Here is a 57,671-nt window from a genome sequence, read left to right on the forward strand (position 1 = left end):
GCAGGTGCACCCGCCTGCCCAGCGGGCCGCACATCCACCACGCACCACCAAGGAACCACCATGCCCAATCCACCTACCAGCGGTGCCCCATCCACCGCCCCGACATCATGAGCACGCCCACCACCCGCCCCGCGCTGCGGCTGATCTCGCTCGGTGCCGGAGTCCAATCCAGCACCCTGCTGCTCCTGGCCGCCGAAGGCCGCCTGCCCAAACCCGACGCCGCGATCTTCGCCGACACCGGATGGGAACCGGCCGCCGTCTACGCCCACCTCGCGCGCCTGGAAACCGAGATCGCCGCCCCGGCGGGAATCCCGATCTACCGCGTCCGCCGCGGCCACATCCGCAACGACGCGCTCAACCCACACGCCCGCTTCGCGCAAATGCCGCTCTACCTGCTGTTCCCCGACGGCAGCCGCGGCATGCTGCGCAGAGCCTGCACCGCCGAATACAAAATCGCCGCCATCAAACCCCAGGTGCGTGCCCTGCTCGGCTTCGAACACCCCACGCCCGTACCGGCCGGAGTGTTCGCCGAACAATGGGTCGGCTACAGCATCGACGAATCCTCCCGCGCCGCACGCGCCACCGATGACGTCGCCTACACCCGCAGCGCCTTCCCGCTGCTGTTCCTGCCCGGCGGCACCGGCCGCTCAGTCCACGGCTGGACCCGCCAGGACTGCGAAAGATACTTGCGCACAAAAGGTTTCGAGTCGACACCGAAAAGTGCGTGCATCGGGTGCCCGTACCACACCAACGCCTACTGGCGCGATATGCGCGACCACCGGCCCGCCGAATGGGCCGACGCCATCGCCTTCGACCACGCCATCCGCCACGGCGCGGCCCGCGCCAACGCCAACGGGCAACCGCTACGCGGACAAGCGTTCCTGCACCGCTCGTGCGTGCCGCTCGAGCACGCACCTATCGACCACGTCACTGCCGCCGAATGGCGCTCCCGCCAGCTCGACATGTTCGACGCCGTCGCCGACCTCGAGATCGAACGCGGCTGCTCACCCTGGGGCTGCCGCGGCGAGGACGACGAAGACGACTCGATCGACGCCACCTGGCAGATAACACCCGCCCACGCGGCGTGAACCACCCGCGCCTCGGGACCGCGCGCAACCAGCGCACGGCCCCCGACCGCGCACACCCTCCGACCGCCGGACCGCGCCCCTCACCCGAGCGCGCCCGCGCCCCCATATCCCCTATCCCGCAATACATCCCGGCACCGGGCGCCCGCCCGGTCCGGAGAAACGAGGAACCATGAACGCCAACCCCGCCCAGCACCGCCCGTTCGGCTGCGTCGTCGAAGTCGCCAGGACCCCGCGCAGCGACCCGAAAGACGAGGCATTCGCCGCGAACCTGACCACCACCCTGCTCGCGCTGGTACCGACGTGGATCGCCACCGTGCGCGACTGGACCACCGAACAGCGCCAGCAGGCCACCACCGAGGCCGCGCACACGATCGCCAGCCACGGCGACGCCCTCCAGTTCGGCGGCAAGAAAGGCGGCCACGCCCTCGACGCCCTCGCGAGGGGACTGGCCCTGCTCGCCCACGCCGAGGGCGGTGTCACCGCCCTGGGTATCCACGCCTGCATCGAACCCCACGACTCCTGCCCCGGACTTCAACCGCGCCCCGCCGACCAGACCGACAGCGCCCCAACCGATTCCAGTCCGGCCACGGCACCGGTAGTGGCGCTGCGCGTCACGCCCGCCGAACTGGAAGACGAGATCCGCAAGACCTTGTGGACCGAGGACTGGTGCAATCCCGGCGACAGCAACCAGTTCGCCGACACTGCGGACTGGAACTGGGCGTGGCCCGTCCTGCTCGCCACCGCTGCGCAGGAAGCCGACAACGACGACCTCCTCATCGACCCCGCCACCGGGCATCCGGTCACGCTCATCGCTCCCGACCACGACAGCGCCGCCGACGGACCACCGATCACCGTCGAGATCCACAACCCCGACACCGGCCGTGTGCTGGCCACCCACACCTACACCGGCCCGCTTCCCGTACGCCCCGGCCGCACCGACCCCGGCACCCAGGAATGCGCGGCCGCCGACGCCGTCCACGCCCTGCTGACCGTCCTGTCCGACCTCAACCGCGCCGCTGCCGCATCCCAGCAGTAACCACCCCGCCACGCCGCAGGGCGGGGCCGCGACACAAACACCCGGCCCCGCCCTCCCCGGCGCGCCCGCGCCCGGCCGAACGATCCCCCACCGCACAGAAAGCGACCCGATGAACGCCCGCAACGACCTGCAATCCTGGCTCGACGTCCTGACCGCCGACACCGAAATCGTCATCGACGACGACGCGCTGACCCTCGTCACCGTCGACCACGACCGCGCGTCCACCGTGACCCGCTGCGAGATCACCGGCTACGACGACTACGACCGCTACAAACACCTCATCGCCGTCGCCTACCGCCGCGGCCCCGACTGGACCCCCGACGCCCAGCAGTCCCGCATCCTGGCCGAAGGCTGGTCCGACGGCTACGCCGCCCTGCAAGCCTTCGCCGCCGGCCAACCCGTCCAGCACATCGAGCCGCAGGCCCTCGCCGCCGATATCGCCGCCCTGCTCGACATGCTCGAACTCAGCCGCGACGACTGGCCCCACGAGGGTGAGCCCGGCCCGCAGATCGCCGGAGTCCGCGCCCTACAACGCCACATCGCGCAATACCTCCCCCACGACCCGAGCCACGAGGCGGGCCGCTGATGAACAACACGCCCGCCCTCCCCGCACTCGCGGCCCCGCCCCCACGCGCTGGCGCCGCACACCCCATGCCCGCTCCACCCTCCCGGAGAACCCACCATGCCCAACACCATGCCTGGCCCGGATCTGGCCAGCTACGACCACATCGTCATCTCGCTTTCCGGCGGCAAGGACTCCCAAGCCACCCTCGACCACACCGTCACCGCCGCCCGCGCCGCCGGAGTCGCGCACCGCATCACCGCCGTGCACGCCGACCTCGGCCGCGCCGAATGGCCCGGCACCGCCGCCCTCGCCGCCGAACACGCCGCGTTCTACGGGCTGCGGTTCGAAACCGTCGCCCGCCGCGGCCCGGATCTACTCGCCCGCATCGAAGAACGCGGCCGCTTCCCCGACGCCGCAAGACGGTGGTGCACAAGCGATTTCAAGCGAGGCCCGATCCGGCGACTGTTCACCGCGCTCGCCGCCGAATCACGCGCGGCCGGGATCACCGGCCGCCCCGTGCGGCTGCTCTCGGTCATGGGCCAGCGCGCCGAAGAATCCCCCGCACGCCGCCGACTGACCCCGTTCACCCACGACGGCAGCCGCACCTGCCCCTGCCCGCAATGCCACCACCACCGCGCACAGGGAATCAGTCCTGGCCACGGCGCATCCAACACCCGCAAACACGTCGACACATGGCTGCCCGCACATCACTGGACTACCGCCGACGTGTGGCGGCGCATCGCGGCCGCCGGAACCCGGCCACACCCCGCCTACGCCGCCGGAATGCCCCGCCTGAGCTGCATCTTCTGTGTACTCGCCTCCAAACCAGCACTCATCCGCGCCGCCCAGCTCGCCCCCGAACTCGCCGCCGAATACGCCGGCGTCGAGCACCGCATCGGCCACCGCTTCCGCCTCGACCTGTCCATGGCCGAGGTGATCACCGCCGCCGCGAACACGCCGCTGCCCAGCCACATCGACAGCTGGGCGGCATGACCCAGGGGGACAGAAACGTCGACGGCCGACCGGGACCACATCCCGGTCGGCCGTCGAACCGACACACGACTATTCGCCGCGAGCCCTGCGTTAGGGCTCCAGAGGCGAGCCGTCCAGGTTGTACCGCGGCCGCACGATCTGCCACCCCGTCGAGGCCGCGCCCGCACCATACGGGCGGCCTTCCACCACAGCCGCCACATCCTCGGCCGACACCGCGGTCAACGACGCCAGCACCCGCGCGGCCTCACGATCCACCGCCGACACATCCGCCTTCATCGCGCTACCTCTATCCCATTCGCGTACAACATCATTCCCCCGGAATCCCTGCACCAGGCGCAACGCCCAGCCCCACCAGAGTACGGCACTCCCGCACCCGCGCCACCCCACCGACACCACCACCACCACCACCAACGCCACAGCAGCCGACCCCGCGACCACCACGCGCGGCCGGCGGTCCCGCAGCCGATCACCCACAATGTGAGCTACCGCGACACCGAGCCGTCCCCCAGCTGCGCAGCTCCCGCACAATCACCTCCCAGCCCGGTGCCGCCGGAGGTGGTCACCCCATCCCGCGAACTCGCGCCGGAGAGGAACCCGGCGGCGCGCTGCGCCGTGCGCGGCCTCCGGCCGCGTGCCCCTGGGTGGTGGCGCCTGCATTATGTTCCCGCGCCCCTCCAACCTCAAGGGCGCTCCTACGTCGCGTCGGCTACGCCGATGGCCTGCGGCCACCCTTGACCTTGGAGCCTCTGCGCGAGAAAGGCAGGCGTCAGGGGCAGGCCGGTGGCCTGCCCGGGTGGAGGCGCACGCGCCACCACCCAGGGGCAAAAAGCCCGCCCACCCGGCGGACAGCCACCCCGCGAGTATAAAAAAGAACAATCGCCCCCCGATCACGCGGAAAACACCCGCGAGCGGAGCACAAAAACCCCGGTTGAACAGCGGAAACGGCGAAATATAGGTGTGAAAAACGTCACCCGCGCGGAGCCCTTTAAGAAATGCGTGATATGCGTGACAATACTATAATAGAGTATGTAAGTTGGTGAGAAACAGGGAATCCGAAACGGACGCCGCGCCACTTACGGAAGGGCTCGAAATGATCGACTACATCAAAATGACCGGCGGAGAATTCGTTTCCTCGGTGGCCGCTCTCTTGATGACCTCCACATACAGCCTGCCCGAAATCGAAAACTGCATCATCATCGGCATTCTTCACAGCGACGGAGTAATGCACAACTTCGGAGTTATCCCGATCGAGAAATTCGACGCCCACGACGAAAACACCATCGCAATTCTCGGCGGCAAGCACCACGGCCCCGACGACCTGGTCATGCGCCTGGTCGCCGTCGCCGACGCCGACCACGCCGCCCGCGCCGTGTTCGCCCTGGACGCTCTCGCCGACGCCATCGAGCGCGAAGGCATCCGCGTGCTCAACGTGATCATGACCCCGAAAATCGCCACCGGGCAGGAGTGGACCGACCTGCGCACCAAGGAATACGGCACCCTGCCCGACCCCGCCATGACCGCGCCCGCCCTCGCGGCCATCGTCGACGGACACGGCCCCCTGCCCGACCCCGACGACATCGCGCGCACCTTCGCCCAGACCACCCCCGCCGACACCGACCCCGCCCGCGCCGAGCACCGCGACAACCCCCGCCGATTCGCCAAAGACACCCTCACCGAGGCCCGCAAGCTGATCAGCGAATACGCGCGCACCTACGCCCCCGACTTCGCCGACCACTGGACCGACGGCGGAATCATCGGCGCGGACTACCCCGCCGACGAGCGCGCCCGCCTGCTCACCAACACCGCCGATGGACTCGCCGCCCGCGTCGGAGTGCTCGCCGAGGTATCCGGGTCCGCCCGTGACGCGCTGCTCGGGCTCGCCCTGCTCGACATCCCCGCCGCCGCGCGCATCTACTCCCACATCGCCAACCAGCTCGACGGCATCCGCCGCTCTCACATGCTCGCCCTCGCCGGAGTCCTCTACCACGTCGACGGCCGCCCCTACTACGCCCGCGAAGCCCTCTACCTCTCCGGAGCCGCCGCCCTGATCGAAGAAGGCCACCTCTCGGAAACCATGCCCGTCATCGCCCGCGCGCTGCTCGCCGCCGCCCGCGCCGACGTCGAAGCCGACACCGCTCGCCGATTCCTCGCACTCGGACCGGCCGCCGCCAAGCGATTCGGCATCGACACCCCCGAATTCGACCTCTACCCCGCCGAATAACCCGGCCACCCCAGACGGACCCCCGACCCCGGGGGTCCGTCCCCGGCCCGGCGCAGCGGAATCGGAACTCCGCTGCGCTCCGTGCTGTGTCTTCTCGAGGCGGACAGCACCCAGCCCCACCGGTTCCCCGCCCGGCCCGCTCGAGCACACCACCCACACCCACACCTCACCACCCGCGCACACCACCGGCCGAACACCCGGCCGTGGCCCTTATCGGCAACGGCCGCAATCGAACTCGCTTCGCTCGCACAGAACACATCGCGGCCCACACCCGAACCCCGCCGGCCCCGGCCCCGACTCACCCAACACCCCGACCCCACCGGGGCCGCGGAGCGGCCCCGCCGGGCCGCTCCGCGGACCGGCGCAGGCCACCGCCCAGCCTCATCCGAACCGCCACCAGCCACACACCCGAAAGACCAGAACAATCTCGACACCACAGGCGGATGCGCCGCCATCCTCATCGACCACCAGCCCACCGGCCACACGATGCTCGCCACCAACAGCTGGGACGGCTCGCTGGCCAGCACCGACGACGACCGCGTGCACTGGTACATCGGTATCTACGCAGGCGACGAACAGATCTCCGGCCACAGCGGACCCAACCTCGAACAGCTCTACCTCACGGCCACAACCCAACTCGCCACCAAGCCATAACCGGCCCACCCCGAACACGACAACGGGGCCGAGCCCACCGGCACCGGCCCCGCACCCCAACCACTCAGCTACAGATCGATCCCACCCTCACGCGGAAACACCACATCGAACCGCACACCCTCCGGCAGCGACTGATACCGCATCGGCTCACCGGCCACCACCCCGGCCACATCCTCCGCAGACGGAGCCGCGAACTCCACCAGCATCCGCGCCGCCTCCCGCTCCACCGCCGAAACACCGCTCACAACAACCATCCTTTCCCCGATCAAGCCGCACCGACCGCGCATCCACACGCCCGCCCCACCAGCCTACAAACCTCGCCCAGAAGCGAAGCGGCATCCACGCCGGACCACAACCATCACGCACCCGGCCGCCGGTTCCCCACCACCCCGGAGCATCAGAGCTACCGCGACACAGAGCCTGCCCGGCCTGCGCAGCTCCCGCACAATCACCTCCCAGCCGCATTACGCCGGAGGTGCCTACCCCGGCACCGCACCCCGCGGCCGCCACTCGCTCACCCGAGTCCGCGAGCTCCGCTCGCGCGGCGGTGCGGGCATCAAGGCGCCGGCGTGTCCCTTCGATCGGCCCGCCGCGACGATCGCACACCAGAAACCGGTCCGCCAGGTCGTACGTCCTCGCTGCGCTGCGGGCGCTCCACCTGGCACACCGGTTTCTGGCGTGCACTCTCTGCTCCAGGCCGACCGAAGGAACACACCGACACCGCCCCTCCCTATGCCTTCGCCCGCACCACCGAACCGCCTCGCGGCCTGCCGGCCGCGCACGGGGGCTCCGCCCGCCGGACCCCCGCTCCTCGCCGGAGAGGCAGGCACTCCCAAAGGCACGAAAAGAAAAAACGCAAGCCCCCCAACCAAAAAAGAACAGTGAAAAACACCACCCCCGCAAAACCTCTCTAGAATTGCGTGACATGCGTGATAAACGTAGAATAGAGATGTAAGACAGAGAGGAAAGGCAAGGAAATGGAAACCACCACCCCCGAAATTCCCGCGTACGAGATGCCCACGAACCCGCTCGAAAAGAAGGTGATCACCGAAATCATCAAAGGCATGGTGTGCCGCCAGATCAGCGACCCCGCGACCGGCGCAATCCTCGATGTTCGCACCTGCGCCGCCCTCATCGACGGCGACAACGTCCGCGCCGTCCGAGACCCGGAATTCCTGCGCACACTGCTGGACAACGACGCACACCGCGCCGCAATCCTGAAGGCGTGCCCCAATATCCGGGTCTACTACGCCCGCAAGCCCCGTAAGAAGAAGCCCACCCAGTAGACCAGCACCCCGCCGCCGCATACCCATCTACAAATTGCGTGACATTCGCAAACAGAAACACACCCGAAGGGATTTGCATATGAGCGCCAACAACCACACCGGCGGCGGATACCAGTTCTGCGCCTGCCGAGACTGCTTCGACATCGCGATCAGCCCCGACGGCACCCCGGTTCTCTGCGGAGAGTGCAGCGACGCACAGTGCGAGATCAACGCCGGTGAATGCCAGCGCGAAGACGCCTACACCGAGGGATTCGACATCCCCGAACCCGCCGCATAACCCGCCGACCACCGACCCCCACGGGTGCCGGGCACAGGGTACGTGCCCGGCACCCGCCAGAACCCCACCGCCACAGCCGAAAGGGCACCCGATGACCACCACCACAGCCGACAGCGAATGCGGCCACAACAGCGGATGCGGCTACCGCAACCCGCCGTTCTACCCCGAACAGGAGCAGCTGAAGCCCGGCGAATTCTGGTGCTACGACTGCAAATCCGTCGTACCCGACCCGATCGAGGTCGCCCGCCTCCACGCCGCCGCGCAACCCTGCCTCCGCAGCGGGCAAGGCAACTGCCGAGGCGAGGTCAGCGCCCGCCAGTCCTACGGCGGTACCGGAACCACGATCTACGAATGCGCCCACCACATGGACGAATCCGCAGAACGCGAGCAGGCCCTACGGCAGCGCTACCCCGAGCACCAGCCCGCCGATTTCGACCCCGGATACGCCGGTGAATCCTGGTACGAAGACGACTACTGAAATCGCCCGCCCATCATGGCCAGAATAACGCGAATAGTCCCCGCCGGAGATTCCGACGACGGCGACAGGGGACGACCCCGGGGCGAAAAGGTAGTGGAGTTGTCCGACGTGGACGGCGACACAGTAGCCGTGTTCGACCTCGGTACGACCTATCACCTCCGGATAGTCGGCGACGACGGATACCGATACGCCGAATTACCGCCCCTCATCCTGCAAACTCTCGCCCTCCAAATCCTGGCGCACGAAAACAAGAAGAACCACAACTAACGCGCCCGCACAGAAAAGGAACCGAACCAATGGGAAAAATTCAGGGAAACGTAGCCCGAATCTCGGAGCTGCAAACCTTCCAGAACGGAGACCGCACCCGCACCGCCGTCTACATGACCGTCATCGACAACCACGACCGCAGCGACGGAAACGGCGGCTACCAACCGGCGGGCCGCACCGTCTACGACGTGTGTTTCTCCCGGGGAACGATGGCCGAGCGCGTACGCGGCAGCTTCCGAGTCGGTGACCCCGTCCTGATCTGGGACGACGACGACAAACGCCGAACCACCCTCAACACCAGCCGCCCGAACGGCGAACCCGAGCCGGTGATCAAGGCACAGGGCATCGATTGCGCGCTGTCCTGCCGACACAAGATGCTCGCCGACCTGTCCGCCGCCCCGGCCGCCGACCTGTCCGCCGCAGCCTGACCACCGACCAACACCGCAGGCATCGGGCACAGGGTACGTGCCCGATGCCTGCCCCGAACACCGGAACGGACACAGACACCATGCACAGCCGCCCCGACATTCACCCCCTGTATCGGCCGATCGACGAACACGACGCCCAGGAGCAGGCCCGCGCCGACGCCTACCGCGCCCGAGTGCGAGACGCCGCCCTGCGACTGGTCGCCGAGATCCGCGCGGAACTGCTCACCCTGCCCCCCGAACAAACCGGATACCGCATCGGCCTACGCGGCTGTGTCCGCTCCGAGGTCCGCCGAGCCGCCGAGAACGGCGCGACCCGCGAGCAGATCAACGCCGCCCTGACCAACCCGCCCACCGACCCCGAAGGACACCACCCGGTGACTACCGAATTCGTTCGCTTCACCCTGCCCAACGGCAACTATGCCCAGTGGATCGACCACGGCACCGACCGGCCCGCCCTGGTCAACCTCTACAGCCGACACGGCTATTTCACGGGCATGGACCGCACCAGCTACGAGACCGACGAGACCACCGCCCAGGCCATCGCGCGACTCACCGCCACCTACCCCGACGCCCACATGTCCCGCCTCAACTGGGACGAAGCCGCCCCCGGCAAACCCTCCCAGTACCCGGCCGCCGCCGCGCCGCAGACCCCCACCGAGGAAGGACAGACCCGATGCTGATCGCGCGCCGCCCCCCGATCGACCACCCCGCCCGCGCCCGCCGCCTTGTGCAGGTCTGGCGCGTCGAAGACCACGGTTACGGGGTCGAGGTCTGCCAATTCCTCGAGCAGATCGACCACACCGCCGCCACCGCAGAAAGCGCCCTCACCGCCGCCGGTTACACCGTGGTCGGACCGTGGACGCCCGAAGCCGACGACGACCAGGCATGCGAGCGAATGCCACTCGCCGTCGACGGGCGCGGATTCCTCATGCGAATGTTCCGCCTCTACGTCCGCCCCGGCGCGTGCCACGCCGCCGACCCCGAGGCCGCCGCAGTCGTGCAAGCCATCCTTTCGCGCTTGCTGTCGTTCGGCATCCCCGCCGACCCGGCCACGCTGCCCCACCACTACCACGAGGCCCTACGCGGACACCTCGCCACGCTTCGCGACCGCGCCACCCGGCCGCGCCAGCCCGGCGACACCCCGCCCGAGGTGTGCCACCGCGCCGCCGACCAGCTGGCCCGCATCCTGCGCACGCTCGAAGTCGAGCACGCCGACTCGTTCTAACCCCCACGCATTCGGCCCGTGAGCACACCACACCCACGGGCCGAATGCGTGACAAATCCGAACAGAAAACGTCAATCAGGAGACCGCGAGATGATCGCCGCCCAGCCCGAACCGTTCACCTTCACATTCACCACGCCCCTACTGCCCGGATGGCACCGATTCGCCGCCCTCATCGCCCGCCGCGACATCGCCCGCGCCGTCCGCGAGGCAGGCGAGCACGCCGCCAACCTCGGCCTTCTCACCAGCCGCCGCCTCGAAATCGCCGTCACCTGGCACACCCACGAGGGCACCGACCGAGGCCACCTCGCGCCCACCGTGCGCGCCGTGCGCGCGGCCCTCACCGCCGTCGGAATCGACCTCACCCGAGCGCGCGTCACCGCCAGCGCCCACGCCACCACCCAGGCACTACGCCCCGGCGCGCCCGCCCTGGCGTTCCCGGCGCTGCTCGAGGCTCTGACCCCGCGCGTCGTGGTCACCATCTCCGAGGACGAGGACGACTAGAGCAACCCGAGCACCGCCGGCCGCACCGCACCGCGGGCGGCCGGCGGGAGCCCCGCGGATCGGAACTCCGCTGCGCTCCGTGCTGCGCCTATTGAAGCGGCCAGCATCCAGCGCCCCCGGCCGATCGCGCCGACCCGCCCGAGCACACCACCGGACCCACACACCACCACCGCGCACACGCGCCCGATCAGCCCCGGAGCCCAACCAATGAGCCGCCCCAGCGCCGAGCACGCACCCGACCTCGCCCCGCTCCGTCTCCGCCTCGCCCCGCTGCGCTTCCGCATCAGCCGCGCCGACGATGGCGCCGACACCTGGACCGCCACCTACAGCGAAGCCGACACAACGTCTGTGCTGCGCCGAGCTGTCCGCACCCGGCGCGCCACGGTCGAGGCCCGCCGCAACGGCGGATTCGTCCTGCAATGGAACGTGCACCGCCTCACCGGCGACACCGTCACCACCACAACCGCCACTATCACCGCAGAGCCGATCACCCCCGCCCGCCTCACCGCGACCATGCGCGCCGACCTCGAGCACATCGCCGAACACCCCACCCGGGCACGCTGGCGCCCAGACGGAAGCCTGCACGTCGGTTTCCTCGGCCGCATTCCGCCCGCCACCGCGCGGCGGCTCGCCGACCGCGGACTGATCGCCACCGAACCGGAGAACCGCCCGGCTGTGCGGCTCACCCTCGCCGCGCGCCTGGCGCTGCTTGCCGAACAGCACCGCACCACCACCGCCGAGCCGCGCGGCTGGCATCGGCCCAGCGATTACCTACGCCCCGGCGAATGGCCCACCAGCGCCGGAAGCCACCGCCCCGGCGGCAAGAGCGGCAAGGTCTACGACCGCCACAGCTCCGCCCGATGCAGCTGCGGCGAGTTCTCCGAATTCGCCGAGGACCGCCGCGACGCCGCCCACCTCGCACGCCGCCACCGTCAGCACGTCGCGGCCGCCCTGGTCGCCACCCTCTAGCCGCGAAGGACACCCCGCCATGCCCATAGCCACACTCGACGCCCCGGCCGTCGACCGCACCGCCGCGCGCATGCTCGACGCCCACCGCCCGGAAATGGAACTACTCGCCGAGATCGGCGGCCGCCCCCGCATCATCAACACCGGCGGCGGATGCCTGGCCATCGAAGCCGACGCAGGCCCCGCCGCCGATCCCCTGGGCACGCTGTATCTGCTGATCACCACCGAAGACCACTACCTAGCCACCGACCGCGCCGACATCACCGAATGGACGGTGTCCCTCTACGACGCCGCCGACGATCACCGCGCGATCTCCTACGCCGACGGCCCGACATTCCTCGACGCCTACCGCGCCGCATGGGCCGCATTCCGCGCCGGAGACATCATCGAGTAACCGGCCGAACAGTGATCCGGATCACTACCAATCCAATTGCGTGACATGCGTGAAATGCGTAAGATTTATTAACAGAAGGACAGCCCGAGAAACGGAGGCGAGCAGCAAAAATGGGATACCGCCGGAAGAAGTACACCCCCGAACAGCGCGCCGAGCGCGACGCCGCAGACAAGGCCATCAAGGACGCCGCAGACGAGAAACTGACCGACCCCGAAGCCGTCGCGGCGATGGTCGGGCAACTCGCCCAGGCCACCTCGCCGAAGCTGCTGCGCTACTCGCTGCGCAACGTCGCGATGCTCTGGAACCAGGCCGAGGAACGCGGAATCACCCTCACCGACGTCGACAGCTTCAAAGGCTGGAAGGCCCGCGGCCGCAGCATCCGCAAGGGCGAGCGCGCGCTACGCATCGTCGCGCCCAAGGGCACCGAGAAGGCCGAAGGCAGCGACACCGCCGAGCCCGAACCCGCCGAGTTCATCACCGTCGACACCGACGACCAGGGCGACGAGACCGCAGCCCGCACACGGTTCCGCATGGTGGTGGTCTTCGATATCTCCCAGACCGAAGGCATCGAGGATTTCGAAGGTGACCCGGTCGAGGTCGAACCCGTCGCCGACCCGGCCGGCGTCGTCCGCGCGAACCTGACCACCCAGCTCGAGCGCCTGGGCTACGCCGTGGCCACCACCGACGACGAGCAGCCCGCGCCCGTCGTCGACGACGACGCCCACGCCGTCACCGTGTCCGCCGCCCGGCCGGTCGAGCAGCTGGCCCAAGCCGTCGCCGAGCTGATCACCCGCCCCGCCGACCAGCGCCCGCGCCCCGTCCACACCGCCACCAGCACCACCGCCACCGAGCCCCGCCCGGCCGCCGCGCCGGGAATCCCGCTCGATCTGGGCGAGTTCGGCGAGGGCCGCGCCGTCGTCGAGATCGACCACGACAACGGCCGCGCCTACTACCGCGTGACCGGCCCGAACGTGCGCGGCTGCTTCACCGTCGCATGGTACGAACCCGCCGAGAAACGCGAACCGCACATCGTGAACGTCATCTACGGCCACGACAACGGACGCGGCGGCCCGTGGGTGCACGGCGGCGAAGGCGAGAAGCGCCCCGAGCGGCCGACGGTGAACGGAATTCGGCTGGTCGCCCAGTCGACGCATATCACGCTGGCCGAGATCGAGACCATGCGCACGATCTACGTCATGCGCATGGTTGCGGGCCGCTACAACCCCTACAGCGAGCGCGTACCCGACCGGACCGAGCAGCGCACCCGCGCCGTCGTGCGCGCCATCCTGCGCCACTTCGCCCAGCTGCCCGAACTGCCCGAACTGTTCGCGCGCGCCGCCGCACTCGACGCCCCCGCGTTGCAGCGAATCCACAACGAACGCGCGGCCACGATATCCGCGCACATCACCAGGCTCGAGCACGAGCGCGAGGAGGCCGAAACACAACGCCGCTACTACGCGAGCCTTGCCGCCGGAGGCGAGATCGACGGAACACAGCTCGAAATGTTCTCCGCCTGACCCACCCCACCACCGAACCACCCCGGGCCGACCCATGCCCTCAATGCGTGACAAACGCAAACAGAGAAGGGCGGCCCGGGGCATCGACAGGCACCGCCGCCGGTGCCCCGCAGAAAGGACGCCCCCGAGATGACCACCAACGCCCCCGAATTCGACCGAGTCTTTACCGCCCGCAGCGGCCGCCCCTTCACCGTCCGCTACGTCCCCGCAGGCTCCCCGCTCATCACCGCCAGCGGCAAACTCCGCACCGACGCCGCGCCCGTCGTCGAGTTCTACGACGCCGCCCAGATCGGCACCCCCGCCGCGCACGGCCACCCCGCCGGACAGTTCACCGGCGCGAGCTACCACGTAGACACGCTGCTCAACCCGGACGAGCGCGGCACCGGCAGTTTTTCACTGGCCGGAAGTGTCGACGCCTGGAAGATCGACGCCGACACCCTGACCGACATCCGAGCATGGACCGCCGAACACGGCACGCCCACCGCAGCGAAAGCGCGCAACCTGGCAGGCCACCCCGCACGCAACCGCGGCCGCCGCGCCCAGCGTCACGCCGAACACTACGGCCCGGCCGAAGCGTTCCGGCCCTACACCGCCCCGGGCGGCATCGAATGCGGCTGGTACGCCGTGCGCGGCACCGCCGATTGCGGCCACGAATACACCAACATCGACGCCGACGGCCGCGCCGGGATCGGCACCGGCTACGGCGTCGACTCCGAGACCGATCTGTCCTACTGCTACGGCTGCCTCGACGACCGCACGCGCGCAGATCTCGACGCACTGACCCACGGACCCGGCCGCGTCCTCGCCTACGTCGCCAGCGACGGCCGCACCCTGACCACCTGGCGCGGCGGCGAGCTGGCCCGCGTCATCGAGCACCGGCGCGGCCGCCGATCGGACTCGTGGAAATTCCAGCGCGGGCGCCGCACCTACTACGGCCGCAACGCAGGTCCCGGAATGGCCGTCATGGTGCGCGCCTACAAGGACACCGCGGCCGCCTAACGCGAGCCCACAGCCCCGCCGACCGACCGCGCCCAGGCGGCCGGCGGGAGCGCCGCGAATCGGAACTCCGCTGCGCTCCGTGCTGCCCCTCGAGCGGCCGGCACCCAGCCCCCTCCGGCCCGTCTCGCCGACCCGCCCGAGCATCCCACCGAACCCGCACTCACCACCGCCGTAAGGACACCTCCAATGCCCCCGATCACCCTGCTGCACCGCCGCCTGATCGCCCTCGCCGTCGAGGACTACGCCCCGGGCTACGCCGCGCCACTGCACTGCCCGTGCGCCGCCCACGACGCCGCCCGCTACGTCGCCGCCTACGACCTGCCCCCGCTGGTCCCCCTCTACGGACTCAAAGCCCTCGAACACGCCGCCCACCTCCACATCCAGCACCACCCCGACCTACTCGCGCGCACCCCCGCCGAATGCGCAGCCCGCCACGCCGCACGCGAACGCGAAGGCCAACGCCTCGCCGCGGCCGCCATCGCCGCCCACCGGGCCGGACACACCCAGCGCGCGGCCCTGCTCATCGACGACGCCGAGCTGATCAATCCCCGATTCGACTGGAGCGGATACCGCGCCCTGCTGCCCGCCGCGCCGATCCTCGCGGCCGCGGGATAACCACCCGGGGCCCACCCGTGCGCAACCCGCCCGGACAAGGCCCGGACAACCCTCACACGGCGCGAAAAATACTGCGCCAGAACGGAACCGACGACAATGGCAACCGCACAAAGCCGTCTATACACTCGAGAGCAGCGCGCCAGCACCCCGAGGAGACCATCCGGCCGGCGGTCGCGGTTCGCCGAATCGGCCGCGGGAGGACGGGGAATGCAAGCACACAGCACCGACCCCGCCGAGGAAACCCCCGACCTCCGGATAGCGCCCGAACCCGCCGAAACCGACCCCGAGACCGACGTCTACGCCGCGATCGCCGAACACCTCGAAGCCCGGACCATGGTGGTCGCCAAACCGGAAAACCACCTCGTCGCCGCCCTGCTCAACGCCTCCACCGAACAAGCCGCCGAAGTACTGGCCATCGTCGCCGACACCGACATCGAAGGCTACCTAGCCTCAGTCGTCATCCGGATAATCCGCCAACTCGTCGACACCGGAGCCGAGCCCACACCCCAAGCCGTCGTAGCGCGCGCACGCGGCCCTCTCGAACTCGACGGCATAGGCATGTACTCCACACGCCCGTCACTGCAACGGCTCGTGCTGTACGTCTCCGAGGTCTACACGATGGGCATGCCGGTCCGCCCCTGGGCCGACGCCTTCCAAGTGGTCGAGGACAGCTACCGGCGGTCGTTCGAAGAAGTCGGCCGCCGCATGGCGCAGATGGCCGAGGCATGCGCAGACGTCGAAGACCTCGAAGAGATGACCGGCAACGCGGTGCGCCAATGGCGAGCGGACTGGCACCGCCTACGCCGCCTCCGCGCTCTCGCCTACCCGGCCCCGGCCAAGCAACCACCCGACACCGAGCCCGACGCCGAGCCGCCACCCGAGCACGAGTAGCCACCGCTGCGCGAGCACGAGCACCAATATAGACAATGTGTGATTTGCGTGATATGCGTGATGATCATAAAATAGAGGTGTGCCGGGCACAGGGTACGTGCCCGGCACACCTCCAACGGTCCGCCGAGCACACGAAAGAACGACCACCACATGAGCACTCGCGTATTCGACGACGCGCGCCGACGCCAAGGGTTCCGCGACCAAGCCCACCTCGACGCCTTCTACGCCTACTACGACCACGTACACAGCGACTGCGCGGTGTGCGGCACGCCCGGCCCGGCCCACTGGAACCAGGCCGATGCCTCCTGGCAGCCCACCATGCAGATCTGCCCCACCGGCCGCGAACTGAGCGAGCGCGCACGATGACGCACCCGAACGCCGCTCCCACGTTGACCGCCGAGGAAATCGACGCCGCCACCGCCAACCTGCGCGCCCTGCTCAGCTGCACCATCCCCTCGGTCACCCGGATGCAGCGAGCCATAGCCGACCTGACCGACAGCGCGACCCGCGCCGAGGGATACGCCCGCGCCGCGGATATCGAAGCCGAGCAGTGGCCACCGGAAACCGAGTACGCGCAGCAATGGCGCGCCAAGGCCGAGCACTACCATCGCGCGGCCGCCATCGCACACGCGCGCACCGACGTGGTGCGCGCCTGGATGAAGTCGACGACCGGCCGCAGCCACACGCACCGGTTCGCCGCACATCCCCTCACCGGCAACATCATCTGTTCGTGCGGGATGACCGAGGCCGCAGCCGAAACCCTGGATCCGGACTTCGTCACCTCATGCTGCGGATGTTCGGTCGACAAGAACGGGCCCGACGGCCGCCCGTTCAGCCTCACCCCCGGCACCGTCACCTACTGCTTTGCCTGCCAGGGCGACAGCCCCGTGATACACCGCGACCAATGGCAGCCCGAAGTATGCGCCGCATGCGGGAAAACCAGCGCCGAGGCCGGTTGCCCCGGCGGCTGGACATTCCACTGGCGGACCAGGCACTCGGACACGCTGTCGGCCCAATCCTGCGGCGGGGAGTGCGCCGACAAGATCGAAGCACGCCGCAAACCCAGCGGCATCCTCTACCGAATCGCCCGCTCGGTTTCCGGACACGTCAAACCCGAACCGCCGCAATAGCGCCACCACACCACACCCCACCCGGGCCGACCGGCCGGTGCCCTCACGGCACCGGCCACACCCCCGGCGGAACTCCGCTGCGCTCCGTGCTGCCCAGACGCGGCACGACCGAGCCCCGCCGGCCAGCGCAGCCGTCTCACCCAACGAACAGAAAAACAATGGCCCCTGGTCCGCGCCGCGCGTGGACCAGGGGCCATTGCCGTTGTCGCCGAATGCTACGCAGTCAGCTCGTCACCGCGGGACTCAGCATCGCCCGCCTGCTCTCCGGCCGTAGCTGGCGCCGCAGCGGGAACAACCGAAGCCACCGCCCGCGGTTCCGATCGAGGCTTTCCCCGACCACCCTGCGCCGCACGGGTTTTCGGTCGCGGCTTCGACGGTGCGAGCTTCACGCCGTCGACCGTGAGGCCGAGGCGCTTCAACTCCGCCTCATCGAAACCTGCCGCGATCGCCTCCGCGTAGTGCTCGCGGTAGGTCTCATGCACCTCGAGCACCGAGGCCGCGGCAGCGTGCAAGGCGCGCCCCGCCGTGATCTTCCGCTCGGCTTCCGCACGAACGGTTTTCTCGAATTCCTCCAGATCCGCCATGCACCAATCCTACGGACGCCCAACCACATTCCCCCGCTCACGACGGCGACCGCTCCGCACCACCTTCCGACGGCAGTCGCAACAGGACAGGCCGGCCCGGTATGGCTGCGCCCAGATCCGCACGCACGAAAGGACCCCCGGCAGCCAGCACCACCACCCGACCCATGCCACGCACGCGCGCTCAACAGGACCGCGCGGCGCTCCACCACGCCCAACGAACGAGAACGGAGCACATTGTGTCCACCCCCGACGAATTCTTCCTCTACGTCTGCGCCACCGATGCAGCAGCCCGGCCCGATGCACGCGAGGCGTTCGATCGCGCCCACCGATGGTGGGCAATCGAAATGGACATGGCCTACTTCAAAGACCTCGACCGGTACGGGCAATGCCCCGTCGACGACGAGAAGCCCAACCACGAGGACTACATCCGAGGCACCATCGCCTCACGCACCGACTTCATCACCGTCGCAGACGCACCACTCACCCTCACCGCAGCGCAGAACCTCGCCGCGCAGCTGCGCACCGAACACCCGATCGTCGCCACCTCGCGAGACCTCGCCGGAGCCATCCCCGTACGCGGCGACATCGTCTGTCACCACGTCGATATCCCGATCCCGGAACGCGGCCTCACCGAAGGCTTTCGAGCATGGCTCGACCACGCGGCCGCGAACGCGGTAGCCGCCGCCTACCCGAGCGAAGCGCTCGAGGAGATCGGGTTCTACTACCAGCACCAGGACGACGGAATCGAGCAAGTCCGCGCCGACCTCTACACCCGGGGCACTCCCGATCAACACACCGGCTGGGCATTCTTCGCCTAGCAAGCTCCCCTGTCCGGCTACCGGACTCCCGCCGCGGCCGGGCTGGTAGCCGGACAGGTCCGGCGGCCGCCGCGGGCCGCATCCCCACCTGCGGCCGCCATCATCAGTCGCACCCCAGCTCAGCGAGCCCCATCGAGGCCGCTTTGAACCGGCATCTCACGTCTACAGATTTGACGCTCGCGGCAGGCCGAGGGCCGAGCAAGTTATAGAGTTAGATAATCTAAGTGGTGCAGAAGATTGCGCCCGCTCTGCAACCATGCTGCACTGGATGTCGACTGGATCGAATGAGATAGCGGCACAAGGAGCGGGGCGGAATGTCTGACGAGCCGACAACCACTCCCTCGGTCCCGCGTGCAGTGCGACTGCTCGGACGGGCCTCTCGCGATCCGCATTCTGCGCGGGCTGCCAAACGGAAGCGCACCGCAAATCTCCCCACCGGTCCGCGTACGCAGGCGTACCTGGTCCGCGTCTCCGAAGAGGAGAAGGCCGAGATCGAACATCTCGCTTCGCTGGCGGGGGTAAAGGGCCCCCGCCTACTGCGAGAGTCCGTGTTGGCACCGCAGGTGCCGGTTTCTGCTGACGAGTTCCGCGAGCTGGTTCACGAACTCTTCCGAGTGCAAAGCGCCCTCCGCGGACTCGGCAACAACGTCACACAGATTGCGAAGGTCGTCAACGCTACGCATGAACTCGGCGACAAGGCCGACGCGCTCGAGCATCTGCTATCAGCTGTGCAGAGGTACGCCGATCGCGCCGGCGCGGCGATCGAGGTGGTGACGCGCTGGTGATCCCCAAGATTTCCCGCGGCGCGCGTATGAGTGGCCTGATCGCGTACCTCGTCAGCGTTGGTCCCGATTTGGACAACGAACATGAGCACCCTCACATCGTTGCCGGACATAGTTCGGTCCTGGGGCTCGGCTTCTCCGGTGACCTCAGCAACGTGCAAGCGTTGGCTATCGCGCGCGAGATCGACGCGCCGCGTCGCGCTTTCAATGTCGATGTCCCGGTCCCGAACTACCTCCGCGACTCGGTGGGTAAGACGATCGTCGATTCCGACGGTCGGCCGGTGGTGAATCCGCTCCAGCCAAAACGTGAAGGCAACGTATGGCATTGCTCGCTGAGCCTGCACGCCGACGAAGGGCAGTTGCCCGACGAGAAGTGGAGTCAGATCGCGGGGCAGTTCATGGCCGCGATGGGTTTCACCGCGAACGAGTCCGGCCGCGCTGACGCGCGATGGGTCGCGATTCGGCATGGACTGTCGGCCAAAGGCAACGACCACATCCACATCGCGGCCAGCGCCGTGCGCGAGGACGGCAGCACCGTCAACACCTATCGCGACTACGCCCGCGCCCAAGAAGCCTGCAAGCAGCTCGAGGAACGTCACGGATTGCGCGTGGTGCTCGGACGCCACGACCAGCGCACCATGCGCGGATATCACCGCGCCCATCTGTACGCGGCCGCACGGGCTGCGGGCCTGCAACGAGGAGAGGCCAAATCAGCTATGCGAACCGGAGTGATCGAGCCGCCCCGCGACCGACTGGAGCGCGTCATCCGCGCTTCCCTGGCCGCATCGTCACGCGAAGCGGACTTCGTGCGCACCCTGCGCAGCCAAGGAATCCTCATTCGTCGATCCCGTGACCCGCACACCGGAGAGGTGCGCGGCTGGTGCGCCGGCCTGCGCCCGACATCCGGACGCAGCGGACGACGCTCGGCGCCGCCGGTCATGCCCGGCGGAGGCTCGATCTCGCCGGACCTCACCCTGCCGCGACTGCGGCACAACTGGAAGGAATCCCCCGAATCCCAAGCGGAAGCCGAGCGGGTGTGGCAGGAAGCTGAAGACGCGCTCGCCCGCTACCTCGAAGGTGACGACACCGCCATCCCGCAGCCCGCGGCCACACTTCCCGAACCGCTGACCCAGGCACCGACCCAATCCGAGATCCGCGCCGCGATCACGCAGCTCGAACAATGGGCCAACCGCGTCAACGCAATCCCGGCCGCCGACACCGTCAGCTTCACCGCCGCCGCCCGCCAGGCCGCCGGAGTCTTCGCGGCCTGGTCGCTCCAGCACGAGACAAAGCCGGGTCTGATGGCGCGAGCGGCGCGAACCCTCAGCACCTATGCCAGCGTGCCCGCTCATCGCGATGGCCCGGTCCCGGACTCCTTCCCGATCGGCGGTGTGACCGGATGGACCACGATCCTGCTCGCCGCACGTCGCGACGCCAACCCGATGCTCGCGAATCTCGCCGTGCTGCAACAGGTCGGCCGAACCGTCAACGCAATCTCCCGCGCCGCGATGGCTACCGGGGAGGCCGGCCGCGCACGCCAGCTGGCCGACCTGGCAGCCCGCGAACTCGACGGAATCCACCGCGAGTTCGCGGCCGTCACAGCCACCGAAGCCGCGCCTTCCCCCACGCAGCAGGCTTCCGATGCAGCCCGCATCGCGCGCACAGCGAAGCGAACCGGCACCGACCGCCCGCGACCTTCTCAGGACCCGCGCCGCGCCGAGAACGAGCCGCGTCGACAGAGGCCACATGCTGAGCCCTCCAGGCGGACCGCCGATTTCGACATCGCGCGGTTCATGCGCCTGCAACGCCCCTCGGCAGAAGCGACCCAGCGCTCCGAGGAGCCAGAGCAGCCAGACATCTACGGCGCCACGGCCGACGACACCTCCGTAGGCACGAGCCGCGGCCCCGGCGACCGAGAGGCCGCGCCCGAGCAGAGCACGGAGCTGCCCCGGGAACGTCCGAGCGGGCCGCAGCACGACACAGGCCGCGACCACGACCGCTGAGGACAGGGCGCCGCGCCCGGCACTCGCACCGGCTGTACCGACTCAACGGCTGCCCCGGCTGAGCCTGGCGCGCTGAGCGCCAGCCAAACAGCAATGATCACGGGAAATCGAAGCTGAGTTGCGCGGTCGGCGGCGCCGACCGACGAACGTTCGACCGGGACTCGTGCATCGCTGAGCGCAGAGCGCGGACCCGAGGCATGCTCGTGTAGTTCTGGCCCATCCGCGCCGCCACCTCCGCCAGCGAACACCCCGACAGCAACAGCCGTTGCTCGACGGTGTTGCGTAGCGTCGATGGCGAGATCTCGAGCCCCGCCGCGCGGCCGAGGGTCGCCACCACGTACTCGATGCCGGTCTCACTCATCCGCGCCCGCCGCGACCTCGACACGAGCAACGCGCGCTCGCGGCTCTGCCGTCCGAGCGTCGACGCGCGAACAGCTCGCCAGCCCATCAGCACCCACGTCGTGGCCTGACTCAGCGGCACATCGCGCGACTGTCCGTCCGGCGCCGTCAGCCGGACCGACCCGGCTCGCGACGACAAATCGGCGTCATCGATGTCGAGCCGGCGCAACTCCGAGACCCGCGGACCGACATCCAACGTCAGCGCGATCAAGGCGTAATCGCGCGGCCCGCTCGCGGCCGCTTCGTCCAGCAGCACACTTTGCTGCTGCTCGGTCAGAGTCTTCGGAACCCCGGGAATCACCATGGCGGGATCGACCAGCACCGGACCCATCTTGATCGACTCGTAGAACGCCCGGATCGCCGCCAACGAGACATTGTGGGTCGAGTCGTTCGGCGCGACTGCCATCAGCTCAGCCAGATACTCCGACACCGCGCGGTCGCGTGCGGGACCATCGGTCAACGCATCCGGATGCTGACCGTGCTCAACCAGCCATCGCAGATACAGCCGAGCCCGCTTGTAGTACGTCGTCTGTGTCGCCGGAGAGAACTCCGAACCTGCCAGCCACAAACGAAACCCGTCACGCAGCGGACCCACCAAACCAGCAGGCCCCCGAGCATGCAGCGCAGCCAAGTCACCCCCGGTCAGACCCGCCGCCTCACCACCCACGATCTCCACCTCCACAGCCTGGTGACCACCAACAATGGCAGAGGGCACCGACATATCGGGCGGGCTCGAGTTACCCCCAGCAGGGCGCGCCCGAGCTGCGGGTAACTCGAGGCATTTGCGTGCCGTGGGAGGCGGCGAACATCGCTCACCGGCGGAGCCTCGCCCGAAGGGGAATGGGCGAGGTTCCGCCGGCCGCGCAGGCAGACAGCCCGGGGAAGGAATGTGACCCCAGCCCGCCTCAGCGGGCGCGCCGTCTGCCGTCACCCAGTGTTGCCGAAAAGCGTCGTCTGCGCGACTGCCGGTCCACCCACACGGCAAGTCTCTTGACAGCCGCTTAAAATTCGCTTTAGATTCGCCTTGATGGGATCGAGGTCACGTCGAGCCTGGTCATCGGCACCCAGCGAAGTGCGATCCGGCAACGGAACGAAACCCTGCTCAGGGGGCTCTGCTTCTGGGGTGACCTGCACCCGCCGCCCGCAGGACAAGCCATCTCTGGAAGGCCCGACGAATGACCCTCACCGCAGCCCGCTCCCCCGCAGCGGCCATCCCCCGCGCCAGCTCGCTCCCTCACCATCAGGCGGTGATCGTGGGCGCCGGATTCGGCGGGCTCACGATGGGCGCCGAACTCAAAGCAGCGGGCATCCACGACTTCGTCATCCTCGAGGAAGGCGCCGATGTCGGCGGCGTGTGGCGCGAGAACACCTACCCCGGCTGCGCCTGCGACGTGCCCTCCCACCTGTACAGCTTTGCGTTCGACCCGTACCGAGACCCCCGCATCCGCTATCCCGGACAGCCCGACATCCTCGCGTACATGCAGACCGTGGCCGAGCGCCAGGGTCTGCGCGAGCACCTGCGCACGACCACCGCGGTCACCGCAGCGGACTACGACGACGCGGCCGGGGTCTGGACACTGACCACGGCCGACGGTGCACGCCTGCGCGCAGGAGCGGTGATCTGGGCTGTGGGCCAACTCCACCGACCGGCGATGCCGTCGATCCCCGGACTCGACGCCTTCGGCGGCCGCGCGTTCCATTCGGCACGGTGGAACCACAACGTGGACCTCACCGGCCATATCGCGGTGATCGGCACCGGATCGTCCGGAACGCAGATCGTCCCCGAGCTTGCGCGCACAGCCGCCTCGGTGACGGTGTACCAGCGCACACCCGCCTGGATCCTGCCGCGACCACGCGAACGCTTCGGGCCGCTGACCCGGTGGGCCCTGGAACATGTCCCGGGGCTGCACCAGCTCTATCGCGCCGGCCTGCACCAGGGAGCCGATCTCACGCTGGCGCCGATCATGCACGGCGGATGGTCGGCCCGGCCAGCGACATGGGTCGCTCGCGCGCACCTGCGCCGCCAAGTCGCCGATCCTGCCCTGCGCGGCGAACTCACGCCGCGCTACCGCATCGGTGAGAAGCGGATCCTGCTCGACAGCAAGTTCTATCCGGCACTGCGACTGCCGCACGTCGAGCTGGTCACCGACCCGATCGAGCGCATCGCAGTCGACGGCATCCGCACTACCGACGGCACGCATCGACCCGCGGACGTGATCGTGCTCGCCACCGGGTTCAAAGCGCCGGAATTCCTCGGCGGCATCGAGATCCGCGGCCGCGGCGGTGCAGACCTGCATCGCCAGTGGGCGAGCACCGGCGGGCCCGAGGCATACCTTGGTCTGGCCGTGCCCGGATTCCCCGGCATGTTCATGATCGCGGGGCCGCATTCGTTCACACCCGCCCATTCCAATCCCGCGATCAAGGCCAGCCAGGCGCGCTACATCGCCCGCTGCCTGGAGCACAGCACCGCGCTTGGCGCGCCCCTCGAGGTCAGCGCCTCGGCGATGACCGCCTACCGGCGATGGCTCGACGGCGCGCTCGCGAGCACCGTGTGGCCCGACGGTGTGGCCAGCTGGTTCAAGCAATCCGATGGGGTGATCACCAATCCCTGGCCGGCGTCGGTCAAACGGTTCGACCGGATGACCCGACTCGGCCCCGAACATATCTTCGTACCGGTGCCCACCTCGCGGACGGCGGCCGTGACAGCGAGGCGGTCGGCATGAACATCCTCGACGCCCCGCAGCGGGGCACCGCGGTAGTGATCGGCGGCGGCATCGCCGGAACTCTGGCCGCCTGGGCGCTGCGCGGCCTGGCCGAGCGCGTCATCGTGATCGAGCGCGACCACTACCCCGAGCGGCCCGGCTTCCGCCCTGGCGTACCCCAAGGGCGTCATGCGCATCTGCTGCTGCACGGCGGGCATCAGGCCCTCGAGGAGTTCATGCCCGGCATCCGGGAGGAGCTGATGCAGGCCGGTGCGACCAGCGTCGCGATGAGCGGTGATCTGCGCTGGCTCACCTCGGCCGGGTGGATGGCCACCCACGCGAGCGATCTCGCGTTCTTCAGCTGCACCCGGCCGGTCTTGGATCACATCGTGCGGGCCCGGGTCTTCGACGGATCCGGTACGCGGCTCGTCGACGGCACCGAAGTGCAGTTCGTCCAGGACGCTCAGGTCGTCGGTCTCATCGGCTCGCCGCACGCTGTGACCGGCGTTCGATTCCGCAAGCGCGGCAACGTCACCGAGGTCAGACAGCCCGCGGAACTGGTCGTGGACGCCTCCGGCCGATCCACGAAGCTGCACCGCTGGCTCTGCGAGATCGGGGGCAGCCCGGCACCGGCGCAGACGGTCGATGCCGGGATCGTCTACACCACGCAGATATTCGAGCGTCCCTCCGCGCGGCACGACTTCCGGGCGCTCTACCTGCAAGCAACGCGCGAACAACCGTGGACCGGTGCGTTGCTGCCGGTGGAGAACAACCGGTGGATCGTGTCTCTCGGCGGGATGCGCGGCCACGAACCCGAGCCCGGCGCCGACGGATTCGAGAAGTTGCTGACGCAACTACAGTTGCGCGATCCGATTCTCAGCGAGACGCTGCGCGAGGCCCGTCCCGTCAGCGGGGTCCGTGAATTCCGGCCCGGCTCGAGCGTGCGACGACACTACGAGCACCGCGCCACCGCCGCCGGCCTGGTCGCCCTGGGTGATGCCCACACCACCTTCAATCCTGTCTACGGCCAAGGGGTGTCGGTCGCGATCAAGGGCGCGCAGGCCCTGCGCGCCGCGGCGCAACGCCACGGCGGCATCGGCTACACCGCTGCCCGTACCGCCCGCCACCGCATCGCGGCGGCCTCCCGCGACGCCTGGCTGATGTCCTCGGCCGAAGACGCCCGGTATCCGGCGACGATCGGCGGTCCCTCGGGGCGCATCATCCGCGCCCAGCACCGCATGCTCGACCACGTCTTGGCCCGCGCGACCACCGACACGGCGGTGACCGCCGCGTTCGAGCGGGTCATGTCGCTCGTCGACCGACCCACCGCCCTGCTACGACTCGACATCCTGACCTCTGTCCTGACCGGGGGCCACTGAGATGCACGCATTCACCGATCGCCTGCCCGATCCGCCGCTACTGACCGAACGTCCGCTCTCGATCGCCATGCGGCGGCTCGCCCCGGGCGACGCCCGCGCCACCACGGAGCAGCGCGCGGCCTACCTGCGGCACTACACCCACCTCGGCGACCCCGAAGCTGACGCCGTGGTCGCGCTGTTCCGTCGCCTGCCGACCGGTGAAGGCCGTGCCCTGTTCGAAACCGCGCTCGAACAGGGCATCGACGCTCTCGAGGATCCTCCGGACGAGCTCGCGGAATTCTTCGAGTTGGTCGACGATGTTCCGTACTGGGTCGACGCCGATCAGCTCGATCTCGCCTGCCGGGTCATCGGGCGCACCGGGCTGCTCGGGGTGACCTCGCTGTCGATGCTGGCGTTGTGCGGCGGCTACCTGGCCTCCCGGGTCGCCAAACCGCTGGTCCGCACCGGAGAACTGGAGCAGATGGCGCCGCGCCGGTTGGCCGAAACGATGTCCTGGTGGGCGGATGTGACCACCCCTGGCGGTATGGGTCGGTTTGCGCCGGGCTTCAAGTCCACGGTCCGGGTGCGGCTTATGCACGCGCTGGTGCGCGCCGGGCTGGCGCGCCGGCCGGGCTGGGACCGCGGCGCATGGGACCATCCCCTCAACAATTCGCAGCTCGCGGGCACGATCATGCTGTTCGGGGTCGCTCACCTCAGCGGATCGCAGGCGTGCGGGATGCACTTCACCGCCCGGGAGAAGCAGGCCGTCTACGACCTGTGGCGCTACGTCGGGCACGTGATGGGCGTGCGCCCGGAGATCCTGCCCAGCACCGAGCGCGACTTCTGGAAGATGTTCTGGTTGCAGGCCGACTACGAATTCCGCGCCCCCGACCAGGATTCGCGGCGCTTGGCGCAGGCCCTGGTGCGAGCCATCGGCCCGATGGTGGCCGGGGCCGGTACCGGCCGACTCGATCGCCTCGCGCGCGCGACCGCCACCGACCTCATGTGCGCCTACGCCCGGCTGCTCCTGGGCGGCCGCAATGCGTCCCTGCTCGGCCTACCCGATCGAAAACTGTTCCAGGGCACCGTGATCGCCGCGGCCACCACGATCAAGATCCTCGAATATCCCCGCCGGGTCATCCCCGGGGCGACCCGCTGGTGCGAGGAGGCAGGACGACGCAGCCAGCGCGCGATGACCGACCGAATGATGATCGCCCACCGCGCCGATGGCAGCTACGCCCGCCACGACCGCCTCCCCGGTCGCGCCGCGGCCACAGCATCAGCGGCACCAGTCTGGTGAACCCGGCCTGGTTCGCCAACGCCGTGGGCACCTCGGCCTTGCGCCGCCGCTCGGTGAGAACGTCGCCCATCGACGAGGCAGGAGTCAGAACGCCGGCGATCTTTGGCGCAACACGTATGGGGCCAGGGCCGCCCCGTTTCCTGGGGCGCAGAGGGAGGGTTTCCTTGTCGGAGGTGATGAGGATACATTGGGTCAAACTTGCCGTATTCGCCCAGCGTGCAAGCTATTCGGAGAGATGTCGCTCGACCGATTCGAGCTTGGTGTTGAGGGTGTCGGTATGTCCGGGGCGCAGGTCGGCTTTGATAATGATGGTGGCGCGTCCAGCGGTTTGCATGACGGCGTCGGTGGCGTCCTTGATGACGGCCATGACTTCGTCCCAGTCGCCTTCGATCTCGGTGAAGCTTGCCGCGGTCCGGTTGGGCAGCCCGCTGTCACGGATTACCCGGACCGCGGCCGCGACGTGAGCGCCGACATCTTCACCGATACCGACCGGCGTGATCGAGAATGCTGCGAGCACAGTTGTTTCCTCCTGCTAGAGCCGACATGCAATCAGAGACTATCCAGCAGCTCGGCGGTTTCCTCGCGGAGTTCGGCAACCGGGCCGCTGGCCTTGATCCGAGGTTCTGTGGTGAGCCGGTGAATGCGGCAAATGTCGTGGACCACTCGTGCCGATGTAGTGCCGCGCGCATCAGCGATGACCTCGTGTGCTAGGCGTACACCGTGTTCGGCTTCGCCGTGGCGAAGATGCAGGGCGGCCAGTTGGGCGGTGCTGCGCAGCCGTGATCGTGCGTGCGCGTCGGAGAGGCTGCGCGCGGATTCGAGCCTGGTCATGGTCGGGCCGAGTTCGAGTCCCCGCTGAAAGGACAGGGTGAACAGCCCGTGCGCGAGGTCGGAGGTGAGCAGTTTTTCGCTGTAGTAGGTGGCGAATCCCTCGTGCGCTAGGTCGGGGTGGTCTTCGTCGGCGGCTTCGCTGAACAGCGACTCGGCTTCGGTGACCGCGCGAACGCACTCGCGGTGATTGCCTTGGGCGCCGAACGCTCGGGCTTTCACCGCGGCGATATCGGCGCGGCGCAGTAGCGACAGCTTGTCCGCCCTAATCGCGGCGATGCCGAGTTTGTCCAAGGCGTAGTCGAGGTGACCGAGGTAGATCGCCTGGCGGGCCATACAGGTCAACAGGGCTGCCCGCAGCCACCGGGGGCCGTCGTCGCCGATGAGGCTGTGGCCTTCGTTCCAGTCGTTCTGGGCGCCGGCGTGGTCGCCGCGGTCGTATCGGGCCCAGCCTACGACGCGGTGGAGGGTGGCTACCGCAGCCTTGAGCTCTCGCTCTACCGGCGGTGTCATCGTCGCCTGGAGATATTCGCGGGCACGTGCGAGCTGCACGGTCATGCCCTCGAACGCGCCGTTTCCGGCGTCGTCGCCTTGGCGGAACTCCTCGGCCCAGGCGTTGACGCGCTGAGCGTGCTCGGTGCCCACGCAGCGCGGCACGGTGCGGCTCGTCGAACGGATCGTCGGTTGCGGTGCTGGTAGGGCTGCCAGTACGGGGACGGCCGCCAGTGTCCGAAGGAAACCCTGCCGATCCACATCGACCTCCTTGACCCGAGCCCGAACGGCCCGGTGGCTCGCCAATCCGAGCTGACCGGGCGTGGCGCCGAACAATCGACACAACGCCTCACGGTAGCGAGCATGAGGCCACGACACCGACCCGTTCACCAGCCGCAACACTGAGTCCCCGGTGTAGAGCCCGCGGCGTCCGGTTGACCGTTCGACGAGATCGTTGATCTTGTCGGCGACTTCCTCATAGGTCCATCCTGCGTCCCGGATGTCTTGGTACAGCAGATGATTCCTACTCGGTCGGGCCACGATCACCCACCTCCCGCGCCGTCGCCGAGACGACTACTCGAGCCTCACAACTGTCAGCTCATCGTGCCGGTTTGTCCACCCAGCAGATTCGGTTTTCGCCGAATCCGCTGCGCTGAGCGCCACGGCTCGCCCGACCCAGCAGATTCCCCAGCATTCCGGCGACTGCGAATCTGCTGGGTGAACTGCTGTGGTGGGCCGACCCGAGAGCCTGTCAGTCTCGAAACCTGAAGTTGCACAGCCCAACTGGCTCGGCTAGCGCCAGCCGAGGCGGCCGAATCGCCGCCTGGACGAGACACACGGGCTATCGGCCGTGGCCTCCCACGAAGCCTGCACCTCTCCCCCTGCGGGGCGCGAGGTCGCGGGCCGCGTTCGGCGGCTTTCGACAGAAAGGCGTTCGATGACGATCCCCCCAGAACCGGTGTCGGCGGTAGCCGGCGCGACGCACACGCCAGCCCCATCCTTCGATGCGGAACAGCAGTCGCGAGCACGGTCGCGGGTCGCCTACGACCATCGACCGGTCGCCGAGTTGCTGGCCGCAGCGGTCGGTGAGCACGGTGATGCTCCCGCGGTGCAGGACGGCCAGGTGGTGATCACCTACCGGGAACTCGATGAACGCGCCGATCGGCTCGCCGGGCATCTCGCTGCTGCCGGTGCGCGGGTCGGGGACATGATCGGGGTGTGCGTCGGGCGGTCAATCGCACAGGTCGTCGCGGTGGTCGCGGTGGTGAAAGCAGGGTGTGTCGTGGTCCCCCTGGACCCGGCGTACCCGCCGGATCGGATCGCGTTCATGCTGGCCGATTCCGGTGCCGGGATCGTGGTCACCAACCCCGGCCACAGCGACGCCGGCGAGCTGGAACCAGTACTGCGGCAGGTCCGGTCGCTGCCGGTCACTTCCGACGGCGCCGTGATCGGGCCTGGCCCGGCGGCCGTCGCGGCGAGCGCGAACGTGAGCGTGGCGGCGCCGGTGTACATGATCTACACCTCCGGCTCCACGGGCCAGCCGAAGGGAACCACGGTCAGCCACACCGCGATCGCGAACCTCCTCGCCTGGCACCGCCGCACCTGGCTGTCGCAACCCGGTACCCGGGTGCTGCTGTACTCGCCGATCAGTTTCGACGTGGCCTTCCACGAGATCTTCGCCGGTCTGGCCACCGGCGCGACGCTGGTCGTCCTCGACGAGTACACCCGCACCAACCCGATCGCGCTGCTCGAGTTCGCCCGGACCCACCGGATTCAGAAGTGGTACATGCCGTTTGTCGCCTTGCAGCAGGTCGCCCAGGCCGCGACGACCGCCGCGCAGGTACCGGCCGATCTGGTGGAGGTGATCGTCGGCGGGGAGATCCTGCGGATCACTCCGCCGATCCGGGAGTTCGCGCGGCGCACCGGGACGGTGATCCACAACCACTACGGCTCCACCGAGTGCATCGACGTCACCACCCACACCCTGTCCGGTGACCCCGCGACCTGGCCCGCGGTCGCGCCGGTCGGGCGCGCCAGCGTCGACAACATGGCCCTGTACCTGCTCGACGACACCCTCACCCCGGTCGAACCCGGCGGGGTCGGCGAAATCTACTGCGAGGGTGACTGTCTCGCCCTGGGTTACCACGGCCGTGCGGGGTTGACCGCGCAGCGCTTCGTGGCCAACCCGTTCGGTCCGGCGGGGTCACGGCTGTACCGGATGGGCGATCTGGGCCGCGACACCGGCGGCGGGGTCATCGAGTGCATCGGCCGCGCCGACAACCAGCTCAAGATCCGCGGCTTCCGCGTCGAACCCGGGGAGATCGAAGCCGCCCTGGCCGAGCACCCCGCCGTCGCCGAATGCGCTGTCATCGCCGACCGCGCGTCCCACGGCAACGCCCGCCTGCTCGCCTACGTCGTGCCCACCCCCGGCGCCGAAACCGCCGATCTGGGCGCCGCGCTGCGTCGGTATGCCGCCGCGAGCGTGCCCGAGCACCTGGTCCCCGCAGTGGTGCATGTCGTGGCCGCGTTGCCGCTGACGCCCAGCGGCAAACTCGACCGCAACGCGCTGCCCGCATTGACCCGCGCCGCCGAGGACTCCCCTGCCCGGCCGCTGACCGAGACCGCGGCCACGGTCAGCCGGATCTGGTGTGACCTGCTCGAGGTGGACGACGCCGACCCCGACACCGCGTTCACCGACCTCGGTGCCGACTCGCTGATGCTCGTGCATGCCCACCAGCGCCTCGAGGCCGCGTTCGGGCGGACCCTGCCGGCCACCCTGCTGTTTCGCGAACCCACCATCAACGCGGTCGCCCGACAGCTGACCCGGCCCGACGACGACCAGCCGACCGCGCCGACATCCACGCCCGGCGGCGACGCAGTCGCCATCGTCGGGATGGCCGCCCGGGTACCCGGCGCCGACAGCCTCGACCAGTTCTGGTCGAACCTGTGTGCCGGTGTCGAATCGATCGCCCCGCTGACCAGCGCCGAGGTGGCGGCCCTGCCCGCCGAGCAGACCAGCGACCCGAACTTCGTCGCCGTCGCCGCCCAGCTCGAGGGCATCGAGGATTTCGACGCGGAGTACTTCGGCATCAGCCCCGCCGAGGCCGCCGTGACCGATCCCCAGCACCGGCTGTTCCTGGAAACCGCCGTCGAGGCGATCGCCGACGCCGGGCTGAGCACCGACCGGGTCGCGGTGTTCGCCGGGTCGGCGATGAGCACCTACCTGGTCAACAACGTCCTCCCAGCGCTCGGTACGGACGTGTTTCTGAGTCACCGCAACTTCGACCGGGCCGCTGACCTGCGCATCGAGGCGGGCAACGCCGGAGATCACCTGCCTATGCGGACCTCGCATCTGCTCGGGCTGCGCGGCCCCAGCATCAACGTCCAGGCCACCTGCGCGACCTCGCTGGTCGCGGTGCACCTGGCCAGGCAAGCCCTGCTGGCCGGAGAATGCGACGCCGCCCTGGCCGGCGGGGTCACCGTCATCACCCCCCAAGCCACCGGCTACCGGTGGCGCGACGGGCTGATGGTCTCGCGCGAGGGCCACTGCCGCCCGTTCGACGCCGATGCTGACGGCACCGTGTTCGGCAACGGGCTCGGCGTGGTCGTGCTCAAGACCTTGTCCAAGGCGCTGGCCGACGGGGACCGGATCTATGCGGTCGTGTCCGGATCCGCGGTCACCAACGACGGTGCCGACAAACCCAGCTACACCGGCCCCAGCCTGGCCGCCCAAGCCGAGGCCATCACCGCCGCGCACCGCGCCGCCGGAATCACCGCCGCCGACATCAGCTACGTCGAAACACATGGCACCGCAACACGATTGGGTGACCCGATCGAAATCGCGGCCTTGGCCCGCGCGTTCGGGGCCAGCACCGACCGGGCCGGTCGGTGGTGCGCGATCGGGTCGGTGAAATCCAACATCGGACACCTAGACGAAGCCGCCGGGGTGATCGGGCTGATCAAGACCGCACTCAGCCTGCACCACCGCCAGATCCCACCCAGCCTGGGATACCGCGCCCCCAACCCTGCCGCGGACCTTCCCTCGACACCGTTCTACGTCAACACCACCCTGCGCGACTGGCCTGCCGAGCCGGACCGGCCCCGCCGCGCCGGGGTGAGTTCCTTCGGCATGGGCGGCACCAACGCTCACATGGTCCTCGAACAGGCCCCCGACATCGCCCACCCCGGGAAGCCGGTGCCTGACCGATCGGTGCAGGTCCTGCCGATCTCGGCACACAACCCGGCCGCGCTGCGCGAACTGGTCTCGGGCTACAGCCGACTGCTGCACGACGCACCGGATCGCTTCGCCGAGGTCTGCTACACCGCCGCCGCGCGCCGCCACCACCGCTGTCGCGCCGCGATCGCCGCCACCGACGCCGCAGCGGCCCGCGACCAGCTGGACCAGATGCTCACCACCGCAGACCTCGGTGAGGACGCAGGAACACCGGTGGGGCCGCTGGTGTGGCTGTGCACCGGGTACGGCTCGCAATACCCGCAGATGGGCCGCGCCCTCTACGAGGCCGAACCGGTGTTCCGGGAGGCCTTCGGCGAGTGCGCGAGCATCGTCGCCGCCCAGAATGGTGCGTCGCTGACCGACCTGCTCTACGGGCACACCCCGGTCGCACGATTGTCGGACCCGACCACGGCGCATCCGGCGATCTTCGCGCTCGGTTACGCCACGGCCGCGCTGTGGCGGTCCTGGGGTGTGCACCCGGACCTGCTGATTGGGCACAGCCTCGGGGAATACCTCGCCGCCACCTTGGCCGGTGTGTTGTCGACCTCGGATGCGCTGGCGCTGGTGACCGCCCGCGCCGAGCTGGTCGAAACCCTCACCCCGCCAGGGAAAATGGTGCAGCTGGCCACCGACACGGCCACCGCAGAAGCCCTCGTCGCCCGGTGGGCCGACACCGTCGCGGTCGCTGCCATCAACGGCCCCGAAGCCGTCGTGGTCTCCGGCGCAACGCCGGACATCGACCGGCTCGTCACCGAGTGCGGCCGCCGCGGCATCGCGACCCGGACCCTGCCGGTCTCGCGCGCCCTGCACTCCCCGCTGATGGCCCCCGCCGCGGCCGAACTACGGCGCGTCGCCGAATCGCTGACCTACCACCGCGCTCACGTCGACCTGATCGCCGCCAGCACCGGCGCGCCGGCCCGCGACTCGGATTTCGGGCCCGACTATTGGGTGGCGCACCTGAGCACACCGGTCCGGTTCGCCGACGCGCTCACCACCGCGGACCGGGCCGGGGCCGCCACTTTCCTCGAAATCGGCGCCACTCCCGTCCTCACCGCGCTGGGCCGCCGCGTCCTGCCCGGTTCCGGCAGCGCCTGGCTGTCGAGCATGAGCCCACGCGACCCGCTGGCCGCCTACGGTGCGCTCGCCCACCTCTACACCGCCGGCGCTGAGGTGGCCTGGCCCGCCGTGGCCCCGCGCACCAGTCGCCGAATCCCGGTGCCTGCCTACCCCTTCCAACGACGCAGGCACTGGATCGACCGCCCCGCCGCCACCATTCCCGCCAGCGCGAACACTGCCGCTGCCCCCTCGTCATCGGAGACCGACATCGTGAGCTGCCCCCAATTTCTCGATCTGACCTGGGAACCCGCACCCGGAACCGACAAGGCCGACACCGCGGGAACCGTCGTCGTCATCGGCCCGCCCGGTGACCTGGCCTCCCGGGTCGTCGACAGTCTGCGCGCGCAGGGACGCGGATGCGCGCAGCTGCGCACCAACCCCGACCGTCTGCCCACCGCCCGGGAGCTGGCCAGCGAACTCGGCCGCCTGTCCACCCCCGGAACCCGCCTGCACCTCATCCTCGCCGACACCACGCGCACCAGCGGCGACGACCCCACCGACGCCCTGGCCCGGGTCATCGACACCGCACGCGCCATCGTGACCGTCACCGGCACCACGACGGTGACCGGGCTGTGGCTGCTGTGCGCCGAGGGCGATGTACGCGCCACCGCCCTGGCCGCCCTGGCACGCACCATCACCGCCGAACACCCCGAACTCACCTGTGCCGCGGTCACGGTGCCATCGGCACCGACCCCGGCGGAGATGAACGCGCTGATCTCGTGCCTGCACCGGCACAGCGCCGGTGAAGCCTGGACGATCCGGGCGGGCCGTCTGCTGCGCGCTCGCCTGACCACCCGCCGAGGCGACGACGGCGAGCTCGTCGACGCGCTCCCGGTCCGCGCCGAGGGCACCTACCTGATCACCGGCGGCACCGGCGCGCTCGGACTGCACGTGGCGTTGCTGATCGCCCGCCGCCATCCCGCCCGGATCGTGCTGGTTTCGCGCAGCGGCCATCCCGCCGACGCCACGGTGTGGAAACAGCTGCTGTCCACCGGCACCGAGATCGAGGTGGTGCGCGGCGACGTCGCCGACGCGCACCTGCTCGCCGGTCTCATCGACCGCCTCGGAACCGGGTTGCGTGGGATCGTGCACTGCGCGGGAGTCCTCGACGATGCGATCCTGGCCCGCCAGACCCGCCAGCGCATCGCCGCGGTGCTCGCGGGCAAGGTCGGCGGAGCGTGGCTGCTGCACGAACTGACCCGGGAACTGCCGCTGGAGTTCTTCGTGCTGTTCTCCTCGCTCGCCGCGACCATCGGCTACCCCGGCCAAGCCACCTACGCCGCCGCCAACGGTGCCCTGTGCGACCTGGCGCGCCACCGCCACGACCACGGTCTGCCCGCTCTCGCGGTGAGCTGGGGCAGCTGGGCCGGGCGAGGGATGACCGGCCGGCTCGACACCCGACTGCGCGAGCGCATCCGCGACGAGGGCGAAGCGCTGCTCGACCCCGCCGCCGCGGCCGCCGCGCTGACCGCGATGCCGGGCACTGGCCCCCACGTCGCGATCGCGGCCGTGGACTGGGACCGCTTCGCCGCCACCCGCACCTACCCGACCCCCGTCCTGGCCGCACTCACCCACCTCGCCAGCCCAGCCACCCCGGCCTCCACGCCGCCTGCGCCCGTCGCCGCGGCTACGCCCGAAACCGATGTGGCACAGGCGATTACGCGAACCGTCGCCGAACTTCTGGGCGTCAGCCCGGCCGAGGTCGACCCCCACCGCGGGTTCACAGCGCTCGGGATCGACTCGTTGAGCGCGCTGGACCTGCGCACGACATTGCAGCACCACTACCGCGTCACGCTCCCGGCGACGGTGGCCTTTGACCACCCGAACGTCGCCGCCCTCACCGAGCACCTGACCGGCCTGCTGGCCACAACCCGGCCGGCCCCGGTCCCGGCACCCACCACCACGCCGACCGCACCCGGCACCGGCACGGGCCCGGAATCCGGAGAAGACGCCGAGATCGGCGACCGGGTGGCGGTGATCGGGATGGCGCTGCGGTTCCCCGGCGCCGACACCGTCGCCGGATTCTGGGAGCAGTTGTGCGCCGGTACCGACGTGCTGGCCCCGATTCCGGGCGACCGCTGGGACATCGACGCCTACTACGACCCGTCCCCGGCCGCGCCCGGCAAGATGACCGTGCGCCACGCGGCCACCCTCGCCGACATCGACAGCTTCGACGCCGCGTTCTTCGGGATCTCCCCGGCCGAAGTCGCCCGGATGGACCCTCGGCACCGGATGCTGGCCGAGACGACGTGGCATGCGATCGAGGACGCCGGGATCGACCCGACCACGTTGCGCGGCAGCGACACCGGTGTCTTCGTGGGTGCCGACGAATTCCTCAACGATCACCTGCGCCGCTTGGACCCCGCCGATCTGGGCACCGACCCGCACGTGGCCACCGGCGCCACGCTGAGCATGGCCGCGGGCCGCCTGTCGCACCTGCTGGGCTGCCACGGCCCGAGCATGGTGCTGGCCACCGCGTGCTCCTCGAGCCTGGTCGCCGTCCACACCGCGATCAGCGCGATCCGGCGCGGCGAATGCGACACCGCGATCGTCGCCGCCGCCAAACTGCTGATCGACCCCGTCGAAACCGTCCAAATGTGCAAGACCGGCGCGCTGGCGCGCGACGGGCGGTCCAAGGTGTTCTCCGCGGCCGCCGACGGGTTCGGCCGCGGCGAAGGCGTCGCCGCGGTGATCCTCAAACGCCTCGACGCCGCACTCACCGACGGCGACCCGATCCACGCTGTGCTGCGCGGCTCGGCGATCAACCACGACGGCCCCAGCTCCGGGCTGACCGTGCCCAACCCCCACGCCCAGACCGCGGTCATCGACAAGGCGATGCGCGACGCCGGGGTGAGCCCCGACCAGGTGAGCTACCTCGAAACCCACGGCACAGGAACACAACTCGGTGACCCGATCGAACTCGGCGCGCTGTCCACCGTGTTCGCGGGGCGCACCACGCCGCTGCTCATCGGGTCGGTCAAAGCCAACATTGGCCACCTCGAGGAAGCCGCCGGGCTGGCCGGGCTGATCAAGACCGTCCTCGCCTTGCGCACCCGGACCATCCCCGCGCAGCCGCACTGCGAACCGCTCAACACCAACCTCGACTGGGACACCCTGCCGGTGCAGGTGCCCCGCGCCCTCACCTCGTGGCCGCCCGCCGCCCCGCTCATCGCGGGCGTCTCCGCGTTCGGCATGTCCGGCACCAACGCCCACGTCATCATCGAAGCCGCACCCGCACGCCGAACATCACGTAGTACAGGGGAATTCGTGTTCCCGGTCTCGGCGCGTGACGACGCCGACCTGCGCGCGGCCGTGGCCGGGCTGGCGGGCGCGCTGTCGGTCGACCTCGACCCCGCCGAGCTGGCCTACACGCTGCAAACCGGACGCCACCACTACCCGTGCAGGCTCGCCGCCATCGCCTGCTCCTCCACCGAACTGGCCACCCTGCTCGCAGGGGTGCTCGACGGCACCTACACCGGTGCCGACGTCATCACCAGCAGCAGCGCTGCGGGCCCACTGTCGGCGGCCGCCGGGCCCGCGCACCGCGCCGCGAACGCCTGGTGCGCCGGCCAGCAGGTCGACTGGGCCGCCTTCTACGACACCACCCCGGCACGGATTCCCCTGCCGGGCTACCCGTTCCGCCGCACCACCGTCGCCGCGCCCACCACCGCACCCCGCCCAGCCCCTGTGCTCGTGCCCGCCGACGATCAGCCGCCACGCCCGGTCTGCGACGCTGGCAATGCGGATGTGGCCCGCCAGATCCATGCCCGGGTCGCGGACCTGCTCGGCTACGCCCCCGACGACCTGGACCCGGACAGTGAGCTGGCCGGCCTGGGCGCGGACTCGATGACCTACACCCGCATCGGGCACTACCTGCTCGACACGCACGCCGTCACGGTCAGCTTCGACGAACTGTTCGATCGGGCCGTCACCGTCAACGCACTGATCGAGATGGTCACCGCCGCGGCAGGTCCGCGCGAACCGCACACCCCGACCACACCCGCGCCACCCACACCCATGACCCCGCCCGCCGCGACCGGCGTGCAGGGACCGGCGTCGCTGGGCAGCGCCACCGAGGCGGCCACCGAGGACCTGTCGAGCGCGCAGCAGCGGTTCGTGGCCGGGTTCGTCGCCGACTACGCCGCCCGCACCGCGACCTCCAAACACGCGGCCGCGCAGTCGATGCCGGTGCTGGCCAACTGCCGCGCGGGCAGTTTCGTGCCCGCCCTCAAGGAGATGACCTACCCGATCGTGGCCGCCCGCTCCGACGGTGCCCGGTTCGTCGACCTCGACGGCAACGAATACCTCGACATCTCCATGGGATACGGGGTGCACCTGTTCGGCTACAACCCGCCAGCGCTCACCGCCGCGCTGCGCGATCAACTCGACCACGGCATCCACATCGGCCCGCAAACCGAAGCCGCCGCACGGGTCGCCGCGCAGCTGTGCCGGCTCACCGGCACCGAACGGGCCGTGTTCTGCAACTCCGGCACCGAGGCGGTCAACGCCGCGCTGCGCTTCGCCCGCGCCGCGACCGGGCGCACCCGCTTCGTCATGTTCGCAGGCTCCTACCACGGCTGGTCCGACACCACCTTGGCCCTGCCCGCCGGAACCTCGAGGTCGCTGCCCATCTCACGCGGGATCGGCGACGGCGCGATGGGCGATGTGATCGTGCTCGACTACGGCAGCGAGGAATCGTTGCAGGTGATCGCCGAACTGGGGCCGAGTCTGGCCGCGGTGCTGGTCGAACCGGTACAAAGCCGCCGCCCCGACCTCGCCCCCACCGAATACCTGCACCAGCTGCGCGAACTCACCCGCGCAACCGGTACCGCGCTGATCTTCGACGAGATCATCACCGGGTTCCGGGTCGGGCCGCGCGGCGCCCAGGGCTGGTCGGGCGTGGACGCCGACCTGGTCACCTACGGCAAGATCCTCGGCGGCGGCCTGCCGATCGGCGCCGTGGCCGGATCGGCCCGCTTCCTCGACACCGTCGACGGCGGCGCGTTCACCTACGGCGACACCGTCTCCGCCCCGACGACCCCGACGACGTTCTTCGGCGGCACCTTCAACAAGAACCCGATGACGATGGCCGCCGCCGCGGCCGTGCTCGACATACTCGAACACGAGAGTCCCCACATCCAGCACCACCTCGAACGCAAGGTCGCCTGGCTGGCCGAGGAATTCAACCGGTTCTGCCGCGCCGAGGGTTTCGCGATGAAGATCGTGGCGTTCTCCTCGCTGTTCCGGTTCATCCCCGACCACGACTACCGGCTGCACCGCAGTCCCCTGGCGCACGAGTTGTTCTTCGCCATGATGGCCCACCACGGCATCTACATCCTGGAAACCCGCGTGTGCTTCCTGTCCACCGCCCACACCGACGACGACCTCACCCACATCCTCGACGTGGCCACACAGTGCCTGACCACCCTGCGCGAGCACGGATTCTTCCCCGCCGGACCCCAGAACACCACCGCACCGGCACCCGCCGCCCCGCCGGCGGTCTCGCTGCCCGGCCGAGCGGCGCAGGGCAGCAGCGGCAGCGTGCTGGTAACCGGGGCCACCGGGTTCCTCGGCACCCAGCTGGTCCGCCGACTTCTCGACACCACCGGTAGCGAGATCACCTGCCTGGTGCGCGCCGATGACGACGAGCACGCCCAACGACGAATGCACGACGCGCTCACCCACGCCGGGGTGAACACCGACGCGCACCGGCGGGTCACGGCCGTGGCCGCCGACCTCACCCGCCCCTCGCTCGGGCTCGACCCGCACCGCTGGAGCCAGCTCGGCGAAGCCGACGACATCTTCCACTGCGCGGCCTTCGTGCACTCGCTGCACCCCTACGACCGGCTCGCGCCCACCAACGTCACCGGTACCGGCGAACTGATCGCCCTCGCCTGCGCCCGCCAGCCCTCCCGCCTGCACCACATCTCCACCGACGCGGTCTTCGACGCCTACGGCTACCACCGCTACCGCAGCATCGCCGAAGACCTGCCCCTGGCTCACCGCGACAGCCTCTACGGCGGCGGCTACGCCGAAACCAAATGGGACGCAGAAGCGTTGGTCACCGACGCGCGCGGGCGCGGGCTGGGCGCGGCGATCTACCGGCCTGGCGCGCTGCTGGGCGCCACCGACGGCGACGCCGGACAAGTCGACGACTTCACGCTCCGGTTCCTGCGCGGCATCATCACCCTGGGCCTGTGCCCCGACATCGAGGCCACCATCGACCTGGTGCCGGTGGACTACGCGGCCGCGCTGATCGTCGCCGCATCACGCACTGAATCGGCCGCGCGCACCTTCCATCTCACCCACCCCGACCCGATCACCTACACCGAGTTGATCGAGCTCGTGCGCGCCCACGGCCACCCGGTGCGCACCGTCGCCCTGCCCGAGTTCGAGGCCATCCTGACCGGGCTGCGCCACGAACACAACAACGCGCTCTACCCCCTGGTGCCGCTGCTCACCGGCAGCGATCCCTACCTGCGCCCCGCGCGTCTGGCCGTGGACAACAGCGCCGCGATCGCGGCCGCCCACCACATTCACTGCCCGCCCCTGCGCGAGCTGATCCCGCTGTATCTGTCACGGCTGGCCCACCAAGACCTGCTGCCCGCACCGAACCCACGCACCCACGAATTGACGGTGACCCGATGACCCTGCCACCCAACCAGTTCCCCGACATGCCCGAGGCCAGCTTCGATTGGGTTCGCAACACCCTGGGCTGGACCACCTCGAGCGATCAGCCCATCACCAGCGAGCCCCTGTCGCGCACCGACGGCGAGATGGGCGCGGTCTATCGGCTGCGATGCGGAGACAACTCGCTGATCTACAAGACCACCCCGACCGGTGACGGGCACTGGCAGAACCTGACCCGCGACGGCGACCTGCTCGGCCGCGAGATCGCCAGTTACCAGGCCCTGGCCGCGTGTGGCTCGATCGCACGCGCCATCGCCCCGCGCTGCTACCGCAGCATCCGTCACGGCGACGGCACGGGCGCCATCGCCCTGGAAGACCTCGGCGACGGTGTCAGCGCCGCTGAGATGGCCGATGGACTGAACTACCGCCAGGCCCACGCCGCGGTCACCACTCTGGCGACGCTGCATTCGCTGACCGTGGTCACCGGCACCCCCGCCTGCCCGCACCCGTGGCTGCTCACCTCGGGCTCGACGGAACTGATCACCGCGATCACCGTCGGCCTGGATGACCTGCCCGAAGCACTGTCCGGACTCGGCCTGGCCCGCCCCGGGAGCGCCCCCGCGGCCCGGCGCGGTGACCGTGACCGCGTACGGCAAGCGTCACTCGACGCGCACCGCAGCACGGTGACCGCGCTGTGCCACGGCGACGTCTGGCCGGCCAACATCATTTTCACCGCGACCACCGGTCTCGAGCAGCCCACCACCGCGCGTCTGGTTGACTGGCAATTCGCCATGTGGGGAAACCCGCTGACCGACCTCGCGCTGCTGCTCACCACCGCACTGGCACCGCGAGCGCGCCGCGCCTGGCACGAACAGCTCCTGCGCCACTACCACCACATCCTCACCCTGCGCGCCGAGATGTCCTACTCGTGGTCGGCGTGCCTGGCCGACTACGAACGGGCACGCCCGTTCGCCGCCCTGGTCGCCCTGGCCTCGGCCGCGGCCTACATCAGCGAGATGACCCCCGCCGACCGTGCCCGCTTCGCCGACCGGATCGCGATCGCCCTCGACGACATCACCCCGACCGCGAAACAGCCCTCACCGCAGCATCGTTCGCGGATACACATCGTGGGCGACGCGCCACGCCGCGTCGAAGTCGCGGTCATCGGTGCCGGGATGTTCGGTGCCGCCGCCGGCAAATATCTCAGCGAGGCAGGGGCCGACACCCTTGTCATCGGCCCCCGCGAACCCGTCGACCACCGCTCCGGTGACCAGCACAGCTTCGCCGCGCACTACGACCAGGCACGCATCTGCCGCCGCCTGGGCTGGGATCCGGTCTGGGGCGAACTCGACGCCCGCTCCCTGGACCGGTTCCGCGAGATCGAGTCCGCCTCCGGGATCGACTTCTTCACCGACAGCGGTTCCCTGGTCCTGCTCGCAGGATCCATCCGGCACCGCACCGACGCGATCACCGCCCAGTGCCGCGACCAAGCCATCGCCGTGCAACGCCTCGACGAAACAGCCCTGGCCGCCCGATTCCCGATGCTGGGCCTGCCCCCGCTCGACGACGGAGTGGAAGGACTCTACGAACCCAGCCGCGCCGGGCACCTGAACCCGCGCCGCCTCGTCTCAGCACAACTGGCCCTGGCGCAGAACCACGGTGCGCGCGTCCTGCGCGCCGCGGTGCACGCGGTCGAGCACACCGGCCGCCGGTGGCGGCTATGCCTGGACGACGACCACGGCCACCGCGAGGTGATCGCAGAGAAGGTGCTCGTGGCCGCCGGCGCGTTCACCAACCACAACAACCTGCTGCCCGGCACTGAACAGTTGGCGATGCAGGCCTACGCCGAACCCAACCTGCTGATACAACTCAACGACACTCAGCACGCACAGTTGGCCGGGCTGCCGCCGGTGGTCACCGTCGACCCGGCCGACACCGGCGACGCCAACACCTCGATCTACCTGGTGCCACCGCTGCTCTACCCCGACGGACGCGCCTGGCTGCGGATCGGTCCCGGCATGCAGCCGTGCGTGCAGCCCCTCAACGGAGCCGCCGAGATGATCAGCTGGTACGCCGAACAGACCATCACCCCCGCACAGGCGGCGATGCTGAACTTCATGGCCACCATGATGGTGCCGACCCTGGCACCCGCCGCGATCCGGCATGCGGCCTGCATCATCGAAAAGACCCCCAGCCGATACCCCAACATCGGCCACCTCGACCACGACTCGTTCACCGTCGCGGTCGGCGGCAACGGCCACGGCGCCCGCGGCTCCGACGAGATCGGACGGCTCGCCGCGAACATGGTGCTCGGCAAACCCTGGGACAGCCCGATCGCCCAGGACACCTTTACCCCGATCACCGGCCCGACCGCCGCGCCGTGCCTGAAACCGCCCTTCGGGCTGTGCTGAACCCACCCCTACAACGAACGGGCCCGCCCAGCGACGTCGCTGAGCGGGCCCGTTCGTTGTGGTCTCGCCGAGGCTATTTCGCCACCGCGATCGCCGAATCCGGCACGGGGATCGGGTAGTCGCCGGTCAAGCACGCTGTGCACAGCCCGCCCCTGCTGCCCGGGGTGATCGCCTCGACCATCGCATCGATACCGAGGTAGACCAGGCTGTCGGCACCAAGGTAGTCGCGGATCTCCTCGACGCTCATGTGCGAGGCGACCAGCTTGGACCGGTCGGTGGTGTCCATCCCGAACCAGCACGGCCACTTGTACGGCGGGGACAGCACCCGAAGATGGATCTCGGCCGCGCCCGCGGCGCGCATCATCCGCATCGTCTCGCGCAGCGTGGTCGCGCGGATGATCGAATCCTCCACGACCACCAGGCGCTGCCCGTCGATGTTCTCTCGGATCGGGTTGAGCTTGATCCGCACCGCGTTGCTGCGCAGCTCCTGATTCGGCGCGATGAACGTCCGGCCGATGTATCGGTTCTTGACGAACCCGTCGACAAACGGGATCCCCGAGGCCTCGGCATACCCTTGCGCGCCCGGCACACTCGACTCCGGGATCGGCACCACCGCATCCGCGGACACCGGCGCTTGGCGGGCCAACGCCTGACCCATCCGCCGCCGCACCCGATGCACGTTCTGCCCCAGCAGGTTGCCGTCGGGCCGGGCGAAATAGACGAACTCGAACGAGCACAACGCCGGCGCCGCTGTCGGCTGACTCACCGTGCGGACGTGGACACCGTCGCCGTCGATCACCACGACCTCGCCCGGGGCGATCTCGCGGACAACCTCGGCACCGACGACATCCAGGGCCGGGGTTTCCGATGCCAGCACCCACCCATCGTCGAGGCGGCCCAGGAACAGCGGCCGGAATCCCTGCGGGTCGCGGGCGCCGATCAGGAAGTCCGAACCGAGCAGGACCAGCGAGAACGCGCCGCGCAGTTGGGGCAGAGTCGCGATGAACGCCTCGATGACCTCTTCGCTGTCACCGTGTAGTTCACGCTCGGCCAATTCCCGGGCCACCAGCTCGGCGACCAGGGCACTGTCACTGCCGATGCCGTCGTAGGGTAGGCCCAGCTGTGCGGACAGTTCCGCGGTGTTGACCAGGTTGCCGTTGTGGGCCAAGGCGAACTGGTGCCGACGCGCATCGCGATAGACGGGCTGGCAGTTGTTCCAGTCGCCGGAACCAGTCGTCGAGTAGCGGGTGTGCCCGATGGCGAGATCACCCTGGAGGGTTTGCAGGCGTCGATCGTCGAAAATCGTCGACACCAGGCCAGTGTCTTTGTCCACCCACATCTTGTGGCCGTCGCTGACAGCGATACCGGCGGCTTCCTGACCGCGGTGCTGCAAAGCAAACAAGCCGAGGTAGGTCATGTGGGAGACGGGCTGTCCGGGCGCGTAGAGGCCGAAAACACCACAGGCCTCCTTGGGGGAGTCGTCCACACGAGCAGACTACTCGTGCCCTCGCCCCAAGGTTAGTCCCGATTCCAATTCATATCGGCCGCCGAACCTCGCACGCCATCGACTGGGAACACATGCAGCACAACAGAACTCGCATCAACGTCTGCTAGCCGCCGAACCATCTCGCCAGCACCGTTGCGGCACCGTCCTGCTCGACTGAGGGACACACCGCGTCCGCCGCTGCCCGAACTGCCGCTGGCGCTTGCCCCATCGCCACCCCCAGCCCCGACCACAGCAACAACTCGATGTCATTGACACCATCGCCAACCGCGACAACCTCATCACACGGCACACCCAATTCCGCCCGGACAGCCTCGGCGGCGCTGGCCTTGCTCACCGAATCGGCAGTGAAATCGGCGAAGGTATCGCCCGGGTCGATCCAAGCACGCACGCCCGCAATGCGGAGGTTGCCGACCACCGAAGCCAGCTCCTCAGCCCCGCCGGCCCGCCAATGCACAGCCAGCCGCGTCGAACGTGCACTGGCCAGCTCGTCGAAACGAACCAGCCGAACCACACCGAAATGCATATCGGAGTCCGCGGTCGGTGCCGTAGCCAGCACACCCTTACCCGGGACTTCAGCGACGAATACCGCGCCTGGCAGCCGGTCACGCAGAATTCGTGCCGGTTCGGCGAGGTCGAAGGCCGTGCACTGCACAACCCGGCCAGTAGCGACATCGAGGACTACTGCCCCATTCGAACAGATCGCCCGACCGGACCTGATGCCGAGTTCGTCAAGAAACGGAATGGTCGCCGGGGCTGTGCGACCAGTGCCCAACACCACCGATACCCCAGCGTCAACAGCAGCCGCGATCCCCGCTCGCACCGCCGCACTAATCGACCTATGAGCCTGCGGCCACCGGTATGCGTCGGACGGGCAAATCGTGCCGTCGATGTCCAGCACAACCAACCTCGGTCGCCGCTGACCCCCGCGGACAGTAACGACAGATATCTCTGTCGAGACCACGGCTGCCCGAGTCGGCTCCATCGACATCCCCAACATGTAGCAGACGCTGAACCAACTCCGAGCAGTGATCATCGGCGCGCCCAGCAACTCCGATCATGTCCGCCGCCATGGTGTGCCGGACTCGGCCCGGCGCCGTCGCCTGGCTGAACCCGGCCCGGTTCAGGCCCGCGCCACCTCGATGGTCACCCCGGCCTTGCGCAGCCGTTCGGTGAGCACATCGCCCATCGACGAGGCCGGAGTCAGAATGCCCGCGACCTCCGGCAACTCATCGAAGGCCAGGCACAGGCCCGCCTCACCGAGCATCACCGCCGTGGCCTGGTAGCCCGGATCGCCCTGACCCTCGAAGGAACACACATACTTCGCGCCGGAGGTGGTCTTGGCGAACGTCTTCATCGCGAACCAGCCTGTGCGCCGGGTCTGTTCGCTCGGCCCGGTTCCCGGCTTGGGCAGCGCCCGATCCAGCAGCCACCGCCCCGGCGAGACGCGCGACAGCAGCGCCCCGAGCACCATCACGGCCACGATGCCGCCCGATACCGCTGCCGCGATCAGGGGCGCCAGCGGTGAGCTGCCGGCGCTCATCACCTCGCGGTAGCGGAAGTTCTTGCCGTACACCCAGCCCAGCAGTCCGTTGCTGCGCCGCACGACCTTCGTGTTGTGCTGCGCCATGACGAACGTCGACACCCAGCCGTCGAGGCTCGCATCGATCGCCGAGGCACGCTCGAACGCCTGATCGGTCTGGCGGCCGACATCGGGATCCATCGACTTGTCCGGGCTCAGCGAATACGGATGCGACAACACTCGGCCCTTGGCCGGATCGGCGGCGATAGCCTCCATCATGGCGCGCGCGGTGTCGACGGTGCCGCCGCTGACCCCGCCCTTGAGCGACGCGACCAGGGTGGTGTCAGTGAGTTCGCCGGTGTTGTCCGCGACCGAGCGCCGGTACAGCTGGTACACGCTCAGATCCGACGGGATCGAGTCGTAGCCACAGGAATTCACGATCTTCGCGCCGCTGGTCACCGCTTGATCGTGGAACCGGTCGATGCAGTCGCGGATGAACAACGGCTCTCCGGTGAGATCGGCGTAGTGGGTGCCGGTCCGCGCGCACGCCTGCACCAGCGGCAGCCCGAACCGCATGTACGGGCCCACAGTCGTGACCACCACACGGGCCCGGGCAGCCAGCGCGTCCAAGGACCCCTGATCAGAGGCATCGGCCCGTACCAACGCCCACTCCCCCGCCTCGGCGGGCAAACCCGTCCGGACCTTTTCCAGTTTGTCCAGCGACCGTCCCGCCAGCGCAATACGTGTCCCCGCCGGTGCCGCGCCCGCCAGATACTCCGCGGTCAGCGCCCCCACAAACCCCGTCGCGCCGAACAGCACGAGGTCGAATTCGCGATCCTCCATCAGCCCACCGTATCGGCGGCCGCTACTCCCGCAAGGCGGCGAGCGCACGACGGTCGCACGCTCGCCGCCGCCTCGGGCTACCGCCCGGTGCCCGCCCTGGCAGCGCGGCCGCGAGCGCGGACCTCGGTGACCTGCTGTCCCTTGCGCGGCAGACGGCGTATCGAGAACTGTTTGGTCGCGGCAATCAGTTTGAGGGGCGACGTATAGCCCCAGCGCTCCGGCCTGAAATCCAGAGCCCCGCCGTCGAGTGCGGCCGACACCGCCGACATCAACGACCAACCGTTGGCCTGAGCTGTCGCGGCGACCGACTCGTGCAGCGCTCGCATCAACTGTTCGTCGGCAGCCAGCTCGCCGGCACTGCGCCGGCCTGACGTTATCGCGAGGATCCGCCGGTCGACATCGTCGCGCGACCTGCCCGAATCCGGGTTCAGAACCTCATCGAGCAACAGCGCCACAACCCGACATGCTTTGCGCTGCTCAGGTTCTCGAACATGTCCGAGGACTCGCCCGAACAGAACACGAACCTGCTCCCACAGCTCCTTGTTCGCCAGCGCGACGCTGCGTGTGCGGAACAGCAGCAGCTGACGCGCCTTGTCGGTCTCGTCCGGCGGATACACCACATCCAGATGGGCCACCGGCCAGTACTCCTCCGGCGCCGCATCCGGGGGTGCCAGGATGCTCACCTGATCGCGGCGAGACGGCTCGCCCACGATGGGAAGCACGGACCCGAGCCGATCCACCGCCACATCCAGATACCACCGCCGATCACCCTCAAGGAAATACTCTCCCGGCCAATAGATTTCGAACTCAGCCGCGAGCAATGCTTCGTCGATCAGCCCGTTCGCGGCGACGCTGAGGTCCAGTGCATGGAACGCGGCCCGCAGGGCGGCCGCCGAATCCGCGGGTTCGGCTGCTTTCACCTGCTCCACGGTGGTGTGCAAGACATCCAGCGCGGTCAACCCGACCGCGACCGACGCCTCACCGTCTCGGCCCTGCTCCGCTGCGCGGTCACCAGAATCGCTGCGTCGCAGCGCTTCCGTGTAGCGCAAGTCCTGCTCGGCGGCCAGGCGCCGGGCACGGCGCTTGCTTCGGGAACTGCCGTTCTTCGGCATCATCATCCGTTTCCGGCAAGGGAGCCCACGCCGCCCTGCCGTGACGATTCATGCCGACGGGAAAGGGAAGATCAGCGCGGGCCCCTGGAAGGACCTGGATTCATGACGTCGCACCAGCGTGGGCGGAGCAACTGAACGGAGCGTGCGCGGCCTGCTCGCCCAACAGCATACGGATTCCGTCCGGCCCTGGAGGCACTTCCCACGCACCGGACGCCGCGCACAGGCTCCTACGGCGTGGTGCTGCTGCGGCGGCGCCGAAACCAGCTTCCACGGTGCTGCGGCGCTGCCGGTGCGTCAGGTGTGGCTCGCGCGGCGGAACCGCCCTTCCCGGCCGGCGGTGCTTCACCGAGCACCGCTTCGCGGATCGCGGGCCAGTCCGATTCCTTCCACCACCGGAACAGGTCCATGCTGCCGACGACCTTCACGGTGAGCGACCGCACGAACTCCTGCCGGCCGTAGACCCGGGGATCTCGCTCCTCGGGCGCGATCTTGCGTTGATGATTGACGACCAACGTCCCACCGCTGACGGGCTCCTCGGGGCGCTCCGCGCGCCAGGTCCCGAGGTGCTTGACCAGATCTCCGACGAGCGCTTCCTTGGCTCGACCGCCCTCCGACTTGACCTCCACGAGACGGGCCGACCCCTCAGCGCTGGCCAGCAGATCCGCCGACCACGTGCCTTTCTCACCGGCGTCCAAATCAATCGTCGAGATTCCCGCGTCGGACAGCACCCGGTCGACCGCACGCACAAGCTCACCACCCGAGCCATACAGCAAACCGTCCCGGACCCCCTCGGCCGCGCGCCGCGCATCCTGCTGCTCAGCTTCCAGACGTCCCCGCTCCTCGAGGTGCCGGATCTCCATCGCAGCGATCGCCTCGCGGGCCAGCTGTTCCCGCGGTGTCTCCCACGCGGGATCGACGACGCCGGCGGTCCGGAAACGCCGCGGAGCGTCGGGGATGTAGTACGGGATGGCCTGCTGCACAAGCCAATCGATCACCGACGACCACTTGATGGCATCGGGCACGATGTACCAGCGCTGGTTCCGGTGCGCGGGCACCCATGCCGCGACCACGGCCTTGCCCACCGGGTCGACCAAGATCGGCTCCAGCGCCCCGGGCAGCGGAAACACCTTCTGCACCCCGTACCCCGTCCCTGATTCCAGGGCCGTGCTCGCCAGCGCGAGCGTCCACCACTGCGCGCCGTCCGGGCGGCCGAGCAGCCGGTTCCCGAGATCGCGGTCAGCAGCACTGAGACCATCAGCCAGCCGCGGCCGCGCGCCCGCCGGAAGCCTCCTCGCGTTGATCGAACCCTGAAAGCCCGGCAGCAACAGGGAATCATCCGCTGCCGTGGCCACCGACCGGACAGGATCGTCATCACCGGCCCTGCCCAGCATGCTGATGACCAACGCCATCTCCCCGCGCTCCTTCGCCCCCTCGAGGAGCCGGGAGAATTCATTACGCCCGCTGCCGCTGAAACGCCCCGGCTCCAGCGCCGCGACGCAATCGACGGTCTCCACCCCCAGCCACCGAGGCTCCACCCCGAGCTGCTGCCAATCGACCTCAGCAGCCGCCAGCGGCGTCCTCCGGGTCTCAACCGTCTTCTGAGGCCGCCGCGAGCTACCCGCCTCTCGGTCCTCGGATGGAGAGGACGGATTGGGAAGTCCGACATGCACAGGGATGGGAATCGGGCCGGTCACCACCGCATCCTACGACCGCGATCGACGGCTCTACCTCCTGTTTTTGCTCTCACCGGCGTGGGGCAATGACCCGTGGGAATGCGCGTGCGCGCGTTTCGGTCCGATCTCAATACCGATAGCAGAATATTTGCTGAAATAGGGTCGGCTCGTGCTGCCCATCCCAGCGCCGATGCTGGCCGTACCGGGCGATCCCCCGGAGGGCAGCATGTGGGCGCGCGAATTCAAATGGGACGGCGTCCGGGCCGGGCTCCGCGTAGAAGACGGTAGCTGCACGATAATCAGCCGCAATGGCCGAGCCCTCACCGCATCGTTTCCCGACATCTGCCACGCCCTGCTCGAGCTGACAGGCCGCCGCTGCATCCTCGACGGCGAAATCGTCGCGCCGCACCCCGCCACCGGCGTGCCGAACTTCGGCCGACTCCAACACCGGCTCGGAGCACGACCGACACCGCAACGCCTCGCCGCAACCCCGACCCAGATATTCCTGTTCGATCTGACCTGGCTCGATGACCGCAGCACCATGATGGCGAGCTACCTGGAACGACGCGAACTGCTCGACTCGCTCGGTCTCGAAAGCCCCACCGTCCGCACCCCGCCATACTTCCTCGCCGACCCCGCCGGGATGCTCGAAGTGGCCGCATCTGCCCAGGTCGAAGGCATCGTCTCGAAAAGAACCGACTCCCGCTACCGCCCCGGGCGGCACCCAACATGGGTCAAACACCCCATCCGGCGAACGACCGAAGGACTCATCCTGGCCGCCCTCCCCGGACGTGCTCACCGAGACACCTTCGGCGCCCTGGCCCTCGGCGCCTACGACCAGCACGGACAGCTGGTCTACATCGGCTCGGTCGGCACCGGCTTCTCGAGTCAGGCCCGACGAGCAATCCGGGCCGCCCTCGACGACATCGCCCGCGACACAAGCCCGCTCCCCCGTCTCGCTCCGAAAGACATTGAGGCCCAAGCCTACTGGGTAGAACCCGTGATCGTCGCCGACATCCGATACCGGGAATTCGCCGGTGTCCTGCGGCACGCCTCGTTCCGAGGAATCAGACCGGATCGCGACCCCACCGACGTCACGATACCCATCTGACCGGGGATCTGCGACGCTGGTCACCGCCGCGGCCGCGTTGGGCCGGAGGCCGGAACCACAGCGATAGAGGCAGGCGGGGACATGGACGAGAACGGCACGAGGCGGGCAATTGTGTACTCGGACAACCAGGTCCGCGTCTGCGAAGACAAATGCACCACCTGCATCTTCCGCCCCGAAAACCTGATGATGCTGCGGCCCGGCCGCCGCGCGCAGATGGTGCGTGAAGCGATCCGCAACGAGGGACACATCACCTGCCATTCCACCCTCGACCAGGAGCGATCCGCAATATGCCGGGGTTTCGCCGATCTGCCGGCCGCCCAACAACGCAGTCTTGCCCTTCGCCTAGGCGCTGCACTCGGAATCCTGACCTACGTCTCAGCCGAGAACGGCCATCTACACTCAGCGCGATGATCGGATGGTCTACCCGGCCTGAGCCGTTGGGAGCGAACCGTGGTTGAGCGTTATCGCACCATTGTGGATGTGCACCTGGTGCTGGTCCGAGACGGGAAACTGCTGTGGTCCCGGCGGGCGAATACCGGCTACGCCGACGGCCAGCTGGCACTTGTCTCGGGGCATCTGGAAACCGGTGAAGACGTCGTCGACGCGGCGATACGCGAGGCCGCTGAGGAGATCGGGATCCGGCTCCGCCGCGAGGATCTGTCGTGCGTGCACGTCATGCACCACCGCAACGGCCAGGAGGAGCCGCGGGTCGGGTTCTTCTTCGAGGCAAGCCGCTGGGAAGGCGACCCGGTCAACCGCGAACCACACAAGTGCTCCGAACTCGTCTGGCGCGAGATATCCGACATTGCTGAGGACACCGTGCCCTACCCCGCCGACGCGATCCGCCGAATCATCAAGGGCGAAGGATTCAGCGTGCACGGATGGACTGCTACGCACCCGGATTGACCTCTAGATCCCCTGCACAACAATATGTTCCGCCCGGGCTGCCGGTGAGACGCAGACGAGCGAACACCTACGTGACAGCCTGGCCCCGAAGGGGAGGTCACCGTGCCCGACCGGCGCGACGACACCGACACCGAGTCCGGCGTACCGGTGCCTCGGGTGCTGATGTCGCTGCATGCGCAGTACTACGACATGATCATGGGCGGCGAGAAGGTCTATGAGTACCGCAAGCGCTACCCAACCACCGGCGCATCAGCCTGGTACGTGTACCTGACTGCGCCGACCAGCATCCTCACCGCGGTCATCGACCTCGCCGCACCGATCCCCGGCAGCCCGACCGAAATCGCCCAGATCGCTGAACGAGCCCGGCCCGGCAACGGCGCTTCCGTCTACGACTACCTGGCCCCCGCCGGCCGGGGCCTCGCCCTACCGATCCTCCGCGTGCGCGAATACCCCGGGCTCACCGCCGACGAACTCGCGGCCGCAGCTGGCACATGGCATCCGCCGCAAGGACATACGCTCATCGACCGCTACCCACGATTGGCGAAACTCTGCGATCAGCTGATCGCCGCGCCGATCGTGCGTGAACGCCAAGTCCAGCCCGCGCAGCCCTGAGCCGAGGAATCTCGTTCGGTCACGCCTCGGCCAGCGCTGTGCTTGGCCGACTCTTCGACTGAGCCGATCCGAGACCGCTCGATGACCATCCTGCGCGCGGCCAGTTCGGGCAGCAGATGCGCGATATCGGCGCGTAGGCGGCCGGGATCGGTGTAGTGGTAGGCGGATCCACCCCACTCCCGGAAGATTTGGCAGGTGTCGGCACAGTCGTCGATGAGGACCGCGTCGACCGGGGTCAGGCCGTAGCGCTCCAAGGTTGGGCCGAAGAAGCGGTCGGGTGACTCTTTCTTCAGCGACCCGACCGACGAGGAGACGATCAGCTCGTCGATCCGCAGTTCACATGTAAGCACGCGCGGCGCGGCGCGGACGAAGCATTCCATGTTGTCGCTGGCGACGGCGAGGAAGGCGCGGTCGCGCAAGGAACGAACGATGTCGGCCATCGCCGGGTTGATCTTCGCATTGCGGCAGTCCCGCAACAGCTCTCGCAACAGGTAGTCGTCGTTGTACCCACGCGGCAAGCTGAGGTCCAGGGTTTGAATGACCTGTTCGTTGGTGACTTGGCCGCGCATCCAGGCGCCGACGAATTCCCTGCGCCCGCGGAACAGATCCTCAAGCGCGGCATTCAGACGCCCCGCGAGGGGATGACGTTGATTGCGAAGGATTGAGTCCCAGAACCGAGCGGTGGACAGGGTGTTGTACCAATCGAAAAACACGAAGGTCGGGAAGATCGCAAGCACACACTGACCTGTGGCGCGGTTTGTCATTCGGAACTCCCAATTGCAGCTGGCCGGCCAAGTCCCAAGGGGCAGCGCAATCGGTCAGGCGATGCGCCGACCCTGCTCACACAACACGGTCACGTCCTCGCGGGTTGCTTCCAGCGCCGCAGACAGACGATCGGCGAGCAACGGCTTCACCAGCTTCGCGACCTCCGCCAGTGAATAGAAACCCGCCGAGATAATCTCGATCGGGTTGAGGACCATCCTGCTCACGTCTGTTTCGGTCAGCACACCACCGTCGAACACGAACACGACCCCTTCCGGGCGGCCGTCCTGCGGGCGTACGTAGTCTACGACCAGTAGCCGACCCAATCGTCCAGCCCAGCCGATCTCCTCGCGTAGTTCTCTCTCCGCAGTCCTCCACGGCGATTCATCGGCTTCGACCGCTCCGCCGGGAATCTCCCAGTTCTTCTTGTAACTGGGTTCGACCAGCAACACCTGGCCTAGTGCATCCCGGAACAAGACCCCGGCAGCCATACGTTTGCGGTTCAGCGTCGCAACATACTGCTCCACCGGCAGCACCTCGGTGCTGGTCGCCCCAGGTGCACTCGACGCAGTCACCTGCGACAGCATAGCCAAATCTCGCGCGCGATCCGTGTCATCGACAACCGCTACCCCTAAGATATGAACCGCCAAGGCGCTGGCACGAATCTGAGCCGCCCCGCCCACGCCGGGAGCAGCACTGATGACCGAAGGGTCTAGGACCGTCGCGCCAAATTCTGCCTGTCGACATGCGCACCAGGTGGGGATGCGTGGGGTTCGCCGCCGGAATGACGAGTCGACCATGCCTAGGCACAACGCCCAAGCTAAACGAGCCCGCCGGGCCCGCGCCACCGAAGCCGGGATCTCCTACACCGCAGCATTTTTCGCAGATCCTCACCGATCTCCGCCGCGCTTTGCCGACGACGACTTCCGCACCGCCAGCCGAACCGAGGAGGCACCGGCCGGAACCCGGCATGTGCAAGTCGCCCGCGGACAGGGTTACGTTCAGCTGCGCGCGGCCGGTGACCCGGCAGTGATCACCTTCACCACCGAGCAGTTCGACCGTTACCAACTCGGAGCACGCCGCGGCCACCCGACCGGTACCCCACTGTTCGTGGTCACCCGCGAAGACGACTGGCGTTTCCTCAACGCCGAAGATCCCGACGGGACGATCCGGACAGACTCCCACGGGCACGTTTGCTTTCTCGACGGCGTCTTTCGAGGCGAATTCGGCGGCCCGGAAACCGGTCGCACCAAGGGGCTTTCGACCGGCGGTGCGATGATGACCCGGACCTACCCTATCGTCGACGACGCCGAAATCGGACGCGATGACGACGCCCTGACCTGCGCCCGCAAGATATGGAGGGCGCTGGCGCCGCTGATCGCCGCCACACCGACGATGCGCCAGTTCGATTCCCGCGGCCGCCTCACCCGACGCGCCCGGCTGGCCACCGACCTACCCAATGAACCGACAGCTGTCCCGGTATACCGCGATCGCACGACCCGGTTGCTGGCGCTCGACTTCGACGGTCCCGACCAGGACCTGCGAATCGACGCCGACATCCGGCAGATGGTGGGGTGGATCTACAGCTGTGGCGGCGAGGTGATCACCGACCGGACCACCACCGGGCGCGGCCGGCACGTGCTCGTCCCGCTGGCGACCGACGTCACCTGTGCCGACCTTGCACCGACGCTGCGGTCTCTGGCACGGCTGCTGCCGACCCTCGACATCACGGTGATGCTCAACGACACCCACGGCGCCATCATCCCGCCGGGCTCCCCCACCGCGGCAAAAGGTTTTCGAGCCCTGGATCGTCCGATCGGGGCTGCGGTCGAAGCCCTGACGAAGCGGTGTGCCCCCGAATTCCTCGACCGCTTGACGCTGCTCACCAGCGTGTTCGCCGACTGATAAAGCGTCCCCGATCGTTCGCCGCCCAGCAGAGCCTTGCAAATTTGGGAGCCATCCTGTGTGCCGACCTGATTGGGTTCGTGAAGGGACTCGGACGACTGGCTGTGGCCCTGGATGCGAGGGCCTGGCCAGTCTGTCGGATTCGTCTATCCGGCGCGGTGGAAATTCCATGCGTCGCTTACGATGTCGGCGAGTTCGGGCCGCTGCGGCTTCCAGCCGAGTACTCGGTGTGCCTTCTCGCTGGAAGCGATGCAGATCGCTGGGTCACCGGGTCGCCGGTCGCCGAACTGGACCGGGAAGTCTCGACCGGTCACCTCCCGCACGGCGTCGAGCACCTGGCGGTTGGTGTGCCCCTGCCCGTTGCCCAGGTTGATGATCTCGTGACAGCCCGGCTCGATGGCGTCGAGCGCGAGCAGATGCGCGCTGGCAAGGTCACTGACGTGGATGTAGTCCCGGATACACGTTCCATCGACGGTCGGGTAGTCGGTGCCGTACAGCGTGAACGAATCCCGTTGTCCGAGTGCGGCTTGCAGCAGGATCGGGATGAGGTGGGTTTCGGGGTCGTGCCGTTCGCCGAGCCAGCGCCCGCCAGCCGCCCGGACTGCGCCGCTGGCGTTGAAGTAGCGCAGGCTCGCGGCGGCGAGCGGGCCTGCGCCGCATTCGCCGCTGATCATCAGGTCAATGGCGAGCTTGGTGGCCGCGTACGGGTTCTTGGGGCTGACCGTCGCGTCCTCATCGAACGCGGTGGTGCCGTCTCCGGTGTACATCGAACCGGTACTCGAGAAGATCAGCCGCGGAACCTGGGCGGCGCGGACCGCGCGCAGCAACGCCAAGGACCCTTCGATGTTCTGGTGCCAGTATTTCTCGGGGTCGCGCACCGATTCGGCGACTTCGATCTTTGCCGCGAAGTGGAGAACACCGTCGAATCCGGAACCGGCGGTGAGGATTTCGGCGCTGTCGTGGACCGATGCGCGGTGCAGGACAACGCCGTCGGGGACGTTCTCGGCGAATCCGGTTGACAGGTCATCGAGTACTTCGACCTGGTGGCCGGCCTCAACGAGCTGGTGGGTCACGACGGACCCGATATATCCGGCACCGCCGGTGACGAGCAGCTTCACGGGTTGTCCTCCACAGGGGGTCGTCAGATGGTGGCCGTGGCCAGAATGTAGCCCTTGGGGTCGCGGAACTGCTGTCCGGGCCGAGTGGCGAACCAGTCGGTGATGTCGGCTGCGACGACGGCGGCGATCTCGTCGCGGGCGGGGTGGTCTTCGGTGATGCCGCAGAACGCGAACAGCGAGGTGGCGAACCTGATCAGTGGCGTGGGCTCGGTAAACACCAATGCGTTGTCGAAGCGGGCGATATCGACCGCACCGAACACCCTGGTCATGATGTCGGGCAGGGTGGTCGAGTTGACCGTGTTCACCAACTCCGGTGCCGGTTCTATCCCGTGCTGGCGGGCCCGGTGCTCGATGATCTCACGAGTGTGGGCGGCGGTGCCGGGATGGTTCACCGTGACCGCGACGCGACCGCCGGGACGGGTGATCCGCGCGAACTCGGTCAGGGCCGCGTGCGGGTCGGGTAGGTGGTAGAGCATGTGGCGGGCGGTGACGATATCGAACGTGTCGGCCAGGAACGGCAGCGCGGCCGCGTCGCACCGGTAGGCGTCCACTCCGGTGATGGCGGCGGCCGCCGCGACCATGGCCGGGGAGTTGTCGGCCCCGACGATCCGCCCGGCGTGCCCGGAGGTGGCGAGATGGGCGAGGAACCTGCCGTCGCCGCAACCGATATCGGCAATGTCCTCGGCGCCGGTGAGCGCGAGGGCTCCCAGGACCGTGACGACCGGGTTATCGGGGTAGAGGCTGTGATCGCGGTGGGTGGCAAGGCGAATCTGCAACGGGGTGAGCGTGGAATATTCGCTGGTCACTGTCGGTGCGGCGGTCATGATCGGATGTCCTCCTGGGGAACGGGCTCGTGGTGGTGCAGATTCCCGGCGGTCATGACCAGTATCGGCCTGGTCAGCGCGGTGAGGTCGCGGGTCGGATCTCCGGACACGGCGATCAGGTCGGCGGCCCGCCCGCGCGCGAGCGTGCCGATCTCCTCGGCCAGGCCGAGCGCGTCAGCGGCGGCGCGGCCGCACAGCTCGACGACCTCGCCAGCGCTGAGTCCGAGGTCGGTGTAGGCGGGCAAGGACTGCGGGAAACGGTCATGGCGGCTGTGCGGGATGCCGGAATCGGTGCCGGGAATCAGGGTGACACCGGCGGCGAGCATGACCGACAGGTGTTCGCGGCGTACAGCCCACGGCAGGCGGCCGACGGCGTTGCGGGCGTGTTCGTTGATGGTGGGGCACACCGTGATCCCGGCAGCGGCGATCTCCACAACCAAGCCGCGATCGAAGTCGAACCCGTCCTCACTCATCCAGGTGCAATGCTCGATCGAGTCGACTCCCGCCCGCACAGCTTGCCGGATGCCGGCGGTGCCGTGCGCGTGCGCGGCGACGCGCAGACCGTGTTCACGGGCCGCAGTGACGATCGCG

Annotated in this window: 51 protein-coding genes (1 of these 51 running past the window's edge); 35 read left to right on the top strand and 16 right to left on the bottom strand. The window is 68.8% G+C overall.

All coding sequences use genetic code 11. The features are described from left to right. The 4 genes from NA4_RS13720 to NA4_RS13735 all read left to right on the top strand — a co-directional run. Positions 1-1,088, top strand: a 1,088-nt coding sequence (locus NA4_RS13720) for an adenine nucleotide alpha hydrolase family protein (RefSeq protein ID WP_245671341.1), incomplete at its 5' end; no start/stop codon positions are given. 169 nt (positions 1,089-1,257) lie between these two features. After that, on the top strand, positions 1,258-2,124 hold the full coding sequence (locus tag NA4_RS40315; RefSeq protein WP_067469646.1) for a hypothetical protein: 867 nt from the start codon (positions 1,258-1,260) through the stop codon (positions 2,122-2,124). A 109-nt stretch (positions 2,125-2,233) separates the two neighbouring features. Continuing rightward, complete coding sequence (locus NA4_RS13730) at positions 2,234-2,710, top strand: hypothetical protein (RefSeq protein WP_067469649.1); 477 nt, start codon at positions 2,234-2,236, stop codon at positions 2,708-2,710. 96 nt (positions 2,711-2,806) lie between these two features. Further along, positions 2,807-3,682, top strand: coding sequence for a phosphoadenosine phosphosulfate reductase family protein (locus tag NA4_RS13735; RefSeq protein ID WP_067469652.1), 876 nt, complete (start codon positions 2,807-2,809; stop codon positions 3,680-3,682). 90 nt (positions 3,683-3,772) lie between these two features. Here the strand turns inward: NA4_RS13735 and NA4_RS40320 are convergent, their stop codons facing one another. After that, entirely contained in the window at positions 3,773-3,958 is a 186-nt protein-coding gene (locus NA4_RS40320; protein WP_157128988.1) for a hypothetical protein, read from the bottom strand. Between the two features lie 814 nt (positions 3,959-4,772). Here NA4_RS40320 and NA4_RS13745 point away from each other — a divergent pair. Together NA4_RS13745 and NA4_RS40325 are read left to right on the top strand one after the other, a co-directional pair. Beyond that, positions 4,773-5,903 (top strand): DUF4192 family protein, encoded by a 1,131-nt coding sequence (locus tag NA4_RS13745; protein WP_067469658.1) that lies wholly within the window; start codon positions 4,773-4,775, stop codon positions 5,901-5,903. Positions 5,904-6,389: 486 nt separating this feature from the next. Further along, positions 6,390-6,557 (top strand): hypothetical protein, encoded by a 168-nt coding sequence (locus tag NA4_RS40325; protein WP_157128989.1) that lies wholly within the window; start codon positions 6,390-6,392, stop codon positions 6,555-6,557. 68 nt (positions 6,558-6,625) lie between these two features. Here NA4_RS40325 and NA4_RS40330 read toward each other — a convergent pair whose 3' ends face one another. After that, on the bottom strand, positions 6,626-6,802 hold the full coding sequence (locus tag NA4_RS40330; RefSeq protein ID WP_157128990.1) for a hypothetical protein: 177 nt from the start codon (positions 6,800-6,802) through the stop codon (positions 6,626-6,628). Between the two features lie 732 nt (positions 6,803-7,534). On the opposite strand from NA4_RS40330, the gene NA4_RS13750 reads away from it, so the two are divergent. The 16 genes from NA4_RS13750 to NA4_RS13820 all read left to right on the top strand — a co-directional run bounded on the left by NA4_RS13750 (position 7,535) and on the right by NA4_RS13820 (position 17,531). Further along, positions 7,535-7,843, top strand: a complete 309-nt coding sequence (locus NA4_RS13750; protein WP_067469661.1) for a hypothetical protein — start codon at positions 7,535-7,537, stop codon at positions 7,841-7,843. A 79-nt stretch (positions 7,844-7,922) separates the two neighbouring features. Beyond that, the gene (locus NA4_RS13755; RefSeq protein WP_067469664.1) at positions 7,923-8,120 is read left to right on the top strand and encodes a hypothetical protein; all 198 of its coding nucleotides are present in this window, start codon (positions 7,923-7,925) and stop codon (positions 8,118-8,120) included. 91 nt (positions 8,121-8,211) lie between these two features. Beyond that, positions 8,212-8,598, top strand: a complete 387-nt coding sequence (locus NA4_RS42570) for a hypothetical protein (RefSeq protein WP_245671342.1) — start codon at positions 8,212-8,214, stop codon at positions 8,596-8,598. 99 nt (positions 8,599-8,697) lie between these two features. Continuing rightward, complete coding sequence (locus NA4_RS40335; protein WP_157128991.1) at positions 8,698-8,865, top strand: hypothetical protein; 168 nt, start codon at positions 8,698-8,700, stop codon at positions 8,863-8,865. A 29-nt stretch (positions 8,866-8,894) separates the two neighbouring features. Next, positions 8,895-9,293, top strand: coding sequence for a hypothetical protein (locus tag NA4_RS13765; RefSeq protein WP_067469667.1), 399 nt, complete (start codon positions 8,895-8,897; stop codon positions 9,291-9,293). Positions 9,294-9,337: 44 nt separating this feature from the next. Further along, complete coding sequence (locus NA4_RS13770; RefSeq protein ID WP_067469670.1) at positions 9,338-9,973, top strand: hypothetical protein; 636 nt, start codon at positions 9,338-9,340, stop codon at positions 9,971-9,973. Beyond that, the gene (locus NA4_RS13775) at positions 9,967-10,518 is read left to right on the top strand and encodes a hypothetical protein (RefSeq protein ID WP_067469673.1); all 552 of its coding nucleotides are present in this window, start codon (positions 9,967-9,969) and stop codon (positions 10,516-10,518) included. Before NA4_RS13770 ends, NA4_RS13775 begins: the two co-directional genes overlap by 7 nt. Positions 10,519-10,608: 90 nt before the next feature. Then, on the top strand, positions 10,609-11,019 hold the full coding sequence (locus tag NA4_RS13780; RefSeq protein ID WP_067469675.1) for a hypothetical protein: 411 nt from the start codon (positions 10,609-10,611) through the stop codon (positions 11,017-11,019). Positions 11,020-11,226: 207 nt separating this feature from the next. Then, positions 11,227-11,988, top strand: a complete 762-nt coding sequence (locus NA4_RS40340; RefSeq protein WP_067469677.1) for a hypothetical protein — start codon at positions 11,227-11,229, stop codon at positions 11,986-11,988. Between the two features lie 19 nt (positions 11,989-12,007). After that, on the top strand, positions 12,008-12,379 hold the full coding sequence (locus NA4_RS13790; protein WP_067469679.1) for a hypothetical protein: 372 nt from the start codon (positions 12,008-12,010) through the stop codon (positions 12,377-12,379). 110 nt (positions 12,380-12,489) lie between these two features. Next, positions 12,490-13,896, top strand: coding sequence for an ArdC family protein (locus NA4_RS13795; RefSeq protein ID WP_067469682.1), 1,407 nt, complete (start codon positions 12,490-12,492; stop codon positions 13,894-13,896). Positions 13,897-14,025: 129 nt separating this feature from the next. Then, positions 14,026-14,895, top strand: a complete 870-nt coding sequence (locus tag NA4_RS13800) for a hypothetical protein (RefSeq protein WP_157128992.1) — start codon at positions 14,026-14,028, stop codon at positions 14,893-14,895. Between the two features lie 186 nt (positions 14,896-15,081). Then, on the top strand, positions 15,082-15,510 hold the full coding sequence (locus NA4_RS13805; RefSeq protein WP_067469688.1) for a hypothetical protein: 429 nt from the start codon (positions 15,082-15,084) through the stop codon (positions 15,508-15,510). Positions 15,511-15,717: 207 nt separating this feature from the next. Further along, on the top strand, positions 15,718-16,401 hold the full coding sequence (locus NA4_RS13810; protein WP_067469691.1) for a hypothetical protein: 684 nt from the start codon (positions 15,718-15,720) through the stop codon (positions 16,399-16,401). A gap of 150 nt (positions 16,402-16,551) precedes the next feature. Next, entirely contained in the window at positions 16,552-16,767 is a 216-nt protein-coding gene (locus NA4_RS13815) for a hypothetical protein (protein WP_067469694.1), read from the top strand. After that, entirely contained in the window at positions 16,764-17,531 is a 768-nt protein-coding gene (locus tag NA4_RS13820; protein ID WP_067469697.1) for a hypothetical protein, read from the top strand. Before NA4_RS13815 ends, NA4_RS13820 begins: the two co-directional genes overlap by 4 nt. Before the next feature lie 215 nt (positions 17,532-17,746). On the opposite strand, the gene NA4_RS13825 is transcribed toward NA4_RS13820, so the two are convergent. Then, positions 17,747-18,115: a hypothetical protein gene (locus NA4_RS13825; protein ID WP_067469700.1), complete on the bottom strand. Its 369-nt coding sequence runs from the start codon at positions 18,113-18,115 to the stop codon at positions 17,747-17,749. A 236-nt stretch (positions 18,116-18,351) separates the two neighbouring features. Here NA4_RS13825 and NA4_RS13830 point away from each other — a divergent pair, with 236 nt between their 5' ends. The 3 genes from NA4_RS13830 (at position 18,352) to NA4_RS13840 (ending at position 21,718) form a co-directional block, all read left to right on the top strand. Further along, positions 18,352-18,933, top strand: coding sequence for a hypothetical protein (locus NA4_RS13830; RefSeq protein WP_067469703.1), 582 nt, complete (start codon positions 18,352-18,354; stop codon positions 18,931-18,933). Between the two features lie 314 nt (positions 18,934-19,247). Continuing rightward, positions 19,248-19,718 carry a plasmid mobilization protein gene (locus NA4_RS43655; RefSeq protein ID WP_067469705.1) on the top strand — a complete coding sequence of 157 codons (471 nt, stop codon included), beginning with the start codon at positions 19,248-19,250 and terminating at the stop codon, positions 19,716-19,718. After that, on the top strand, positions 19,715-21,718 hold the full coding sequence (locus tag NA4_RS13840) for a relaxase/mobilization nuclease domain-containing protein (RefSeq protein WP_067469707.1): 2,004 nt from the start codon (positions 19,715-19,717) through the stop codon (positions 21,716-21,718). Before NA4_RS43655 ends, NA4_RS13840 begins: the two co-directional genes overlap by 4 nt. Before the next feature lie 97 nt (positions 21,719-21,815). Here the strand turns inward: NA4_RS13840 and NA4_RS13845 are convergent, their stop codons facing one another. Beyond that, positions 21,816-22,793, bottom strand: a complete 978-nt coding sequence (locus NA4_RS13845; RefSeq protein WP_169811034.1) for a tyrosine-type recombinase/integrase — start codon at positions 22,791-22,793, stop codon at positions 21,816-21,818. 499 nt (positions 22,794-23,292) lie between these two features. On the opposite strand from NA4_RS13845, the gene NA4_RS13850 reads away from it, so the two are divergent. From NA4_RS13850 to NA4_RS13860, 3 genes are read left to right on the top strand one after another with little or no spacing between them, the layout of a single operon-like run. Next, the gene (locus tag NA4_RS13850) at positions 23,293-24,840 is read left to right on the top strand and encodes a flavin-containing monooxygenase (protein ID WP_084497067.1); all 1,548 of its coding nucleotides are present in this window, start codon (positions 23,293-23,295) and stop codon (positions 24,838-24,840) included. Beyond that, positions 24,837-26,198, top strand: coding sequence for an NAD(P)/FAD-dependent oxidoreductase (locus NA4_RS13855; RefSeq protein ID WP_067469712.1), 1,362 nt, complete (start codon positions 24,837-24,839; stop codon positions 26,196-26,198). Before NA4_RS13850 ends, NA4_RS13855 begins: the two co-directional genes overlap by 4 nt. A gap of 1 nt (position 26,199) precedes the next feature. After that, positions 26,200-27,477, top strand: coding sequence for an oxygenase MpaB family protein (locus NA4_RS13860; protein ID WP_067469715.1), 1,278 nt, complete (start codon positions 26,200-26,202; stop codon positions 27,475-27,477). A 223-nt stretch (positions 27,478-27,700) separates the two neighbouring features. Here the strand turns inward: NA4_RS13860 and NA4_RS13865 are convergent, their stop codons facing one another. Both NA4_RS13865 and NA4_RS13870 read right to left on the bottom strand, forming a co-directional pair. Beyond that, positions 27,701-27,994 (bottom strand): MTH1187 family thiamine-binding protein, encoded by a 294-nt coding sequence (locus NA4_RS13865; protein WP_067469719.1) that lies wholly within the window; start codon positions 27,992-27,994, stop codon positions 27,701-27,703. Between the two features lie 32 nt (positions 27,995-28,026). After that, complete coding sequence (locus NA4_RS13870; protein ID WP_157128993.1) at positions 28,027-29,337, bottom strand: NsdA family TPR-like regulatory protein; 1,311 nt, start codon at positions 29,335-29,337, stop codon at positions 28,027-28,029. A 397-nt stretch (positions 29,338-29,734) separates the two neighbouring features. On the opposite strand from NA4_RS13870, the gene NA4_RS13875 reads away from it, so the two are divergent. Then, the gene (locus NA4_RS13875) at positions 29,735-40,795 is read left to right on the top strand and encodes a type I polyketide synthase (protein ID WP_084497068.1); all 11,061 of its coding nucleotides are present in this window, start codon (positions 29,735-29,737) and stop codon (positions 40,793-40,795) included. After that, positions 40,792-43,188, top strand: coding sequence for an FAD-dependent oxidoreductase (locus NA4_RS13880; RefSeq protein WP_067469730.1), 2,397 nt, complete (start codon positions 40,792-40,794; stop codon positions 43,186-43,188). Before NA4_RS13875 ends, NA4_RS13880 begins: the two co-directional genes overlap by 4 nt. Positions 43,189-43,261: 73 nt before the next feature. Here the strand turns inward: NA4_RS13880 and purF are convergent, their stop codons facing one another. From purF to NA4_RS13905, 5 genes are all read right to left on the bottom strand, one after another. Then, positions 43,262-44,674 (bottom strand): amidophosphoribosyltransferase, encoded by a 1,413-nt coding sequence (gene purF / locus NA4_RS13885; protein ID WP_084497069.1) that lies wholly within the window; start codon positions 44,672-44,674, stop codon positions 43,262-43,264. A gap of 124 nt (positions 44,675-44,798) precedes the next feature. Continuing rightward, positions 44,799-45,728 carry an HAD family hydrolase gene (locus NA4_RS13890; protein ID WP_084497070.1) on the bottom strand — a complete coding sequence of 310 codons (930 nt, stop codon included), beginning with the start codon at positions 45,726-45,728 and terminating at the stop codon, positions 44,799-44,801. Between the two features lie 87 nt (positions 45,729-45,815). Then, a complete protein-coding gene (locus tag NA4_RS13895; protein ID WP_067469734.1) occupies positions 45,816-47,057 on the bottom strand; it encodes a saccharopine dehydrogenase family protein in 1,242 nt (413 codons plus the stop codon). Positions 47,058-47,134: 77 nt separating this feature from the next. Continuing rightward, on the bottom strand, positions 47,135-48,175 hold the full coding sequence (locus tag NA4_RS13900) for an LOTUS domain-containing protein (RefSeq protein ID WP_067469737.1): 1,041 nt from the start codon (positions 48,173-48,175) through the stop codon (positions 47,135-47,137). A 221-nt stretch (positions 48,176-48,396) separates the two neighbouring features. Then, on the bottom strand, positions 48,397-49,683 hold the full coding sequence (locus tag NA4_RS13905; protein WP_157128994.1) for a hypothetical protein: 1,287 nt from the start codon (positions 49,681-49,683) through the stop codon (positions 48,397-48,399). Between the two features lie 328 nt (positions 49,684-50,011). Between NA4_RS13905 and ligD the strand changes: the two genes are divergently transcribed. The 4 genes from ligD (at position 50,012) to NA4_RS13925 (ending at position 52,471) form a co-directional block, all read left to right on the top strand. Continuing rightward, on the top strand, positions 50,012-50,953 hold the full coding sequence (gene ligD / locus NA4_RS13910; RefSeq protein ID WP_084497072.1) for a non-homologous end-joining DNA ligase: 942 nt from the start codon (positions 50,012-50,014) through the stop codon (positions 50,951-50,953). 81 nt (positions 50,954-51,034) lie between these two features. After that, positions 51,035-51,364: a hypothetical protein gene (locus NA4_RS13915; protein WP_067469743.1), complete on the top strand. Its 330-nt coding sequence runs from the start codon at positions 51,035-51,037 to the stop codon at positions 51,362-51,364. Positions 51,365-51,403: 39 nt separating this feature from the next. Then, positions 51,404-51,859 carry an NUDIX hydrolase gene (locus NA4_RS13920; RefSeq protein WP_067469746.1) on the top strand — a complete coding sequence of 152 codons (456 nt, stop codon included), beginning with the start codon at positions 51,404-51,406 and terminating at the stop codon, positions 51,857-51,859. 102 nt (positions 51,860-51,961) lie between these two features. Continuing rightward, complete coding sequence (locus NA4_RS13925; protein WP_218022297.1) at positions 51,962-52,471, top strand: hypothetical protein; 510 nt, start codon at positions 51,962-51,964, stop codon at positions 52,469-52,471. On the opposite strand, the gene NA4_RS13930 is transcribed toward NA4_RS13925, so the two are convergent. Both NA4_RS13930 and NA4_RS13935 read right to left on the bottom strand, forming a co-directional pair. Further along, on the bottom strand, positions 52,414-53,235 hold the full coding sequence (locus NA4_RS13930) for an HAD family hydrolase (RefSeq protein ID WP_157128995.1): 822 nt from the start codon (positions 53,233-53,235) through the stop codon (positions 52,414-52,416). The genes NA4_RS13925 and NA4_RS13930 overlap by 58 nt on opposite strands. A gap of 54 nt (positions 53,236-53,289) precedes the next feature. Then, positions 53,290-53,820 (bottom strand): NUDIX domain-containing protein, encoded by a 531-nt coding sequence (locus NA4_RS13935; RefSeq protein ID WP_067469752.1) that lies wholly within the window; start codon positions 53,818-53,820, stop codon positions 53,290-53,292. A 211-nt stretch (positions 53,821-54,031) separates the two neighbouring features. On the opposite strand from NA4_RS13935, the gene NA4_RS13940 reads away from it, so the two are divergent. Further along, positions 54,032-55,138: a hypothetical protein gene (locus NA4_RS13940; protein ID WP_157128996.1), complete on the top strand. Its 1,107-nt coding sequence runs from the start codon at positions 54,032-54,034 to the stop codon at positions 55,136-55,138. 146 nt (positions 55,139-55,284) lie between these two features. Here NA4_RS13940 and galE read toward each other — a convergent pair whose 3' ends face one another. The 3 genes in view from galE to NA4_RS13955 are tightly spaced (at most 23 nt apart) and all read right to left on the bottom strand, a layout consistent with a single transcriptional unit that may run on beyond the window. Further along, entirely contained in the window at positions 55,285-56,256 is a 972-nt protein-coding gene (gene galE, locus NA4_RS13945) for a UDP-glucose 4-epimerase GalE (RefSeq protein WP_067469758.1), read from the bottom strand. A gap of 23 nt (positions 56,257-56,279) precedes the next feature. Next, complete coding sequence (locus NA4_RS13950; protein WP_067469762.1) at positions 56,280-57,080, bottom strand: class I SAM-dependent methyltransferase; 801 nt, start codon at positions 57,078-57,080, stop codon at positions 56,280-56,282. Further along, a protein-coding gene (locus tag NA4_RS13955; RefSeq protein ID WP_067469765.1) for an amidohydrolase family protein crosses the window boundary here: on the bottom strand, positions 57,077-57,671 show its 3' portion. 536 nt of this gene lie beyond the right edge of the window; 595 of the gene's 1,131 nt are visible here — the last part of the coding sequence; its start codon lies off the right edge, out of view; it ends in the stop codon at positions 57,077-57,079. Before NA4_RS13955 ends, NA4_RS13950 begins: the two co-directional genes overlap by 4 nt.

Origin of the sequence: Nocardia amamiensis NBRC 102102 (assembly GCF_001612745.1) — a bacterium.
Lineage (GTDB): Bacteria > Actinomycetota > Actinomycetes > Mycobacteriales > Mycobacteriaceae > Nocardia > Nocardia amamiensis.

Coding starts and splice junctions, on each gene's coding strand:
- NA4_RS40315 (WP_067469646.1), top strand. CDS start 1,258: ATGAACGCCAACCCCGCCCAGCACCGCCCGTTCGGCTGCGTCGTCGAA.
- NA4_RS13730 (WP_067469649.1), top strand. CDS start 2,234: ATGAACGCCCGCAACGACCTGCAATCCTGGCTCGACGTCCTGACCGCC.
- NA4_RS13735 (WP_067469652.1), top strand. CDS start 2,807: ATGCCCAACACCATGCCTGGCCCGGATCTGGCCAGCTACGACCACATC.
- NA4_RS40320 (WP_157128988.1), bottom strand. CDS start 3,958: ATGAAGGCGGATGTGTCGGCGGTGGATCGTGAGGCCGCGCGGGTGCTG.
- NA4_RS13745 (WP_067469658.1), top strand. CDS start 4,773: ATGATCGACTACATCAAAATGACCGGCGGAGAATTCGTTTCCTCGGTG.
- NA4_RS40325 (WP_157128989.1), top strand. CDS start 6,390: ATGCTCGCCACCAACAGCTGGGACGGCTCGCTGGCCAGCACCGACGAC.
- NA4_RS13750 (WP_067469661.1), top strand. CDS start 7,535: ATGGAAACCACCACCCCCGAAATTCCCGCGTACGAGATGCCCACGAAC.
- NA4_RS13755 (WP_067469664.1), top strand. CDS start 7,923: ATGAGCGCCAACAACCACACCGGCGGCGGATACCAGTTCTGCGCCTGC.
- NA4_RS42570 (WP_245671342.1), top strand. CDS start 8,212: ATGACCACCACCACAGCCGACAGCGAATGCGGCCACAACAGCGGATGC.
- NA4_RS13765 (WP_067469667.1), top strand. CDS start 8,895: ATGGGAAAAATTCAGGGAAACGTAGCCCGAATCTCGGAGCTGCAAACC.
- NA4_RS13770 (WP_067469670.1), top strand. CDS start 9,338: ATGCCTGCCCCGAACACCGGAACGGACACAGACACCATGCACAGCCGC.
- NA4_RS13775 (WP_067469673.1), top strand. CDS start 9,967: ATGCTGATCGCGCGCCGCCCCCCGATCGACCACCCCGCCCGCGCCCGC.
- NA4_RS13780 (WP_067469675.1), top strand. CDS start 10,609: ATGATCGCCGCCCAGCCCGAACCGTTCACCTTCACATTCACCACGCCC.
- NA4_RS40340 (WP_067469677.1), top strand. CDS start 11,227: ATGAGCCGCCCCAGCGCCGAGCACGCACCCGACCTCGCCCCGCTCCGT.
- NA4_RS13790 (WP_067469679.1), top strand. CDS start 12,008: ATGCCCATAGCCACACTCGACGCCCCGGCCGTCGACCGCACCGCCGCG.
- NA4_RS13795 (WP_067469682.1), top strand. CDS start 12,490: ATGGGATACCGCCGGAAGAAGTACACCCCCGAACAGCGCGCCGAGCGC.
- NA4_RS13800 (WP_157128992.1), top strand. CDS start 14,026: ATGACCACCAACGCCCCCGAATTCGACCGAGTCTTTACCGCCCGCAGC.
- NA4_RS13805 (WP_067469688.1), top strand. CDS start 15,082: ATGCCCCCGATCACCCTGCTGCACCGCCGCCTGATCGCCCTCGCCGTC.
- NA4_RS13810 (WP_067469691.1), top strand. CDS start 15,718: ATGCAAGCACACAGCACCGACCCCGCCGAGGAAACCCCCGACCTCCGG.
- NA4_RS13815 (WP_067469694.1), top strand. CDS start 16,552: ATGAGCACTCGCGTATTCGACGACGCGCGCCGACGCCAAGGGTTCCGC.
- NA4_RS13820 (WP_067469697.1), top strand. CDS start 16,764: ATGACGCACCCGAACGCCGCTCCCACGTTGACCGCCGAGGAAATCGAC.
- NA4_RS13825 (WP_067469700.1), bottom strand. CDS start 18,115: ATGGCGGATCTGGAGGAATTCGAGAAAACCGTTCGTGCGGAAGCCGAG.
- NA4_RS43655 (WP_067469705.1), top strand. CDS start 19,248: ATGTCTGACGAGCCGACAACCACTCCCTCGGTCCCGCGTGCAGTGCGA.
- NA4_RS13850 (WP_084497067.1), top strand. CDS start 23,293: ATGACCCTCACCGCAGCCCGCTCCCCCGCAGCGGCCATCCCCCGCGCC.
- NA4_RS13855 (WP_067469712.1), top strand. CDS start 24,837: ATGAACATCCTCGACGCCCCGCAGCGGGGCACCGCGGTAGTGATCGGC.
- NA4_RS13860 (WP_067469715.1), top strand. CDS start 26,200: ATGCACGCATTCACCGATCGCCTGCCCGATCCGCCGCTACTGACCGAA.
- NA4_RS13875 (WP_084497068.1), top strand. CDS start 29,735: ATGACGATCCCCCCAGAACCGGTGTCGGCGGTAGCCGGCGCGACGCAC.
- NA4_RS13880 (WP_067469730.1), top strand. CDS start 40,792: ATGACCCTGCCACCCAACCAGTTCCCCGACATGCCCGAGGCCAGCTTC.
- NA4_RS13890 (WP_084497070.1), bottom strand. CDS start 45,728: ATGATCACTGCTCGGAGTTGGTTCAGCGTCTGCTACATGTTGGGGATG.
- NA4_RS13895 (WP_067469734.1), bottom strand. CDS start 47,057: ATGGAGGATCGCGAATTCGACCTCGTGCTGTTCGGCGCGACGGGGTTT.
- NA4_RS13900 (WP_067469737.1), bottom strand. CDS start 48,175: ATGATGATGCCGAAGAACGGCAGTTCCCGAAGCAAGCGCCGTGCCCGG.
- NA4_RS13915 (WP_067469743.1), top strand. CDS start 51,035: ATGGACGAGAACGGCACGAGGCGGGCAATTGTGTACTCGGACAACCAG.
- NA4_RS13930 (WP_157128995.1), bottom strand. CDS start 53,235: ATGACAAACCGCGCCACAGGTCAGTGTGTGCTTGCGATCTTCCCGACC.
- NA4_RS13935 (WP_067469752.1), bottom strand. CDS start 53,820: ATGCTGTCGCAGGTGACTGCGTCGAGTGCACCTGGGGCGACCAGCACC.
- NA4_RS13940 (WP_157128996.1), top strand. CDS start 54,032: ATGCCTAGGCACAACGCCCAAGCTAAACGAGCCCGCCGGGCCCGCGCC.
- NA4_RS13950 (WP_067469762.1), bottom strand. CDS start 57,080: ATGACCGCCGCACCGACAGTGACCAGCGAATATTCCACGCTCACCCCG.